The 47887-nt window shown below is 67.1% G+C and carries 50 protein-coding genes, 1 tRNA gene and 1 pseudogene (1 of these 52 running past the window's edge); 32 read left to right on the plus strand and 20 right to left on the minus strand.

All coding sequences use genetic code 11. The features are described 5' to 3' along the window. A protein-coding gene (gene bhcD, locus GEU84_RS17920) for an iminosuccinate reductase BhcD (protein WP_152828440.1) crosses the window boundary here: on the plus strand, positions 1-469 show its end. Its footprint begins 494 nt before the window's first position; the window shows 469 of its 963 coding nt (coding positions 495-963); the start codon falls outside the window, past its left edge; it ends in the stop codon at positions 467-469. Positions 470-581: 112 nt separating this feature from the next. Here the strand turns inward: bhcD and GEU84_RS17925 are convergent, their stop codons facing one another. Genes GEU84_RS17925 through GEU84_RS17935 form a run of 3 tightly spaced genes read right to left on the minus strand, consistent with a single transcriptional unit; the run spans position 582 to position 2778 of the window. Beyond that, positions 582-1379 carry a 3-methyl-2-oxobutanoate hydroxymethyltransferase gene (locus GEU84_RS17925; protein ID WP_152828441.1) on the minus strand — a complete coding sequence of 266 codons (798 nt, stop codon included), beginning with the start codon at positions 1377-1379 and terminating at the stop codon, positions 582-584. Beyond that, positions 1376-1693 carry a MocE family 2Fe-2S type ferredoxin gene (locus GEU84_RS17930; protein ID WP_152828442.1) on the minus strand — a complete coding sequence of 106 codons (318 nt, stop codon included), beginning with the start codon at positions 1691-1693 and terminating at the stop codon, positions 1376-1378. Before GEU84_RS17930 ends, GEU84_RS17925 begins: the two co-directional genes overlap by 4 nt. Positions 1694-1701: 8 nt before the next feature. Then, positions 1702-2778 carry a fatty acid desaturase family protein gene (locus GEU84_RS17935; protein WP_152828443.1) on the minus strand — a complete coding sequence of 359 codons (1077 nt, stop codon included), beginning with the start codon at positions 2776-2778 and terminating at the stop codon, positions 1702-1704. A 129-nt stretch (positions 2779-2907) separates the two neighbouring features. On the opposite strand from GEU84_RS17935, the gene GEU84_RS17940 reads away from it, so the two are divergent. The 7 genes from GEU84_RS17940 (at position 2908) to iolG (ending at position 9678) form a co-directional block, all read left to right on the plus strand. Further along, positions 2908-3963 carry a LacI family DNA-binding transcriptional regulator gene (locus GEU84_RS17940; RefSeq protein WP_152828444.1) on the plus strand — a complete coding sequence of 352 codons (1056 nt, stop codon included), beginning with the start codon at positions 2908-2910 and terminating at the stop codon, positions 3961-3963. Between the two features lie 182 nt (positions 3964-4145). After that, positions 4146-4964, plus strand: a complete 819-nt coding sequence (locus GEU84_RS17945) for a TIM barrel protein (protein WP_152828445.1) — start codon at positions 4146-4148, stop codon at positions 4962-4964. Positions 4965-5041: 77 nt separating this feature from the next. Then, the gene (locus tag GEU84_RS17950) at positions 5042-5983 is read left to right on the plus strand and encodes a sugar ABC transporter substrate-binding protein (RefSeq protein ID WP_152828446.1); all 942 of its coding nucleotides are present in this window, start codon (positions 5042-5044) and stop codon (positions 5981-5983) included. 106 nt (positions 5984-6089) lie between these two features. After that, the gene (locus GEU84_RS17955) at positions 6090-7097 is read left to right on the plus strand and encodes an ABC transporter permease (protein ID WP_152828447.1); all 1008 of its coding nucleotides are present in this window, start codon (positions 6090-6092) and stop codon (positions 7095-7097) included. A gap of 2 nt (positions 7098-7099) precedes the next feature. Beyond that, positions 7100-7864 carry an ATP-binding cassette domain-containing protein gene (locus GEU84_RS17960; protein ID WP_152828448.1) on the plus strand — a complete coding sequence of 255 codons (765 nt, stop codon included), beginning with the start codon at positions 7100-7102 and terminating at the stop codon, positions 7862-7864. Then, positions 7851-8633, plus strand: coding sequence for an oxidoreductase (locus tag GEU84_RS17965; protein WP_174539974.1), 783 nt, complete (start codon positions 7851-7853; stop codon positions 8631-8633). The genes GEU84_RS17960 and GEU84_RS17965 overlap by 14 nt, the downstream gene beginning before the upstream one ends. Positions 8634-8673: 40 nt before the next feature. After that, entirely contained in the window at positions 8674-9678 is a 1005-nt protein-coding gene (gene iolG, locus GEU84_RS17970) for an inositol 2-dehydrogenase (RefSeq protein ID WP_152828449.1), read from the plus strand. A 167-nt stretch (positions 9679-9845) separates the two neighbouring features. Here iolG and GEU84_RS17975 read toward each other — a convergent pair whose 3' ends face one another. After that, the gene (locus GEU84_RS17975; RefSeq protein ID WP_152828450.1) at positions 9846-11954 is read right to left on the minus strand and encodes a caspase family protein; all 2109 of its coding nucleotides are present in this window, start codon (positions 11952-11954) and stop codon (positions 9846-9848) included. Positions 11955-11965: 11 nt separating this feature from the next. Further along, entirely contained in the window at positions 11966-12598 is a 633-nt protein-coding gene (locus GEU84_RS17980) for a hypothetical protein (protein ID WP_152828451.1), read from the minus strand. 150 nt (positions 12599-12748) lie between these two features. On the opposite strand from GEU84_RS17980, the gene GEU84_RS17985 reads away from it, so the two are divergent. The 7 genes from GEU84_RS17985 (at position 12749) to GEU84_RS18015 (ending at position 22009) form a co-directional block, all read left to right on the plus strand. Further along, entirely contained in the window at positions 12749-14086 is a 1338-nt protein-coding gene (locus tag GEU84_RS17985) for a S1C family serine protease (RefSeq protein WP_152828452.1), read from the plus strand. A 19-nt stretch (positions 14087-14105) separates the two neighbouring features. Further along, positions 14106-14810: a response regulator transcription factor gene (locus tag GEU84_RS17990; protein WP_152828453.1), complete on the plus strand. Its 705-nt coding sequence runs from the start codon at positions 14106-14108 to the stop codon at positions 14808-14810. After that, complete coding sequence (locus tag GEU84_RS21495) at positions 14807-16177, plus strand: ATP-binding protein (protein ID WP_152828454.1); 1371 nt, start codon at positions 14807-14809, stop codon at positions 16175-16177. The genes GEU84_RS17990 and GEU84_RS21495 overlap by 4 nt, the downstream gene beginning before the upstream one ends. 22 nt (positions 16178-16199) lie before the next feature. Further along, positions 16200-17651, plus strand: coding sequence for a patatin-like phospholipase family protein (locus GEU84_RS18000; RefSeq protein WP_174539975.1), 1452 nt, complete (start codon positions 16200-16202; stop codon positions 17649-17651). Positions 17652-17808: 157 nt separating this feature from the next. Continuing rightward, a complete protein-coding gene (locus tag GEU84_RS18005; RefSeq protein WP_174539976.1) occupies positions 17809-19785 on the plus strand; it encodes a caspase family protein in 1977 nt (658 codons plus the stop codon). A gap of 30 nt (positions 19786-19815) precedes the next feature. Continuing rightward, positions 19816-20850: a serine protease gene (locus GEU84_RS18010; protein WP_174539977.1), complete on the plus strand. Its 1035-nt coding sequence runs from the start codon at positions 19816-19818 to the stop codon at positions 20848-20850. A 145-nt stretch (positions 20851-20995) separates the two neighbouring features. After that, positions 20996-22009: a type I glyceraldehyde-3-phosphate dehydrogenase gene (locus tag GEU84_RS18015; protein ID WP_152828458.1), complete on the plus strand. Its 1014-nt coding sequence runs from the start codon at positions 20996-20998 to the stop codon at positions 22007-22009. Positions 22010-22013: 4 nt separating this feature from the next. On the opposite strand, the gene GEU84_RS18020 is transcribed toward GEU84_RS18015, so the two are convergent. The 3 genes from GEU84_RS18020 to GEU84_RS18030 form a co-directional block, all read right to left on the minus strand. After that, complete coding sequence (locus GEU84_RS18020) at positions 22014-22361, minus strand: hypothetical protein (protein WP_152828459.1); 348 nt, start codon at positions 22359-22361, stop codon at positions 22014-22016. Between the two features lie 156 nt (positions 22362-22517). Beyond that, positions 22518-22724 carry a cold-shock protein gene (locus tag GEU84_RS18025; protein WP_152828487.1) on the minus strand — a complete coding sequence of 69 codons (207 nt, stop codon included), beginning with the start codon at positions 22722-22724 and terminating at the stop codon, positions 22518-22520. 217 nt (positions 22725-22941) lie between these two features. Further along, a complete protein-coding gene (locus GEU84_RS18030; RefSeq protein WP_152828460.1) occupies positions 22942-24162 on the minus strand; it encodes an MFS transporter in 1221 nt (406 codons plus the stop codon). 251 nt (positions 24163-24413) lie between these two features. Between GEU84_RS18030 and GEU84_RS18035 the strand changes: the two genes are divergently transcribed. The 3 genes from GEU84_RS18035 to GEU84_RS18045 all read left to right on the plus strand — a co-directional run bounded on the left by GEU84_RS18035 (position 24414) and on the right by GEU84_RS18045 (position 26656). Next, complete coding sequence (locus tag GEU84_RS18035) at positions 24414-25457, plus strand: aldo/keto reductase (protein ID WP_152828461.1); 1044 nt, start codon at positions 24414-24416, stop codon at positions 25455-25457. A gap of 78 nt (positions 25458-25535) precedes the next feature. Continuing rightward, entirely contained in the window at positions 25536-26144 is a 609-nt protein-coding gene (locus GEU84_RS18040) for a hypothetical protein (protein WP_152828462.1), read from the plus strand. After that, complete coding sequence (locus GEU84_RS18045) at positions 26132-26656, plus strand: lipocalin family protein (RefSeq protein ID WP_174539978.1); 525 nt, start codon at positions 26132-26134, stop codon at positions 26654-26656. The genes GEU84_RS18040 and GEU84_RS18045 overlap by 13 nt, the downstream gene beginning before the upstream one ends. 16 nt (positions 26657-26672) lie before the next feature. Here the strand turns inward: GEU84_RS18045 and GEU84_RS18050 are convergent, their stop codons facing one another. Beyond that, positions 26673-27533, minus strand: coding sequence for a helix-turn-helix transcriptional regulator (locus GEU84_RS18050; protein WP_152828463.1), 861 nt, complete (start codon positions 27531-27533; stop codon positions 26673-26675). A 159-nt stretch (positions 27534-27692) separates the two neighbouring features. Here GEU84_RS18050 and GEU84_RS18055 point away from each other — a divergent pair, with 159 nt between their 5' ends. Further along, a complete protein-coding gene (locus GEU84_RS18055; protein WP_152828489.1) occupies positions 27693-28616 on the plus strand; it encodes a fatty acid desaturase in 924 nt (307 codons plus the stop codon). Positions 28617-28656: 40 nt separating this feature from the next. After that, entirely contained in the window at positions 28657-29550 is an 894-nt protein-coding gene (locus GEU84_RS18060; protein ID WP_152828464.1) for a DMT family transporter, read from the plus strand. 19 nt (positions 29551-29569) lie between these two features. On the opposite strand, the gene GEU84_RS18065 is transcribed toward GEU84_RS18060, so the two are convergent. Continuing rightward, complete coding sequence (locus tag GEU84_RS18065) at positions 29570-30271, minus strand: NUDIX hydrolase (RefSeq protein WP_338144831.1); 702 nt, start codon at positions 30269-30271, stop codon at positions 29570-29572. Beyond that, a complete protein-coding gene (locus GEU84_RS18070; RefSeq protein WP_174539979.1) occupies positions 30258-30653 on the minus strand; it encodes a DUF983 domain-containing protein in 396 nt (131 codons plus the stop codon). The genes GEU84_RS18065 and GEU84_RS18070 overlap by 14 nt, the downstream gene beginning before the upstream one ends. A 188-nt stretch (positions 30654-30841) precedes the next feature. Here GEU84_RS18070 and GEU84_RS18075 point away from each other — a divergent pair, with 188 nt between their 5' ends. The 4 genes from GEU84_RS18075 to GEU84_RS18090 all read left to right on the plus strand — a co-directional run bounded on the left by GEU84_RS18075 (position 30842) and on the right by GEU84_RS18090 (position 32973). Continuing rightward, positions 30842-31366 (plus strand): EF-hand domain-containing protein, encoded by a 525-nt coding sequence (locus GEU84_RS18075; RefSeq protein WP_241427754.1) that lies wholly within the window; start codon positions 30842-30844, stop codon positions 31364-31366. 124 nt (positions 31367-31490) lie between these two features. Beyond that, positions 31491-32102, plus strand: a complete 612-nt coding sequence (locus GEU84_RS18080) for an RNA polymerase sigma factor (RefSeq protein WP_174539980.1) — start codon at positions 31491-31493, stop codon at positions 32100-32102. Further along, positions 32086-32457: a dihydroorotate dehydrogenase gene (locus GEU84_RS18085; protein ID WP_152828467.1), complete on the plus strand. Its 372-nt coding sequence runs from the start codon at positions 32086-32088 to the stop codon at positions 32455-32457. Before GEU84_RS18080 ends, GEU84_RS18085 begins: the two co-directional genes overlap by 17 nt. A gap of 3 nt (positions 32458-32460) precedes the next feature. Continuing rightward, on the plus strand, positions 32461-32973 hold the full coding sequence (locus GEU84_RS18090) for a periplasmic heavy metal sensor (protein ID WP_152828468.1): 513 nt from the start codon (positions 32461-32463) through the stop codon (positions 32971-32973). 57 nt (positions 32974-33030) lie between these two features. Here GEU84_RS18090 and GEU84_RS18095 read toward each other — a convergent pair whose 3' ends face one another. Continuing rightward, positions 33031-34410 carry a diguanylate cyclase gene (locus GEU84_RS18095; protein WP_152828469.1) on the minus strand — a complete coding sequence of 460 codons (1380 nt, stop codon included), beginning with the start codon at positions 34408-34410 and terminating at the stop codon, positions 33031-33033. A 133-nt stretch (positions 34411-34543) separates the two neighbouring features. Here GEU84_RS18095 and GEU84_RS18100 point away from each other — a divergent pair, with 133 nt between their 5' ends. The 3 genes from GEU84_RS18100 to GEU84_RS18110 all read left to right on the plus strand — a co-directional run bounded on the left by GEU84_RS18100 (position 34544) and on the right by GEU84_RS18110 (position 37258). Then, a complete protein-coding gene (locus tag GEU84_RS18100; RefSeq protein ID WP_152828470.1) occupies positions 34544-34825 on the plus strand; it encodes a DUF3572 domain-containing protein in 282 nt (93 codons plus the stop codon). Between the two features lie 58 nt (positions 34826-34883). Next, the gene (locus tag GEU84_RS18105) at positions 34884-35579 is read left to right on the plus strand and encodes an HAD family hydrolase (protein WP_152828471.1); all 696 of its coding nucleotides are present in this window, start codon (positions 34884-34886) and stop codon (positions 35577-35579) included. A gap of 122 nt (positions 35580-35701) precedes the next feature. Then, positions 35702-37258, plus strand: coding sequence for a trimethylamine methyltransferase family protein (locus GEU84_RS18110; RefSeq protein ID WP_152828472.1), 1557 nt, complete (start codon positions 35702-35704; stop codon positions 37256-37258). Positions 37259-37328: 70 nt separating this feature from the next. Here the strand turns inward: GEU84_RS18110 and GEU84_RS18115 are convergent, their stop codons facing one another. Then, complete coding sequence (locus tag GEU84_RS18115) at positions 37329-37733, minus strand: hypothetical protein (RefSeq protein WP_152828473.1); 405 nt, start codon at positions 37731-37733, stop codon at positions 37329-37331. Between the two features lie 173 nt (positions 37734-37906). On the opposite strand from GEU84_RS18115, the gene GEU84_RS18120 reads away from it, so the two are divergent. The 4 genes from GEU84_RS18120 to GEU84_RS18135 all read left to right on the plus strand — a co-directional run bounded on the left by GEU84_RS18120 (position 37907) and on the right by GEU84_RS18135 (position 41655). Further along, positions 37907-38083, plus strand: a complete 177-nt coding sequence (locus tag GEU84_RS18120) for a hypothetical protein (RefSeq protein ID WP_174539981.1) — start codon at positions 37907-37909, stop codon at positions 38081-38083. 115 nt (positions 38084-38198) lie between these two features. After that, the gene (locus tag GEU84_RS18125; protein ID WP_152828474.1) at positions 38199-39929 is read left to right on the plus strand and encodes a DUF4153 domain-containing protein; all 1731 of its coding nucleotides are present in this window, start codon (positions 38199-38201) and stop codon (positions 39927-39929) included. A gap of 126 nt (positions 39930-40055) precedes the next feature. Beyond that, positions 40056-40643, plus strand: coding sequence for a heme NO-binding domain-containing protein (locus tag GEU84_RS18130; RefSeq protein WP_152828475.1), 588 nt, complete (start codon positions 40056-40058; stop codon positions 40641-40643). Between the two features lie 4 nt (positions 40644-40647). Continuing rightward, a complete protein-coding gene (locus GEU84_RS18135; protein WP_241427755.1) occupies positions 40648-41655 on the plus strand; it encodes a GGDEF domain-containing protein in 1008 nt (335 codons plus the stop codon). 114 nt (positions 41656-41769) lie between these two features. Here the strand turns inward: GEU84_RS18135 and GEU84_RS18140 are convergent. The 5 genes from GEU84_RS18140 to GEU84_RS18160 all read right to left on the minus strand — a co-directional run bounded on the left by GEU84_RS18140 (position 41770) and on the right by GEU84_RS18160 (position 46577). Beyond that, positions 41770-41844, minus strand: a tRNA-Glu gene (locus tag GEU84_RS18140). 148 nt (positions 41845-41992) lie between these two features. Then, positions 41993-43738 carry a single-stranded-DNA-specific exonuclease RecJ gene (gene recJ, locus GEU84_RS18145; protein WP_174539982.1) on the minus strand — a complete coding sequence of 582 codons (1746 nt, stop codon included), beginning with the start codon at positions 43736-43738 and terminating at the stop codon, positions 41993-41995. A gap of 88 nt (positions 43739-43826) precedes the next feature. Beyond that, positions 43827-44792 (minus strand): class II fructose-bisphosphatase, encoded by a 966-nt coding sequence (gene glpX / locus GEU84_RS18150; protein ID WP_152828477.1) that lies wholly within the window; start codon positions 44790-44792, stop codon positions 43827-43829. Positions 44793-44885: 93 nt separating this feature from the next. Further along, positions 44886-46172, minus strand: coding sequence for a homoserine dehydrogenase (locus tag GEU84_RS18155; RefSeq protein ID WP_152828478.1), 1287 nt, complete (start codon positions 46170-46172; stop codon positions 44886-44888). A 102-nt stretch (positions 46173-46274) separates the two neighbouring features. Then, positions 46275-46577, minus strand: coding sequence for a hypothetical protein (locus GEU84_RS18160; RefSeq protein ID WP_152828479.1), 303 nt, complete (start codon positions 46575-46577; stop codon positions 46275-46277). A gap of 121 nt (positions 46578-46698) precedes the next feature. Between GEU84_RS18160 and GEU84_RS18165 the strand changes: the two genes are divergently transcribed. Further along, the gene (locus GEU84_RS18165) at positions 46699-47295 is read left to right on the plus strand and encodes a TetR/AcrR family transcriptional regulator (protein ID WP_152828480.1); all 597 of its coding nucleotides are present in this window, start codon (positions 46699-46701) and stop codon (positions 47293-47295) included. 35 nt (positions 47296-47330) lie between these two features. On the opposite strand, the gene GEU84_RS18170 is transcribed toward GEU84_RS18165, so the two are convergent. Beyond that, positions 47331-47636 carry a GNAT family N-acetyltransferase gene (locus tag GEU84_RS18170; RefSeq protein WP_152828481.1) on the minus strand — a complete coding sequence of 102 codons (306 nt, stop codon included), beginning with the start codon at positions 47634-47636 and terminating at the stop codon, positions 47331-47333. A gap of 124 nt (positions 47637-47760) precedes the next feature. Continuing rightward, positions 47761-47887 (minus strand): annotated as a pseudogene (locus GEU84_RS18175) (succinyl-CoA--3-ketoacid-CoA transferase); the annotation flags it as partial.

Raw genomic sequence — 47887 nt, forward strand, 5'->3', positions numbered from 1 at the left:
GCGCCTGGGGGCGGTGGCCGCAGAGCTGGGCCTGCCGTTTCAGGCGGTTTCGCTGGAGGAACTGGGGTCCGAGGCCGATGTGATCATCACCATCACCTCCAGCTTTGCCGCCATTCTGGAGGATGGCCATATCCGGCGCGGCACGCATCTGGCCTGCATGGGCACCGACACGGCGGGCAAGCAAGAGGTGGCGGCGGCGATACTGGGCCGGGCGCGGGTGTTCACCGACGAGGTGGCGCAATCGGTCAGCATCGGCGAGGCGCAACATGCTGTGGCCGCCGGGCTGCTGGCCGCCGCAGACATCACGCCCCTGGGCGCCGTGATCACGGGCGCGCAACCGGGGCGGCATGTGCCGGACGAGATCACGATCTTCGACGGCACCGGCGTGGCCCTGCAGGATCTGGCAGTGGCAGCGGTGGCCCTTTCGCGGGCCGAAGAACGCGGCATCGCGGTCGAAGTTGCAGTCTGACATGCACGACAGCTTTCCGCTGTATCCCGACGCGTCTCCTTGCATTTTCTGTCTCTAAATATCCCACGGGGGGTCCGGGGGGGTGAAACCCCCCGGCGTCTGCCCAGGGCCGCTACGCCTGCCGGTCCAGCCAGTCCTGAAACGCCGCCACTGTGTCCGGCGGGCAATCCACCACATGCTGCGCCGCCGGGTAGCTGCCATCGCCCACATCGCTTGCGTATTCCCGAAAGGCAGCCACCCGTTCGGCCTGCAACCGCGCATGTTCGGCGGCGAAGTTGCGGTAGACTTTTGCATGGCGCGGCACATGGCCACTGGTCTGGCCCAGCACATCATCGGCAAACAGATACTGCGCGTCGCAGCCCGCCCCCGCGCCCATGCCGATCAGGAACAGCGAGCTGCGCGCCGCGATCAGATCCGCAACCTTCTGCGGCACCACTTCGATCTCTGCCGCAAAGGCCCCTGCATCCTCCAGCGCCACGATCTGCTGCCAGACCCGTTGCGCGCTTTCCAGTGTCTTGCCCACGGCGCGAAAACCGCCGGTCCATGTCGCCTTTGACGGGATCAGCCCGACATGGCCGCAAACCGGAATGCCGTGATCGGCCAAGAGCCGCGTCGTGGCAAGGCTAGAGGCGGAATAGACCGCATCCGCCCCGGCCTTCATCATGCGGAACGCCCAGCGGAGCACGTCGTCAGCGGTGCCGATTTCATAGTAATTCACCCCTGGAATGGCAAAGACCCTCGGTGCCACCTGCCGGAAGCGGGGGTTTTCGATCATGTCGGGCGGCACCGACAGCATGTCGATGCCCGCTGCATCCGCCGCCGCCGCCTCGTCCAGCGTTTCCACCCGCAGCATGGCCAGGGGCCGGGAGCCGCGCCGGGCGCGCAGGTCGGCCACGGTCAGCCGGGTCATGCGCCAAGGCCGATCAGCACGCGGTCGCCCTCGACCTTGACCGGGTAGGTTTTCAGCGCGATGCAAACCGGGGTGCGTTTCGCCTCGCCGGTGCGGTAGTCGAACTGGCCGTTGTGCTTCGGGCACTCAATCAGATGGCCCATCACCAGCCCGTCGGCCAGATGCACCTGTTCATGGGTGCAATGGCCTGCGGTGGCATAGAACTGCCCGTCGGGGGAATGATAGATGGCATAGCTGGCCCCGCCATGGTCGAAACGGATCAGGTCTTCTTCGTCGATGTCATCGGTGGCGCAGGCGTCAATCCAGTGGGTCATGGCAATCCTCATTCAGCAGCGGCGCCAAGGGCGGCAGAGTGGAAATCATCGCGGTAGGGGCGGGCGGTCGCGGGCAGGGCGCGCTTGAGGTAATAATCCTCGTTCGCAAGTTGGCGGCGCAGGGCGGGCCACATCTCGCGGAACGCTGCCGGGATCGACGGTGACGGCGCGGGCAGGTCGTGCCTGATCAGCGCATGCAGGCGCGGCAGCGCGTGATAGGGCACCATCGGGAACATGTGGTGTTCGACATGGTAGTTCATGTTCCAGTAGATGAACCGGCTGACCGGGTTAATATAAACGGTGCGCGAGTTCAGCCGGTGGTCGTTCACATTGTCAGCCAGCCCGCCGTGCTGCAACAGGCCCGTCATCACATGGTGCCATGCGCCATAAAGGCGGGGCAGCCCGATCACCATCAAGGGCAGGATCGACCCCATGGCAAGGGCCAGGGCGATGGTCGCGGCATAGATCGCCGTCCAGATCCGGGCGATGCGGATGACCTTTGGCTGTTCGGATGCGGGAACATAATCGGCCTCTTCCGGGTGGATGCGGCCCGTGGCGTTCAGCAGCATGCGTGACCAGCCGTTCCAGGCATCGAAAATGCCAAGGAAATTGCCGATCACCTTGAGAAACGCAGGCGGGCGCATGATGGCAATCTCGGGGTCGCGGCCCACGATATAGGTGTCGGTGTGGTGGCGCGTATGGCTCCACCGCCATGTGACCGGGTTGCGCACGATCATGAAGCAGGCCACGCCATAAAGGGCGTTGTTCATCCAGGGTGTCTTGAACGCGGTGCCATGGCCGCATTCGTGCCAGCGTGAGTCCATCGCCGAGCCGTAAAGCACACCATACGCCAGCCAGAACGGCGCCGACCACGGCGAGGGCCAAAGCCATATGCCAAGCCCCGCGAACCCCACCATCGCCGCGAACAGGATCACGGTATCGCGGATCGCGGGGCCGTCGCTGCGCTGCATCAGCGCCTTCATCTCCTTGCGGGGCACGTCGGTGTGATACCACGCAGCGGCGGCTAGGCCGGACTCAATGGCGCGGCGGGCATCGGGGCCCAGCAGGCTGTAATCTCGGGTCATGGGGATCCTCCGTCCTGGGGGCAGGATAGGGGCTGTGCAGGCATCGGCCAATCGGGGGCTGGTGGAATGCGGCAAAAACCATCATCATGCGGCAGAAGTTCTGACGAAAAAGCATCAGAAAGGACCGCCATGAAACGCCCGCGCATCGCCGATCTGGCACGGGAGGCCGGGGTGTCGGTCGCCACGGTGGACCGCCTGTTGAACGGGCGCGAAGGGGTACGCGGTGAAACGGCTCTGCGCGTTCAGGCGGCGGCGGAACGGCTAGGCTTTCACGCCAGCCGCCTGATCGCGCAAAGGATGGGGCCCGATCTGCCCGAACTGCGTTTTGGCGTGGTGCTGCACAAACAGGGGCAGGATTTCTACCGCGCCTTTGCCGAGGAACTGGCGCGTGCCGTGGCGGCGGCGCAGGGGGTGCGCGGGCGGCTGGTGCTGGAGTTTTCGGCCAGCCAGTCACCCGCAGACATGGCCGGTTTGTTGCGCGCGATGGCCGGGCGCTGCGATGTGCTGGCGGCGACGGCGGTGAACCACCCCGAGGTGACAGCGGCGGTCGAGGCGGTGACAGCGCAGGGGCTGGCGGTGTTTTCGCTGCTGTCGGATTTCGCTCAAGGGGTGCGGACAGGCTATCTGGGGCTGAACAACCTGAAGGTCGGGCGCACGGCGGGCTGGATGATGGGTCTTGCGGCGCGTGAGCCGGGCAAGATGGCGGTGTTCGTGGGTGGCCACCGCTGGCACGGGCATGAGCTGCGCGAAACCGGCTTTCGCAGCCATTTGCGCGAATGCGCGCCGCATCTGGCGGTGCTGGATACGGTGGTGAACCTTGAAACCCGGCAACTGACCTATGAGGCGGTGCTGGCCCTGCTGGCGCGGCACCCAGATCTGCGCGGCATCTATGTGGCCGGTGGCGGGATGGAGGGGGCCATTGCCGCGCTGCGTGAGGTTGGGGCGGGCGAGGTCGGGGCAGGCGGGGCCGGGGCGGGCGGGGTGGCGCTGGTCGTGTCGGCCCTGACCCCCGATTCGCGGGCCGGGCTGGCCGAGGGCGTGGTCACGCTGGTGATTGACACGCCGCTGGAAAAGCTGTGCCGCGATCTGGTGGCGCTGATGGCCTCGGCCGTGCGCGACGGTGCGTGGCCGGGCGGGGTGCAGCACTTTCTGGCCCCCGACCTGCATGTGGCGGAATCGCTGTAGCCGCGCCGGATCCGCGCCGCTGGTCAAGCCTTTGCGGCATGCATCGCCGGGCCGCGCGATGATGCCCGGCAGGGCGAAGAGCGTGTCGGTGCATGAATTGGAATTTTTCAGTTGAAATGATGCAAAAATAGAATATCAATTCCATAACGCGGCGAGCGATGCCGCAGGGGGGATTCTGTTTCATGCCGCCTTTCGCCTTGAACCACATGGCCGCGCCGCGTTTGGGGTGGGAGGCGTTTCTTGACCTCTCCGCCCGCCTTGGCTGCATGGGGGTGGAGTTTCGCAACGACCTGCCCGGCGCGCTGTTTCAGGGCGCTGATCCGTCGGTGGTCGGGGTGGCCTGCCGGGCGCGCGGCCTGCGGTTTCTGGCCTTGGCCGAAGTGAAGATGTTCAACGACTGGTCCGACGCCAAACGGGCCGAGGCCGCCGCGCTGATGCAGATTGCCGTTACGGCAGGGGCCGAGGCGGTCAGCCTGATCCCGCGCAATGACGGGGTGGATACGGGTGAGGTGGCGCGCAAGGCCGCGATGACCACGGCGCTGCGCGAACTGCTGCCGATGCTGCGCGGCCATGGCCTGCGCGGGATGGTGGAACCGCTGGGGTTTGAGGTGTGCAGCCTGCGCTACAAGTCCGAACTGGTGGATGTGATCGAAAGCCTTGGCGCGGCAGATACTTATGCGATGGTGCATGACACGTTCCACCATCATCTTGCGGGCGGCGGGCCAGTATTCCCCGCGCATACCGGCATTGTGCATGTGTCGGGCGTCACCGACCCCGGCATTTCGGTGGCTGACATGCGTGACGGCCACCGGGTTCTGGTCGATCGCCACGACCGGCTGGGCAATGTGGCGCAGATCGCGGCGCTGCGGGATGCGGGCTACGCCGGCCCCATCAGCTTTGAGCCATTCGCGGCTGCGGTGCATGCGCTGGACGACGCCGGGCCTGCGCTGCGCGAATCCATGGAATTCATCACCGACGGGCTGGCCGCCAAGGGCGCCTGACGGTGCGGATACCCGCCCGCAAGGGCGGTCCGGCGGGGAGAGCAAGGTGAGCCGGGCACCACAGTGGAGGAGAGATCATGAAAAAGACCCTTATCGCCGCAGGCTTTGCGTCGCTGCTTTCGACGACTGCCATGGCGGAAAACATCGGCGTGTCTATGGCGCTGTTTGACGACAACTTTCTGACCGTGCTGCGCAACGGCATGACCGACTATGCAGGCACGCTTGAGGGCGTGGATGTGCAGGTCGAGGATGCGGGCAATGACGTGGGCAAGCAACTGGACCAGGTGAAGAACTTCATCGCGTCGGGCGTCGATGCGATTGTGGTGAACCCGGTCGATACCTCGGCCACGCAGGCGATTTCGGATGCGGCGGCGGCGGCGGGCGTGCCGCTGGTCTATGTGAACCGCGAGCCGGTGAACGTGGACAGCCTGCCCGACAACCAGGCATTCGTTGCGTCGAACGAAAAGGACAGCGGCACTCTGGAAACGCTGGAGGTCTGCCGCCTGCTGAAAGAGGCGGGCAAGACCGAGGCCAACATTCTGGTGATCATGGGCGAATTGTCGAACCAGGCCGCCGTGGTGCGCACGCAGGACATCCATGATGTCATCGCAACGCCGGATTGCGCCTTCATGAAGATCGTGGACCAGCAGACCTCGAACTGGAACCGCGACCAGGCGGCCAACCTGATGACCAACTGGCTGTCCTCGGGCGTGGCCTTTGATGCGGTCATCGCCAACAACGACGAAAGCGCCATCGGCGCCATCCAGTCGATGAAGGCGGCGGGCATCGACATGGCCTCGGTCGTTGTGGGCGGCGTGGATGCGACGCAGGATGCGCTGGCGGCGATGGCGGCGGGCGATCTGGACGTGACCGTGTTCCAGGATGCCGCAGGGCAGGGGCAGGGCGCGCTGGATGCCGCGCTGAAACTGGCCCGGGGCGAGGCGGTGGAACAGAAGGTCTATATCCCGTTCCAGCTGGTGACACCGGCCAACATGGCCGATTTCATGGCCAAGAACTGATCCACCCCCACGGGTGAATGCGACAGCAAGGGGCGGCGCCTGCCGCTGCCCCTTTTTCGTCCTGCCATGTGGCAGGGCAGATGATCCGCGAAAAGGGGCACCACGCATGACGGCCACCGTCACCGCCACAGCCGGCCGGCCCGCACGGCCACCTGAAATGAACGTCTTCCTTGGCCTTCTGGGCATCGCACTGGTGTTCGAGGTTCTGGGCTGGATCTTCATCGGGCAGAGTTTCGTCTTCAACCTGCAACGGTTGCAGATCATCATCCTTCAGGTGTCCATCGTGGGCATCATCGCCGTGGGGGTCACGCAGGTGATCATCACCGGCGGCATCGACCTGTCATCCGGGTCGGTGGTGGGGGCCACGGCCATGATCGCCATGAGTTTCGCCCAAGTGTCGGACAATGCCCGCGCTGTCTATCCGGCGCTGACCGACCTGCCGGTGATCGTGCCCATTGCGGTGGCCTTGCTGTGCGGGCTGCTGGCGGGGGCGGCGAATGGCGCGCTGATCGCCTATACCAAGATCCCGCCCTTTATCGCCACTTTGGGGATGATGGTGGCCGCGCGCGGCATCTCGAAATGGTATACCAAGGGGCAGCCGGTATCCTTCCCCACCGACAGCTATGCCGCCATCGGCGCGGGGCTTAACCCGGTGCTGCTGTTCATCGTGATCGCCGTGCTGTTCCATCTGGCGCTGAACTACACGCTTTACGGCAAGCACACCTATGCCATCGGCTCAAACGCCGAGGCGGCGCGGATTTCGGGCATCAAGGTCGAACGGCATCTGGTGATGGTCTATGCCATCGCGGGCATGCTGGCGGGAACGGCAGCGCTGATCCTGTCATCCAAGAACCTGACGGCGCAGGCGGGCATGGGTGTGATGTACGAGCTTGACGCCATCGCCATGGCGGTGATCGGCGGGGTGTCTCTGGCGGGCGGGCGCGGCTCGATCCTGGGCACGGCGCTGGGCATGCTGATCTTCGGCGTGATCATATCGGGTTTCACCTTTCTCAGGATCGACGCCTATTATCAGGAGATGATCAAGGGCGTGATCATCGTGGTGGCCGTGGTGGCCGATGTGGCGCGGCAGAAGCGCCGGGCGCGGATGGTGTGACAATGAGCGATATCATTCTTGAAACCCGTGGTCTGACAAAGCGTTACGGCGGCGTGCATGCGCTGGAGGATGCCAATTTCACCCTGCGGCGGGGCGAGCATATCGCCGTGGTGGGCGACAACGGGGCGGGCAAATCCACCTTCGTGCGCCAGATCACGGCGGTGGAGCAGCGCACGGCGGGCGAGGTGTTTTTCGACGGGCAGGCGGTGAATTTCGCAGGCCCGCTGGAGGCGCGCGAAAGCGGGATCGAGACGGTGTTCCAGAACCTGGCGCTGGCCGATGATCTTGACGTGCCGTCGAACCTGTATCTGGGCCGCGAGATCATAAAGTTCAATCTGGGGCCGTTTTCCATCCTCGACCGCAAGGCGATGCGGGTGGCCACGCAAAAGGCGCTGGATACCACGGCGGTGCGCATCCCCAACCTGTCGAACCCGATCCGCAACATGTCGGGCGGGCAGCGGCAATGCGTGGCCATTGCGCGGGCGGCGGCCTTTGCGTCAAAGCTGATCATCATGGATGAACCCACGGCGGCTTTGGGGGTGCAAGAGACGGGCCAGGTGGAAAACATCATCCGGGGGCTGAAGGCGCGCGGCGTGCCGCTGATCCTGATCAGCCACAACCTGCGGCAAGTATTCGATCTGGTGGACCGGATCGTGGTTTTCCGCCGGGGCCGCATCGTGGCCTCGCTGCGGCGCGAGGAGACGGATGGCAATGATATTGTCAGCTATATCACAGGGGTAAAGGGGGGCGAGGGTGCCCGTGCATGACAAAACGGTGGCCGTGATCACCGGCGGCACGCAGGGGCTGGGTTATGCCATCGCCGAACGGCTGATCGCCGAGGGCTGCGGCCAGATCATCATCGCGGGGCGCGCCGTGTCAAAGGGCGAGGCGGCGGCGGAAACCTTGCGCGCCACCGGGGCGGATGTGCGCTTTCTGCCCGCCGACATGGGCCAGCCCGCCGATGCCATCGCGCTGATTGACCGCACGGCGGCGCGCTTTGGCCGGGTGACGGCGCTGGTGAATGCGGCGGCGGGCACCGACCGGGGCTCGATCCTGACGGCCACGCCGGACGAATGGGACCGGCTGATGAATGTGAACGCCCGGGGGCCGTTCTTTGCGCTGCAACGTTTCGCGCAACTGGCCATTGCAGGCGGGCATCCGGCCGCGGCGGTGAACATATTGTCGATGGTCGTGCATTGCGGGCAGAGTTTTCTGGCCCCCTATTCGGCCAGCAAGGCGGCGCTGGCCAATGTGACCAAGAATGCGGCGCAGGCGTTGCGGGGGCACAAGATCCGCGTCAATGCCATCAACTGCGGCTGGATGGACACGCCCGGCGAGGATGAGGTGCAGCGCAGGTATCATGGTGCCGCAGATGGCTGGCTGGCGGCGGCAGAGGACAGGGCCCCGATGGGCATGCTGGTGAAGCCGGTTCATGTGGCGGGGCTGGCCAGCTATATGCTGGGGGCCGGATCGGGCGTGATGACCGGCGCGGTGGTGGATTTCGATCAGAACGTGGCCGGGGCCTACCCGGAATAGACGCAACCAAGGCCTTTGGCCGATGACTTTCGAGGGAATGATGACAACAAGGTTCGGGCTTCTGGGCGCGGGGCGCATCGGCAAGGTGCATGCCAGGGCGATCACCAGCGACGCCAATGCGCAGCTTGTGGCGGTGGCCGATGCCTTTCCCGCCGCGGCGCTGGCGGTGGCGGCGCAATACGGCTGCGCGGTGCGCAGTGTCGACGATATTCTGGCGGCGTCCGACATTGACGCCGTGGTGATCTGCACCCCCACAGATACGCATGCCGACCTGATCGAGGCCTTTGCCAGGGCCGGCAAGGCGATTTTCTGCGAAAAGCCCATCGACCTGAGCCTTGAGCGGGTGAAATCCTGCCTTGCCGTGGTGCGCGACACCGGGGCCACGCTGATGGTCGGCTTCAACCGCCGGTTCGACCCGCATTTCGCCGCAGTGCGCGCCGAGATCGACGCGGGCACCATCGGTGCTGTGGAAATGGTCACGATCATCAGCCGCGACCCCGGCGCACCGCCGGTCGAGTATATCGCGCGGTCGGGCGGCATCTTCCGCGACATGACGATCCATGATTTCGACATGGCGCGTTTCATGCTGGGCGAAGAGGTGGCGACGGTTTCTGCGGTGGCCTCGGTGCTGACCGATCCGGCGATTGGTGTGGCAGGGGATTATGACAGCGTGTCGGTGATGCTGACCACGGCCACCGGCAAGCATTGCACCATCTCCAACTCGCGCCGTGCCACCTATGGCTATGACCAGCGGGTCGAGGTGCATGGCGCGCTGGGGTCGGTGGCCGCCGAAAACCAGCGCCCGGTATCGGTCGAGGTCGCGACGGCCAAGGGCTATACCCGTCCGCCGCTGCATGACTTCTTCATGACCCGCTATACCGAGGCCTATGCCGCAGAAATCGCCGCCTTCATCGCGGCGGTGCGGGGCAAAGCTGCTGCGGCACCCTCGGGCGAGGACGGGCTTCTGGCACTGGCACTGGCCGAGGCGGCGCTGAAATCGGTGGATGAGCGGCGCGCGGTTGCGGTGGCGGAGGTGCTGGGCTGACAGGGTGAACCGGCCCGCAGGATGATCGCCAAGAATTTTTTGAAAAATTCTTGAAAAATCTTGGAAGATTTTTGCGCGTCATTCTGCGGGCCGGGATGCGCGGGTTCAGCGTTGCCGCGCTCCGCGGGGGATATTTGGGCCAGCAAGAAGCCGGGGCGTGGCGGGCTTCAGTCAGCGGGCACGGTATCGAGATCGAATTGCAGGATCGCCGGGCCGGGGCCGGTGGCAACGTCCTCGCTCAGGCTGACGGCGGCGCGGGTGGTTTCGCCAAAGCCCGCCTCGAACAGGGCGGCGTTCAGGCCGGTGCGCGGTGGTGCAATGCCGGCGCTGACATCGCGCAACAGACTGACGGCATCCTGTTCCAGAAAGGCCAGATCCTCGACCGCCGATTGCGGCTGGGCCGGGGTCATCACCAGCACCACGCGGTCGCGGCCATAGGCGGCATCGGTGATGCGCAAGAGGCCCTGTTTCAACGTGTCGCCCGCCTGCAGGCGGCCCGCGAACATATGGGTGATCGAATAATCCGACCCGACATAGAGCACGTTCACATCGACCGGGCCGGTGGTGTTGTTCGTGGCCTCCACATGCACCTCGTCATCGGGGATCAGCCGGGGCACACGGGCCGTGGGCAGGCCGCGCAGGGTCTTGTCTTCGGGGTTTCGCGTCAGCAGATCGACCGACACGTCCAGCGCATCGCCGCCCACATTCGCGCCCAGTTTCAGCACGTTCAGCGCGCGCGCCATTTGTGCCAGCGTGTCGGTGACGGTGAGGGCCAGCGTTTCGGGATCCTTGTCGGCGGTGGAGATCGAGGGAGTGCGTTCAAGGTTTTCGGCCAGCCCGGTGGCGGGCAGGACATAGACCGCATCAGGGCGCGGCGCGCCGGGGATCACGGCAAGGCGCAGGTCAGCCTCGGCGCCTGCGGGAACAAGGCGCAGGCGTTGGCCGCTGTCGGCGGGGGCGGATTTCAGCGCCGCCAGCAGGGCATCGGCGGCCGGTGTGCCGGGTTCGGGCAGGGCAACCGTCAGGGTGAAATCCAGATCATTGCCGATCTTGCGCAGGGTCAGGCCGCGCGGCAGATCGCCTGCAAGATCGGGGGGCAGGGTTTTGCCTGCATGGTCGGTTGGCGTGGCCGTGGCGGTGAACGTATCGGCGCGGGCGACGGTGACATAGCCAAGCGCCGCTTCGGTCGCATCCGCCGCCGAGGCCATGACGGCCAGCAGGCTGCCCTCGGCCAGCCCGTGCAAGGTGCCTGCGTTCAGCGTCAGGCCATCGGGACCGGCCACGGCGGGCCATTGCGCCACACGGGGGGCGGCGGTGCCGGCAAAGGCCACGCCGTCCAGATCGCCCTCGAACAGCGGGGTCGCGGTGGCAAGGTTGCGCACGGCGTAGTTGCGCAGCACCTCTTGCCCGATCTGGCGGTAGGTCGCGCCTGGGTGGGCGGCCAGCGTTTCGAACAGCGCATAGGTGAACACGCCCTGCGGCTTGCGCCCCGCCTTGCCCTTGGGCAGGTTCTTTTCCGGTGTCACCTCGTTGGTCTGGGCGGCGAAAAAGGCCACCAGGCTGCCCTCGCCTTCCCCCGCATCGAAAGGGGCCTCGGCCTGTGCCCGCGGGTCGGGCAGGGCGCGGGTGGTCACATTCATCGCCTCTTCGGTCAGGCCCAGCGCCTCGGGGGGCAGTTGCCGCGTGCGCACCTCGTCATCGCCCGAGGGGGCGGCGCGGGTGACGGTGCCGGAATGGCAGCTGTCAAACACCGCCCAGACATCGGCCCCTTTGGCGCGCAAAGCGTCGATCATCTGGCCGATCTCGTCATCGACCAGCGCATTTTCCACCGCGCCGATCTCGTCGGACCATGGCCCGACATCCACCGGCAGGAACAGTTCGTCCAGGCCGTCAAGCTCGCTGTCGGGGTCGGCGGCGGGGGCCTGGCTGCCATGGCCGGAAAAATGCAGGTAGACGAAATCGCCGGGTTGCACGCGGACGGTCAGATCGGCAAAGGCGGCGCGGATCGCGGCCAGCGTGGGGGCCTGTTTGCCCGGCACGCCATCGGCCAGCACGGTGACATTGCCGATGTCAAACGGCACCGGGGCGGAAGTGGTCAGATAGCTTTCCACCAGCGCCACATCATTGGCCGGGCCTTTCAGCCAGAAGCGTTCCTCAAGGTTTTCATAGGTGCTGGCCCCGATCAGCAGCGCATGGTTTTCGCGCGCGAGTGCCGTTAGGGAAAGGGCGGGCAGGGCCAGAAGGGCAAGGGCGGAGGAGAGCAGCAGGCGGCGCATGGTGATCCCTTTCAGTTTGTCATCAGGGCATAGCTGGCATCGGTTGGCCCCTTGTTTTCCACCTTGAAGGTGAAGGCGCCGGCGTCGGCGGGCCGCCAGCCGCAATAGGCGATATGCGAGCGGTCGGTGTCAGAGCAGACAAGGCGGCCCTGCGCATCCAGCACCAACAGGTTCAGGTCGGTGGCGGCCTTGGCCTCGACATACACTTCGGCATATTCGCCGCCCTTGAAGTCGATGGGCGGGTAGGTGTCGGTGCCGCCATTGCCAAGGGCCGCGATATTGTAGACCGGGCCCGCCACCACGCCCTTGGTGGTTTCCACCCGCAGATCGGCGATCAGGCCCAGCAGGGTGTCATCATCGGCGGCAAGGGTTTCGGCGCTGGCCAGCATGTCTTCCCACCCCAGCGGGGTATCTTCGGCCACTGTCCCGCCATCGGGTGCGCGGTCGGTCGTCGTGGGGGCGATCTGTTTGCGCAGCTTTGCAGCAGCCAGGATCAGCAGGGGGTCTTTGGCCGCGACGCCCGCGTCATAGACCCGCGCCGAAAGGGCAGCGGTCTGCACCGGCGTGAGGTTTTCGGCGCGCAGCGGCGTGGCGGCAAGCAGGGCCGCCCCCGATGTGGCAAGCAGCAGCGTGGCAATGCGCATGGCAATGGTCCTTTGCGGAATATCATTGCAGCAAGGATAGAAAGCGGCCGGGCATTCTGTAAATGCAAGATTTTCCGATGACGGTCTTTGTCATGTGAACCTTTCGGGGTCGGCTGCTAACATCTGGTCAGGCAATGGAAAAGGAATGTCATGCGCCCCGCCCCTCGAATTCACCTACCGCTGCTGCGCCCGATTGCCGAACTGCTGCTGGCATTGTGCCTGCTGGCCTGTCTTGCGGTGGCCAGCGTGGCCCAGGCTGCGGAGATGGGCAGCGATGCGCTGGAAAGGGCCATGGCCAGCGTGTTCACGGTGCACAGCGCGGGGAATGACGACCGGTTTCTGGGCTCGGCCTTTCTGTGGGGCGACGGGCAGGTGGCCGTGACCAATGCGCATGTGGTGGGGGCCGCCGACGCGGTGCGCTTGCGCGACACGACAGGCGCCGAGCAGGTGGCCCTTGTCATCGCGCGTGATCCGGTGCGCGATGTGGCGGTGCTGGCGGTCGCACCGGGGGGGGCGGGGTTGCAGCCCGGCCCCGCCCCGGCGCTGGGGGCGGATGTCTGGGCGCTGGGTGCGCCGCTGGAACTGGGGTTTTCGGTGACGCGTGGCGTCGTGTCGGCCGTGGCGCGGCAGGTGGAGCCGCAGGTGCCGCTGCGCCTGATCCAGCACGATGCGGCGGTGAACCCCGGGTCATCCGGCGGGCCGCTGCTGGACGGCGCGGGGCGGTTGGTGGGCATGAACAGCCGCATCGCCGACGGGTCGCGCCATTACATCGGCATCAGCTTTGGCATAACCGGCGCTGACCTTTCGCGGATCGTGCCGGGGTTGGTGGATGAAAGCCTGTTGCCGGTGCCGCAGCTTGGCCTGCGCCTGCGCCCGGTAACGCGGCAGATTGCGGCGGCGCTGGGTGTGACGGGGGGCCTGTTGGTGGATGAGGTGCTGGCGCAGGGTTTGGCCGATCAGGCGGGGCTGCTGGCGGGCGATGTGATGCTGGCGGCGGATGGTGCGGGGCTGGCGGGGGCGGGCGATCTGGCCTTTGCCATCGAGGCTGCGATGGCACGGGGCGCGGTGGCCCTGACACTCTGGCGGGCGGGCGCGGAAATGTCGCTGTCGCTGGGGCTGGAAGACCCCGCCACCCCTGTGACGCTGCTGCGCGATCTGTCGGGGGCGGTGGCCCAGCGTGTGACCAGCTACCGGCTGGAAAGCCTGGGCCTGCGCCTGTCCGAAGGGGGGGTGGTGGCGGATGTGACCGACAATAGCCCCGCGTTATGGGCCGGCCTGGCGATGGGCGACCGCATTCTGGCGCTGAACGGGCAGGTGCTGGATCTGGCAGGGTTGCGGGCCTTTGACATTACCGCCCCGGTGTTGCTGCTGGTGCAGCGCGAAAGTGGGGCCACGGTGCATCTGCTGGTTGATCCCTGGGCCAAGACCGGCCCTTTGCGGCCGCTGGGCAATGCGAATGTGCTTGACCCCGCGGTCGTGGTTTTCTGACACTGGCGCGGGGGAAATCATGACAGAACAAAAACGTATCCTGATCGTCGAGGACGATTCCGAAACCGCCGCGGCTGTGGCCGCGATGGCCGAAGGGCTGGGCTGCACCGCCACATTGGCCACCACCTATGCCGAGGGTGTGGCCGCGGCCACCAGCGGCGACTTTGCGGTGATCGTGTTTGACCGCATGCTGCCGGGGGGCGACGGGGTGCAGGCCATCGCCAGCATCCGCGCGGCGGGGTCCACCGCGCTGATCCTTGTGCTGTCGGCACTGGGCCGCGCCGCGAACCGGGTGGAGGGTCTGGAAAAGGGGGCCGATGATTATCTTGCAAAGCCTTTCGAGCCGGACGAGTTGCGCGCCCGCCTGCGTGCCCTGCTGCGCCGCGACAGCATGCAGGTGCTGGACAATGACCTGATGGCCTTCGGCGATCTGGAAATCCGGCTGAAGGCGCGCACGGTGCATGTGCAGCGCCGCCATGTGGCCCTGTCGCCCAAGGAGTTTGACCTGATCACCTTTTTTGCCCGCAATGCCGGGCAGGTGGTGACGCGCATGCAACTGCTGGAAAAGGTCTGGAACCTGCATTTCGACCCTCAGACCAATGTGGTCGATGTGCATGTGGGCCGCTTGCGCCGCAAGCTGGAAGGGGCGGCGGGCCGCCCGGTGATCCAGACCGCGCGGGGCGAGGGCTACGTCTTTGCGCCGCTGACCGGAACCGGGATGTGACGGGCAGGCCCGCCCGCCGTGCCCCCTTGCAGGCGCGGGCCACGCTGCGGCTGGCCGCGTTCATCGCGCTGGCGATCACGGCGCTGTCGGTTCTGGGGATGGGGCTGCAATACCGGCTGGTGGCCGCGCGCCTTGCCACGGCACAGCAGGCCCTGCTGGCCGCCGATCTTGACGGGCTGGCGGCACTGTATGAACAGCGCCGCATCATCGCGCTGCGGCAGGCCATCGACTATCGCGCCGCCGCGCGCACCGGGGATGAGATGCTGCTGCTGATGGACCGGCAGGGCGGGGTGCTGGCGGGCACGCGCGCCGACTGGCCCGCAGGTCTGCCGCCACTGGGCGAGGGCTTTGCCGCCACCGAAACGCAGGAATTCACCGATGGCGGGCGACGCTGGACCGGCGTGGCGCGCGTGCTGCCCGGGGGCTTTCCGCTGCTGGTGGCGCGGTCACTTGACCCGGTGGAACAGACGCTGGCCGCGCTGCGCCGGGGCATCGCGGGGCTGACGCTGGCAATGCTGGCGGCGGGGGCGGGGGTGGGCTGGCTGGCGGCCCGGTCGGTGATGGGGCGCATCGGGCGCATCAACGCGCTGGCCGACCGGGTGGCGGGGGGCGCGCTGGAGGCGCGACTGCCCGGCCCACGCGCACCCGATGAATTCGGCCTGCTGGAAACCCATGTGCATGGCATGCTGGACCGTATCCAGAACCTGAACCGCGCCACGCACCGCCTGTCGGACACGATTGCGCATGAATTGCGCACCCCCCTGAACCGCATGATGCAGAAACTTGACCGGATCGAGGGGCAGGCCGTGGCCGACGAGCTGCGCACCGAGATGCGCGGCACGATCCGCATTTTCGACAGCCTGCTGGATATCAGCCGGGCCGAGGCCGATCAGGGCACCGGCGGCGGGCTGGTGCCGGTGGATCTGTCGGCGGTGGCTGCCGAGATGTGGGAGCTTTATGAACCGCTGGCCGAGGACAAGGGGCTGACCACCGCCGCCACCCTGACCCCCGGCCTGATGGTGCTGGGCGACCGCAACCTGATCGCGCAACTGCTGGCCAATTTGCTGGACAACGCCATCAAGTTTACCCCTCCCGGCGAAAGCATCAGCCTGACGCTGGCCCCCGGTGCTGACCGCCACCAGATGCGGCTGGCCGATACCGGGCCGGGCCTGCCCGATGCCATCCGCGACGCCGCGTTCGAGCGTTTCGTGCGGGCGGAACGCGACAGGGGGGTGCGCGGCCACGGCCTTGGGCTGGCGCTGGTCAGGGCCATCGCCGCGCGGCATGGTGCGCGCATCGCCACGCCGCAGACGGAAAAGGGTTTTGTGCTGGAAATCGGCTGGCCTAAGCTGCCCGCCAGCGAATGACCGCCGGAGCCTGCCGATTCCCATGAAACGCCTGCTATTTTGCTTTGCGCTGCTGGCCGGTTGCGCCGCGCTGAACCCGCCGATCAACCCGCCGCTGACCCGCGCCGAAAACCTGCCGCTGGTTGAAGCGGGCATACCCGCCATCGGGGACGGCGAATTGTATGTGGGGCTGGCGTTTTCCGGCGGCGGCATGCGCGCCTCGGCCTTTGCCTATGGCATGCTGGAGGAATTGCGCGCGGCGGGCGTCACGCCCGCTGCACCCAATGGCCTGCTGGATCATGTGCGGCTGGTGTCGGGCGTGTCGGGCGGGTCTGTCACGGCGGCGCAGTTCGGGCTGTGGGGGCCAAAGGGGCTGGACGGCTACCGCGAACGCTATCTGATCACCGATGCCGAAAAATACATGGCCAATTCTGCCCTGAACCCGCTGACCATCGTGCGGGGCCTGTCGGGCGGGGCCAACGGGCGCAAGACCTTTGCCCGCTATCTGGACGAGGTGCTGTATCGCGGTGCCACCTTCGGCGATCTGCGGGCGCGGTCGCAGATCAAGACCTGGATCAACGCCACCGATGTGGCCAACAACACGCCCTTCCTGTTCGCGCCGGAAACCTTCGATGCTTTGTGTTCCGACCTGTCGGGCATGCCCTTGTCCGAGGCGGTGGCAGCCTCGGCGGCCTTTCCCTTGGTGTTCAGCCCCGTTGTGCTGGAGGCGCATCAGGGCAGGTGTGATTACGTTGAGCCCGACTGGCTGACCGCCGCGCGCTATAACCCCGAGGCGACAGCGGCCATGCGCGCCCATGCCCGCGCGCTGGAAAGCTATGCCGACCCGGAAAAAGTGAAATTCGTCAAGCTGCTGGATGGCGGCATCACCGACAATTTCGGCACGACCGGGTTGGCGGTGGAACGGGCACGCGCGCAGGCCGCCTATGCGCCCATGACCCCGGCCGAGGCGGTGCGCATGAAACGCATGCTGTTTCTGGTGGCCAATGCCGGGGTGGAGGCTGACTATGGCTGGACGCAAAAGCTGCCCGGGCCGGGCGGGGTGGGGCTGGCCATGTCGATTGCCACCAGCTCGATGAGCGCCGCCACGCGGTCGGGCTATGACGCGATGCGTGGCGAGGTCAGCCGCTGGCAAGAGGAACTGGTGGAATGGCGCTGTGCCCTGCCCATGGCCGAGGTGCGGCGGCTGCGCGGCAGCACGGCGGGATGGGACTGCACCGACATCAAGCTGTTCGTGGGGCAGGCGAGTTTCGAGGGTGTGGACGAGGCGATGCGCGCGCAATTGAACACCGTGCCCACCCGGCTGCGGCTGAAGACCGATCAGGTCGATCTGGTGATCGAGGCGGGTCGCATCGCCACCCGCGCCACGCCTGAATTCAACGGTTTCCTGCAATCACTGGATGGCAACGCGGTCGAGGCCCGAATCGCCGCCGGGATCAAGGCAGGGGGGCGGCGCATCGCGCCAGTGGGGCCATAGGGCAGGCGGGGTGGATCTGGCAGGCGGTGCAGTTGGATATTTGTGCCAGCAAGAAAGCCGGAGGCGGCGGCGGGGCCGGGCATGTGGCGCGATGACAAATGTCGTCACGCCCCTGCCTGCGCTTGCGGTGCGGCGGCGGTCTTGCCATCCTTGCGGCATGCGTGCCCTGATATTGCCCCTGCTGTGCCTTTGCCTGTGCGGCCCCGCCGTCGCGGAAACCCGCGCGCTGCTGGTGGGGGTGGGCGATTATACCTATCTGGATGCCGACCTGCGCGGCCCGGCCAATGATGTGGCGCTGATGGCAGAGGTGCTGATTGCGCGGGGCGTGGCGGCGCAGGGGATTACCGTGCTGGCGTCCGGCGAGGTGCCTGATCTGCCGGCGGGTGTGACATATGGCCTGCCGCATGGCACAGCCATCCGCGAGGCGATGCTGGCGTTGCTGTTCGCCTCTGGCCCCGGGGATACGGTGGTGTTTCATTTCTCGGGCCATGGCAGCCAGACACCGGACATCAGCGGGGATGAACCGGGCGGGTTTGACGAGATCCTGTTGCCAATGGATGCGCGGGGCTGGAACGGCGGCACGGGCATGGTCGAGGGCGCGCTGCTGGATGATGACTTGCAGGTCTGGGCGCAGGCGGTGCTGGACCGGGGTGCGCGGCTGGTGGGGGTGATCGACGCCTGCCATTCCGCGACCGGTTTTCGTGCTGCGGGTGGGGCAGGCGTGGCGCGGGTGCTGGAACCGGGGGCTTTGGGCATTCCTGATGATGTGCCGGTGGTGGTGGGTGCAGATACCCCGCCGCTGCGGGGGGATTTCGTGTTCCTCTATTCCTCGCAATCCGACCAGCGGTCGTTTGAATACCCGGTCGGCGGGGATGACGGGCCGTGGTATGGCGCGTTTTCGCTGGCATTGGCGCAGGTGTTGCGCGACGCGCCAGAGGCAAGCTGGGCGCAGGTGCTGGCGGCCACATCGGCGGGCATGACACGCGGCGCGGTGCGGCAAGACCCCGATGGCGAAGGGCCGCTGCTGGATAGTGTGGTGTTTGGCAGCGGCACGGCGGATCGGCGCTATCCGCTGTTGCAGGGGCGGCTGAAGGCCGGGCTGTTGCAGGGGCTGACGGCGGGGTCGATGGTGGCGGTCTATCCTTTGGCGGCGGGAGGCGAGCCTGTGGCGCATGCGCGGCTGGCCGCGCTGACCGCCGATGGCGCGCGGCTGGAAGGGGCGAACCTGCCGCCGCAGGGCTGGGCCGAGGTGGTGGAACCCGCACCGCCCCCGCCGCTGCGGCTGGCGGTTGGGCAGGGCCTTGCACCAGAATGGCAGGCTGCGCTGGCAGATGCACGGGCGGCGGAGCTGTTTGAACCGGCGGCGGGCGGGGCCGATCTGCGGCTGATGCCCACCCCCGCTGGCCCGGCACTGGTGGGGGCGGATGGGGTGCTTGACCCGGCGGGGCCGGGATCGTCGCCCCGCATCTTCCCCCGTGAGGGTGAGAGTGTCTCCGATGCGCTGGCGCGGGTGCTGGAACAGGCGGGGCACGGGTTGCGGTTGCGTGGCCTGATTGCCGGGATGGCGGGGCGCGGGCTGGCCGTGGGTGGCCCACCGCTGGCCATGGAGGTGCAGGGTCGGCGCGGCAAGGCCATGGACGGCGGTTGCGCCGCATCCGGCCCGCTGGCCCCGCTGGACCCCGCCGCAGGCGTGGCACCCTGCGACGAGATCTGGCTGACGCTGACCAACCGCGCGGGCAAGCCGCAGGATGTGACGGTGTTGTATCAGGCCCGCGACTTTGCCCTGACGCCGCTGTGGCCGGTATCCGCCCTGTCGAACCGGCTGGCCCCGGGCGAATCCGCCCGCATTGGCCTGCGCATCGAGGCCCCGCCGGATGGCGGCGGCGGGTTCGAGGATATTCTGGTGCTGGCCGTGCCCGCCACGCCCGGCGCTGCACGCAGCGACCTGACCGGCCTTGCCAGCCCCCAGCGGATGCGGGCCAGCGCCGATCCGCTGCTGGCCCGTTTTGCGGCGCTGCTGGAGCCCGACGGCACCACGCGCGATTTTACCCCCCGCCGCCCCGCACTGGCCTTTCTGCGCCAGCCGGTGCGGCTGAACCCGTCCGTCACAGCCCCGCCCCCGGCAAACAACTGACCACGCCCGACGAAAGGTGATGCAATGCGAATGACACTGACCGCCACGGCCCTTGTGCTGGCGCTGCCCCTTGGCCCCGCACTCGCGCAGGAGGCCCCCGATTTCGGCACTGATGCCGCGCCGCAATCGCCCTATGCCTTTGCCAAGAGCGGTGAAAAGGCCCGGCGCGGCCCGGCCCCTGCGGGTGGCAAGGTGATCGGCGGGCAATTGGCCGATGCGGGCGAATGGCCCTGGCAGGTGGCCCTTTTGGTCAGCGGCATGCCGGTGGGCCCCGAGGCGCAGTTCTGCGGCGGCACGATGCTGCTGGACGATTGGGTGCTGACCGCCGCGCATTGCGTGCATATGGAGGATGAGCTGGGCGATTATGCCGATCTGCCACCCGGGGCGATTTCGGTTCTGGTCGGCACCAATGATCTGGTGCCGGGGCAGGGCGATCTGGTGCCGGTGGCGGCCATCCACCGCTTTCCGGATTATGTCGGCACGGCGTTTGACCATGACATCGCGTTGATCCGCCTTGCCCGCGCGCCGCAGGTGCCCTTTGCCACCATCACCGTGCCGGATGCGGAATTCGGCGATCAGCTGGACCAGCCGGGCGTGGCGACCATCGTGACCGGCTGGGGGCTGATCGAGGGGGGGCAACATCCGACCTCGCTCTATGAGACCGAGATTCAGATGCTGGACCGCGCCCAGTGCAATGCCGCAATGCTGGAGGTGCGGGCGGATGAGGCGGTAAAAGGCTTTGGCTATGCCATCGGGGCCTTTGGCATCGCCGAGGATGACGCCTATACCCTGTGGGATCAGCTTGTGGCCCGCGCGCCCGAGGCGATGTCTGAAAACATGCTGTGTTCGGGCACCTATGAGGGGGGCAAGCTAGCCTGTTCCGGTGACAGCGGCGGCCCGCTTGTGGTGCCGCTGAGCGACGGCAGCTATGTGCAGGCCGGGGTTGTCAGCTGGGGCCTTTCTGGCAAGGCGGGTGCAGGCTGCAAGGAAACCGCGCTGTTTTCGGCCTATACCCGGGTGTCGAACTATCTGCCCTGGCTGGAGGCGACGATCAGCCAGAACTGACGGCCATCAGCGCTGCGCCGACCCGCCCCTGCAAGACCGGCCCCGCAGGCTTGCAGCCATTGTATCGCATCTGCCCGCAGATTGTGCGCATTGAAGCCCGCCCCGCTTTCTGATTTGCCTGTGCGGCGCAAGTGGGGAGGGCGGGATGCGGGTGTTCATCAACGGTTTTGGCCGGATCGGGCGGTCGGTGCTGCGGGCCTGGGCGTTGGGGCGACAGGCGGGTGCGCGCGGGGGCACCGCCGGATGGCCGCAGATCAAGATTGCCGGGATCAACGACATCGCCACGCCCGACATGTGCGCCTATCTGTTCGAGTATGACAGCGTGTTTGGCGTGTGGCCCGGCTCGGTCGCGCTGGAGGGCGGGGCGCTGCTGGTCGATGGCCGGGCCATTCCGCTGCACCGCACGGCCGACATAGCGACGCTGGATCTGGCGGGCGTGGATGTGGTGCTGGAATGCACCGGGCGGGCCGATACGGCGGATGTGGCCGGGCGCGGGCTGCTGGCGGGGGCGGGGCGGGTGCTGATCTCGGGGCCTTCGGCTGCGGCGGAATTCACGGTGGTTCTTGGGGCGAATGATGCGGGGCTGGCGGGGCAGCGCATAGTCTCCAACGCATCCTGCACCACCAATGCGCTGGCCCCCTTGGTGCGGCTGCTGGACGGGGCTTATGGCGTGGTCACGGGGTCGATGACCACGATCCATTGCTATACCGGGTCGCAGCCAACGGTCGATGCGCCCGCCGCCGATTTTGCCCGCAGCCGGGGTGCGGCGCTGTCGATGGTGCCCACCACGACCAGCGCCCAGCGGCTGCTGGATCTGGTGCTGCCCGATCTGGCGGGGCGGATCGAGGGATCTGCCGTGCGGGTGCCGGTCGCATCGGTTTCGGCGGTCGATCTGGCGGTGATGGTTGCGCGTGTTCCCGACCGCGCAGCCGTGAACGCGCTGTTCCGCGCGGCAGGCGGGGTGACAGGCGGGGTGATTGGGGCCACCGATCGCGCGCTGGTGTCATCCGACCTGCGGGCGCGGGGCGAAAGCATCGTCATGGCCTGCCCCGAAACCCGGGTTACACGCGGTGGGATGCTGCGGGTGTTCGGCTGGTATGACAACGAATGGGGCTTTTCCAACCGCATGCTGGATGTCGCAGCGCGGATGGGGGCCTGACCTGTCAGGCGAACGGGCCGGGGATCAGGGGGTGGAAACAATCCTCCACCACGAAACCCGGCCCAAGCTCTGCTGCCATCCGGTCGCGCAGCACGGCCACGCGGGCGTTGAAATCATTGCAGAAATCTGGCGACAGCGGCAGGGGGTGCGCCGGGTCATCCATGTTCAGGGTGGAATGGTTGAGCCCCGACAGCGCATCAGCCTCGGCCAGCGTTTCGGGCGAAAGGCGTCCCGTGGCGGCATGGATCACCAGATCGAGCGGGCCGTAGCCGAAGGTGTTCAGCGTGGCGTGATCGCCACCCCATAGCCAGCCGCAGCCGTAGTCGTCGAAAAAGCGCAGGTGGTGGGGCATGGTGGCGTCTGACCGTGGCGATGGCTGTGCGATGAAGTGTCCCGAATGCCGGCGCCGGGCAACACAGCCTAAACGCAGGAAGGGGCCACCACAAAACAAAAAAGCCCCCGTCGCCGGGGGCCTTTTCATCTGGCAGCGCCCGCAGGCGCCGTCAGCTTATGCCAGTGCGAGGTTCATCGCCGACTCGCGGCCGTCACGGCCGGATTCGATGTCGAAGGTCACAGCCTGACCGTCTTGCAGCTCACGGATGCCAGCGCGTTCCAGCGCCGAGATGTGCAGGAACACATCCTTGTTGCCGTTTGCCGGTGCGATGAAGCCGAAGCCTTTGGTGGCGTTGAACCATTTCACGGTGCCGTTGGCCATCGTGATGTCTCCCATACTAATCCCGCCCGCAGGATGCGGCGGCGTGGCTCAGTCACGTCAAGATCGAGAACTGAAGCCGTAAGGAAACAGAAAGCGAATATCAGCGTTTGCCCCTGACACATGCGCCCTTTGTGCCCCCGGCACAACCCCCCGGGCAAAAGAAAAACGCGCGGGGCTTGGCGGTTGCACGACGGCGCACGTGCAGGGCCGTGCCGCCCTACCGGTCGCGTCCGCGCCGCAACAGCCGCCCGATCAGGAAAGACGTGCGCGGCTCGTATGTATAGGCGGTGCGGTCGGCGGGTGCGGGTCGGGCCCGCATGCGGGTGATGCCGAACAGGATCAACAGCAGGCAGGCCAGCGCGATCATCAGGAACATGGCGGCGGGGCCGAACCCCCAGATCAGCAGCGAGGTGACGATGGGGCTGGCAATCGCCCCCACCGCATAAAGAAACATCAGCGCGGCGGACAGTTCCACCCGTTCGGTGGTGGTGGCGAAATCATGGGCATGCGCGGTGGATACGGAATAAAGCGGCATGGTCATGACGCCAAACAGCCCCGCCGCCAGAAACACCGCCACCGTGCCGGATCCGGCCAGCAGGATGGTGGTGGCGCAGGCAATGATGCCACCCGCCGACAGCCCGATAATCACCATGCGGCGGTCGTATTTGTCGGCCACCCAGCCCGCCGGAAACTGCGCCAGCGCGCCGCCCAGAACATAAGCCGCCAGAAACAGCGCGATCTGGTCGGGGCGCAGACCCACCTCCAGCCCGTAAACCGGCCCCACCATGCGGAATGCGGCCCCGGTGATGCCCGAAACCACCACACCGGCGGCGGCAAGGGGCGAGCGTTCCCAGGCCAGCCGGGGCCGCAGGCGCGGCGCATCGGGCGTTTCGGGCGCCTCGACCCGGCTTAGCGTCAGCGGGAAGATCGCGGCGCAGCAGCACAGCGCCAACAGGTTGTAAGAGACATAGGCCGCAGGCTCCAGCACGCCGATCAGCAGTTGCGCCGCCAGATTGCCGCCGATGTCGACGATGCGGTAGATGCCCATGGCGCGGCCCCGTGTGGCATTCGTCACCTTGGCCTGCAACCAGGCCTCGATGATCGTGTAGCAGCCCGCGATGCAGACGCCTGACGCCACGCGCATCAACCCCCAGGCCCAGGGGTCGACCACCATCATATGCGCCAGAATGCCGATGGTGCCTGCGGCGGTGAAGGCGGCAAAGGCGCGCGAATGGCCCACGGTGCCCATCAGGCGCGGGGCCCACCAGCAGCCGATGAAGAACCCCACGAAATGCGCCGAGCCCAGCATGCCGATCTCGGCCGTTGTGAACCCCAGCGCGGCGCCGGAAATCGCATCCAGCGGGGCCACCCCGCCCGAGCCAAGCTGCAACAGCACGACCGACAGGAACAGGGCGGCGAAAGAGATCAGCAGGCGCATGGGCTTCGCTTCGTTCGGGCTGGGGCAGAGTGTGCCCGCCGCCGGGAAACGTCCAGAGCGAAAGCGCCGGAATGTCTGCGGGGAACGACGTGCCGCTGCAATGGGCAAGGCTTCGCCGGAATGGCGCGGCCAGCGGTGCCAAAGGCTGCCCGTGCCGCCGGTCGGGCCGCTGGCCCTTGCCATTCCCGCCTCCGCCGCTAGGGTCTGCCACCAAACAAGATCCCCCGCCGTTCTGCCCGCAGGAGCCCGCGATGAAACAGCTTTCCCTTGGCCACAGCGGCCTTACCGTCTCGGAACTGTGCCTTGGCACGATGACCTGGGGCACCCAGAACACCCAAGATCAGGCGCATGAGCAGATTGCGCTGGCGCTGGATCACGGGGTGAATTTCTGGGACACGGCGGAAATGTATCCGACCAACCCGGTGTCAGCCGAAACGGTGGGCGATACCGAGGCGATCATCGGCGCGTGGTTTGCCAAGGGCGGCGCGCGTGACCGGGTGGTGCTGGCCACCAAGATCACCGGATCGGGGCAAAAGGCCGTGCGCGACGGTGCGCCCATCACCGGGGCCAGCCTGCGCGCGGCGGTCGAGGCGTCGCTGGTGCGGCTGAACACCGATTACATCGACCTATACCAGCTTCACTGGCCGAACCGGGGCAGCTACCACTTTCGCCAATCCTGGCGGTTTGCGCCGCAGGTGCGCGACCGGGCCGAGGTGGATGCACATATGCTGGATGTGCTGACCACGGCGCAGGCGCTGATCGCCGAGGGCAAGCTGCGCGCCATCGGCCTGTCGAATGAAAGCGTCTGGGGGGCCGCGCGCTGGCTGCATCTGGCCGAGGTGCATGGCCTGCCGCGCATGGTGTCGGTGCAGAACGAATATTCGCTGCTCTGCCGCCAGTTCGACACCGACTGGTGCGAGTTTTCCATGGTCGAGGACATGCCGCTGCTGGCGTTCTCGCCTTTGGCGGCGGGCCTGTTGTCGGGCAAATACGCGGGCGATGTGGTGCCCGAGGGCACGCGCCGCCAGTTCACCCCCGATCTGGGCGGGCGGATCACGGCGCAGGTGTTTCCCGCCGTGGCGGCCTATCTTGGCATCGCCGCGCGGCACGGGCTGGACCCTTGCCAGATGGCGCTGGCGTTCCTGCGCAGCCGGCCCTTCCCGAATGTGCCGATCATCGGGGCCACCACGATGGACCAGCTGCGCACCAATCTGGGCGCGGTCGATGTGGTTCTGTCGCCCGAGGTGCTGGCCGAGATCGGCACCGCGCACCGCGCCTTTCCGCAGCCCTATTGAGTGCCAAGCGATGGGGGTTGCGCCGCGCGTGCGGTTGCGGTCCTGTGGTGCCATGCCCAGGCAGATGAGTTGACCCCGATGCGCCGCGCCCTGTTGATTGCCCTTCTGACAGTGCAGGTGCTGGCAGGCTGTCTGCCCGGCCATCGCGATGGCGGGCCGGGTGTGGCGGCTTCGGGCGCACCCGCCGCGATCGAGGTGACAGCGCTGGATGCGCCGGGGCAGGGGGCCCCCATGGCGGTTCCCGACGGGACGGCGGATGCCGACCTGCCGCAGAATACAGCCGGACAGTCAGGCGCAGGCGCAGCGCAGGTGGGCCCGGAGGGTGCGCAAGCCGCGCCTGCGGTGGCGGGTGATCCGTCTGCCGGAGGAAACTCTGCCGAGGGAAACACGGCTGCCACGGGCGAAACCTCGGCACAAGACGCGGCCTTGGCTGAACCACCCCCGCCGAAATCGGCCAGCGAACTGGCCTGCGAACGGCGCGGCGGGCAGTTTGCCGCCGCGGGCACATCCGGCGCGCGGGCCTGTGTGCTGCGCACCCGCGACGGCGGGCAGCAATGCCGCCGTCAGGGCGACTGCCAGGGCCAGTGCCTTGCGCGGTCAAACACCTGCGCACCCGTGACGCCGCTGTTCGGCTGCCATGAGATTTTGCAAGCCGACGGACGAAGGGTAACATTGTGCATCGACTGATCCTGCTGCTGCCGATCCTGCTGGCCGCCTGTGGCGCACGCGGGCCCGATGTGCCGCCCGCGTTTCGCGATACTGACCGCCAGATCTACTCCAACGCCGTGGTGCAACCCGCGCAGATCCTTGGCGAGTGGGATCAGGTGGCAGGCTTTGCCACGCCGGATGCAGGGGGCTGCGGGCCGGGGCGCGCCAGCTTTGCCCCCGCGCCCGATGGTCTGGCCCTGACCGCGCGGCTGTGCCTGAACGGTGTGACCGAAACCTTTGACGGCACGCTGGCCAGCCTTGGCCCGGGCCGCTTTGCGCCGCGCGGGGCTGATCCGGCGGGCATCGGCCAGCCGTGGTGGGTGGTCTGGCTGGATACCAACGACCGCACGCTGGTGATCGGCACGCCCTCGGGCGCGTTCGGCTTCATCCTGAACCGGGGCGGGCCGCTGCCACCCGACCGGCTGGCGGCGGCGCGCGAGATACTGGACTGGAACGGCTATGATCTGGCGCAGCTTCGGCTGTTGCGCTGACCGTCACCCCCCATTTTTACCCAACCGTCGCCCGCAAGCCCCGCAGATGGTCGCCCAAGCCCCGTGGCGTCACCGCCGCCTCGCGCACCAGCCAGTCGAAATGCTGGATGATGCTGGCCACCCGCGCGGAATCGCGGAAGGCAAGGTAGTGGCGGCCCAGATAGACTACCGCGATCAGCGGGCCAAACACCGTGACAGGCGCAGAAAACACCCGGCGCGCGTCAAACAGGTAAATCCGCAGCGAGGGGTAATGCTGTTCGGTCAGCGCCAGCAGCCGGTCAATCTGTTCCAGCCGCAGGGCGGCGGGCAGGCCCGCGTAATAGCCTGTGGCCCCGGCAAAGGCCGCCATCTCGTGCAGCGGCATCGCCATTTCATAATCTGAACGCGCGCCCCGCATCCATTCCAGCCGGTCTTCGGATGCGCCGATCACCTGTTCGGTGCTGCGGCCCAGTTGCGGGCGGTATTCCCATTCCAGCATCGCGCGGGTTTTCAGCATGTCGGGCAGGGTCGCGGGCACATGGCGGATCTTGTAGCCCGCGGCCTCGCGGTGCCAGCCGAAAATCGTCTCGTCGATCAGGGCGCGGGGCGCTTCGGAAATGGTCAGCGATGTGGCCAGAATATCGGCCAAGGGTTCTGGCCGCCCCGACAGACCCAAGAGCCAGTCGGCGCTGATGCCCAGCGCCTGCGCGCAATCGGCGGCCAGTTGCGCATTGGGCAGGCGGGTGCTGGCGACGGCCAAAAGCTGCGACAGGGTGGACCGGTCCACCCCCACCGCCCGGGCCAGCGCGCTTTGTGTCATGCCGCGTTCGGCCATCGCCTCGGCCAGCCGGTTGCGGAACAATATGGCGCGGTCGCGCTTGTCGATCATTTCCGGCATGATGTGATTATTGTCACCAAAGTTGACTTTATGTTTCGCATCTTCCGAATTTCAGTGCAAGTGGCGCGGTGCTACGCAAGCAGATGTGAACAGCCTGACGTAACGGAGATTATTTTGCGCCACCCCACGCCTGCCGTCGAATGGCCTACGCTGCTGCTGATGCTGGCAACCTATGCGGTCTGGGGACTGGGGACGACATGGCTGGCCGGGCTGTGGTTGCCGCTGGGCATCGTGGCCACCGGCATCGCCATCGCGCAATATTCGTCGTTGCAGCACGAGGTGCTGCATGGCCATCCGTTCCGCAATGCGCGGGTCAACGAGGCGCTGGTGTTTGCCGCGCTGAACCTGACCGTGCCCTATCGCCGTTTCCGCGACACGCATCTGGCGCATCACCATGACCCTATCCTGACCGACCCCTACGACGACCCCGAGTCGAACTATTGCGATCCGGCGGTCTGGGCGCGGCTGCCCCGCATGGCGCAGGCGGTGCTGCGGGTGAACAACACGTTGTTGGGGCGGATTGTCATGGGGCCGCTGGTGGGCAATGCGCTGTGGCTTCTGCAAGAGGCGCGTCTGCTGCGGGCGGATGCGCCGGGTGTGCGGCTGGCCTGGATGCTGCATATGGCGGGGCTGGCGCTGGTGGGCCTGTGGCTGGCTCAGGCCTCGATGCCGGTCTGGGCCTATCTGCTGGCGGCATGGGTCGGGCATGGGCTGCTGAAGATCCGCACCTTTCTGGAGCACCGCGCCCATGCCTCGCACCGCGCCCGCACCGTGATCATCGAGGACCGCGGGCCGCTGGCGCTGCTGTTTCTGAACAACAATTTCCATGCCGTGCATCACATGCACCCATCCGTGCCGTGGTATCGGCTGCCCGCACTTTATGCGGCCCGGCGCGAGCATTACCAGCGGCGCAACGAGGGCTATGTCTATCGGTCCTACGCGCAGATTTTCGCGGCGTATCTGTGGCGGGCGAAAGACCCGGTGCCGCATCCGCTGATGCCGGGCGGGGCGGTGGCCGCGCCGATGACCGAGGGGGCAAGCCCGCCCCCGCTGCTTGCCGCGCTGCCGGGGGTCGGGGCCTGACAGGCTCGACCTTGGGCGCGGGGCGTGTCACTGACTTGGCATGACCCTGTGGATCGCCATCACCTTTGCCGCCGCCGCTGTGCAAACCCTGCGTTTCGTGCTGCAAAAGCGGCTGAAGGGGCTGGGGCTTTCCACTGGCGGGGCCACATTCGCGCGTTTCCTGTTCGCCGCACCGCTGGCTGTGGCGGGGATGGCTGCGCTGTTGCTGGCGGGGCATGCGCTGCCCGCGCCGCCGCCGCTGTTCTGGGCCTATGTGGTGGCCGGTGGCGTGGGGCAGATCGTGGCCACATTCTGCACAGTGGCGCTGTTTTCGGAACGCAGCTTTGCCGTGGGCATCGCCTTCACAAAATCCGAGGTCGTGCTGGTGGCGGTGTTTTCGGCACTGGTGCTGGGCGAGCCTGTGCCACCGGCGGGCTGGGCGGCAATATTGCTGGGCACAGCGGGCGTGCTGGTGCTGTCGCAGCCGCCGGGGGGCTGGCACTGGGCGGCGGTGGGCAGCCGCGCGGTGGGGCTGGGTCTGCTCGCAGGGGCGTTCTTTGGCGCCTCGGCCATCGGATACCGGGGGGCGACGCTGCTGGTGGACAGCCCTTCGGCCCTGTTCCGCGCCGTAGTGGCGCTGGCGGCTGTGACCACGTTTCAGACGCTTTTGATGGGCCTGTGGCTGATCTGGCGCGAACCGGGCGAATTGGGCCGGGTTGCCGCGAAATGGCGTGATACCGCACCCGTGGGTGTGACCGGCGTTCTGGGTTCACTGTGCTGGTTCGTGGCCTTTGCGCTGATGAATGCGGCCTATGTGCGGTCGGTCGGGCAGGTGGAGCTGCTGTTCTCGCTGCTGGCCTCGGTGCTGTTCTTCCGCGAAAAGGTGCGGCTGCCCGAGGTCTTTGGCATGGCGTTGCTGGTGGCGGGGATTGTCGGCATCGTGCTGGTGGCCTGAGCCAGTCTGGTCGGGTCAGTCAGGCGAGGCGGCGAAACTGCGGAGTGGTGCCGGAATTGTCAAAGAACGGCACCCCGGCGGCAGATGGCCCGTCGCGCAGCAGGGCGGTGATTTCCGACAGCACGACCTCGGTGATGAAGGGCAGATCCAACGCGCGCGCGGCGGCCAGCCCGATCCAGTGCAGATGCGACAGCTCATCTGACGCGGCCGAGAAATCATTGGTGTCGCCTGCCACCGCCGCCGCATCGGCCAGAAAGAACCGCGCATCAAAGCGGCGGGTGCGGCCCGGCGGGGTGATGGCGCGGAACACGAAACGCAGGGCAGCGGCATCGGGCTGCAAGCCCCGCGCGGCAAAGTCCTGCCAGCCTTCGGGCGCGTGCCAATGCCCGGGCCGGCCAAGCGCCAGACCGGTTTCCTCCCACAACTCGCGGATCGCGGCGGCGGCCAAAGCGGCGGGTGCGGGGTCTTCGCCCAGACGTGCGGCGCAGGGTGCGGACAGGGGGCGGGCCAGCGGCACAGCCGCATCGCCTGCATCAACCGCCCCGCCCGGAAACACGAACTTCGACGGCATGAAGGCCGCCGCCGCCCCGCGCTGGCCCATCAGAACCTCGGGTTCGGCACGGCCCTGCCGCAGCAGGATCACGGTGGCGGCTGGACGGATTGGCAGCCCGGCGCTGCCCTGCGGCTGATCGGTGTTCTGCCCGGTTTCAGGCAGCGGCACGGCCGAACCCATGCATCCGTTTGGCCCATTGCAGCCCCACCATCGCGCCCTTCAGCCGTGGCAGCAGAAACAGCGACAGCGCCACCGTGCCCACGGTGAAGATGCTTGCCAGAACCCAGGGGTCGGGCCGGTATTCGACAAAGGCCCACAGAATCGCCGGGGCCATCAGATGCCCCACGATCAGGATGGTCAGATAGGCCGGGCCATCATCGGCGCGCTGGTGGTGCAGCGCCTCACCGCAGACCGGGCAGCTTTCGCGCACTGTCAGATAACCGCGCAGCAGCGGCCCCGACCCGCAGTTCGGGCAACGCCGCCGCCAGCCGCGCAGCAGGGCGGGGGTCAGCGGGCGGTCTTCCTGCGGCAAGGCGGGGCGCTGGGTCATCATGGGCCTGTGGCTGAGGGTGCTGCACCAACATAGGCCCTTGCGGGCGGGAAGTAGAGGGGCTGCCCACCCCCCGCGTCCCGATGTCGCAAAATTCCGCTGTGACCCGCGACGGAAGCGCAGGCCTCCTGCGTTTTATCACCATGACGGCGGGCAAACAGGCCCCCGCCGCAGAACCAGGAGATACCATGAAAAAGACATCCCTCATCGCCGCCGTGACGCTGGCCGCCATCGCCTCCACCGCGCTGTCCACCTCGGCCTTTGCGGAACGCGGCCCGGGCCGCCATGGCGACGGCCCGCGCGGCGGCCCCGCGCACATGATGCCGGTGCTGAACTTTGAAGAGCTGGATGCCGACAAGGATGGCAAGATCACCAGGGCCGAAATCGACGCACAGCGTCAGGCCCGCGTGACCGCCGCCGATGCCAATGGCGACGGGCTGCTGAACGCCGAGGAACTCGCGGCGATGGAACTGGCCAGGCTGACCGAACGCGCGGCGGAACATGCGGCGCGGATGATCGAACGGTTCGATGCCGATGGTGATGGCCAGATCTCGGCCGCCGAAATGGCCGCAGGCCCGCAGCCGGTGGCCATGTTCGACCGGATCGACACCGACGGCGACGGCGCGATCACCCAGGCCGAGGCTGACGCCGCCCGCGAAAAGATGGCCGAACGCATGAAGCACCGCCGCGGCGGCTGGGGCGACAACAACTGAGGGGTCTTTCCCCTGACGGCAAAGCCCCTGCAGCGGGGCCTGGCCGCGCCCGGCGTTCTCATCCCCATCTGGCGCCGGGCGCGGCATTTGTAAACCGAACGGTTCCGGTCTAGACCAAGGCGCGATGGACATGCCGCTTGATGCCCTTTCGGATGTCTCGGACGAGGCGCTTCTCGTGCTCTATGCCAATGGAGACCGCGCTGCGGCGCGTGCGCTGACCATCCGTCTGACGCCGCGCATGCTGGCCTTTGCGGGCCGCATTCTGGGCGACCGGGCCGAGGCCGAGGATGTGGCGCAAGAGGCGATGCTGCGGCTGTGGCGCGTGGCGCCCGACTGGCGGCAGGGCGAGGCGCAGGTGGCGACCTGGCTTTACCGGGTGGCGTCGAACCTGTGCACTGACCGGCTGAGGCGGCGCAAGCGGCAGGCGGCCACCACGCTGGAGGATGCGCCCGACCTGCCCGATGGCGCACCGGGTGTGGTGGCGGCCCTGATCGCGGGCGACCGGATACGCGCCCTGGAGGCGGCCCTTGCCGCCCTGCCGGAACGCCAGCGGCAGGCGGTGGTGCTGCGCCATATCGAGGGTCTGGGCAACCCCGAGATTGCCGCCGTGATGGACATCGGCGTCGAGGCGGTGGAAAGTCTGACGGCCCGGGGCAAACGGGCCCTGACGGCGCTGCTGGCGGGGCAGCGCGCGGAACTGGGATATGAGGATGACGGCCATGATGCGCGACAGTGATCTGGACGATCTGTTTGCCGATCTGCGGGTGGTGCGGGCCGAGGCGCCGGCCAGCCTGCTGATGCGGGTGCTGGAGGATGCCGAACTGCATCAGCCGCAACCGGTGGCCCTGCGCGCCGCACCCGCCCCGCGCCGCCTGTGGTCGCTTTTGGCCGGGGGGGGGCTGGGCGGCGGCGGCGTGCTGGCCGGGTTGGCCACCGCCACGCTCGCCGGGTTCTGGATCGGCTTTGCGCAGCCGCTGCCGGTGACGACGCTGACCGCCGCGCTGTGGCAACAAGAGACGCTGGCCGATGACGAAGGCCTTGATCTGGTGGAACTTATCCCCACGCTTGATACCTACCTGCCCGAAGGCTGAATGATGACCGAACCGCACACCCCCGCAGCCCGCCCCGCCGCCCCGCGCTGGATGCGGCTGGCCCTTGCGCTGTCAGTGGCGTTGAACCTGGGGGTCGCCGGGGTGGTGGGCGGCAGCCTGCTGCACGACGCGCGCAAGGAACCGCGCCCGGTGCCGGTGCGCGATCTGGGCTTTGGCCCGTTTTCCGAGGCGCTGAGCCCCGAAGACCGCGCCGCCCTGCGCCGCGCCTTCATGGCCGAGGCCCCCGACTTCCGCGATGCCTGGCGGCAGATGCGCGGCGAGTTCGGCGCGGTGCTGGATGCGCTGCGGGCCGAGCCCTTTGAACCGGCGGCGCTGGCCGTGGTGCTGGACCGGCAGAGCGTCAGGACGGGCGAAATGCTGTCGCTGGGCCAGAGGCTGCTGTTTGACCGCGTGGCCGAAATGACGCCCGAGGCACGGCTGGCCTTTGCCGACCGGCTGGAGCAAAGCCTTTCACGCAGGCCGACCCGGCGCGGGGGTGAAGACCGCAAGCCGTGACGCGCGGGGCTGCACCCTTTCGCGCCGGCTTCAGGCCGCCGAGCTTTCGCGCCGGCTTCAGGCCGCCGAGCGGCTGATCGTCACCTGATTGCGCCCTTCGGCCTTGGCCACCAGCAGGGCGCGGTCGGCCCGGTCCACCAGCGCGGCCACAGGTTCCTGCAGCAGCGAACGGGCCGGATCGCGCACCGCAAGGCCGATAGAGACTGTCACTGGCACGCTGCTGCCGCCCGCCACGGCGACCGCGCGTTCCTGCACCGCATGGCACAGCCGTTCGGCGCAAATGCAGGCCTCGGCCAACCCGGTGTCGGCCAGCCCCACCAGAAACTCTTCGCCACCGATTCGCGCCAGCAGGTCGTGCGGGCGCAGGTTGGCTGCCAGACGCCGGGCCACCTCGACCAGCACAGCATCGCCAGTCGCATGGCCCCAGCGGTCGTTCACCGCCTTGAAACGGTCGATGTCCACGACCATCACAGCAAAATCCTTTGCCGCGACCTGCGCCTGTTCCGCCATCGCGGCGAGGTGAGGCAGGGCGTAGCGGCGGTTGTAAAGCCCGGTCAGCGGGTCGATCACCGACAGACGCAGCCCGTTGGTGACGGAATTGCGCAGCCGGTCGACCCTGCGTTTGCGCCGCAGCAGCGTTGCAAGCCGCAGCGCCAGTTCGGCAGGCGCCACGCCGCTTGGCACCACGTCATCGGCCCCCAGATCAAAGGCCATGGCTGCCCCCTCGCCACAGGCATCAGGCCGCAGCATGCAGATCGCGGCATGGCGCGTGGCCATGCGGCTGCGCAGTTCCGACAGCAGGCGCAGCCCTGTGCCTTGCCCGCTCAGATTGGCGTCAATCACAAAGACATCCGGCGCGAAGGAACCTTCGGCCAGCGCATCTTCGCGCGTCATCAGGGCCAGCCGGCTGCCTGTCAGCGGTGCCATGTCCCGGCGCCAGCGCAGGGCGGCATCGACCTGCCCGCTGATAAAGGCGATCAGCCCAGGCGGATCGAACGCGGCCGCAGGTTCGGCCAGCCCCAAGGCCAGTGCCGCCGTTGCAGGTGTTCCCAGTTCGGCTGGGTTTTCACGCGCGCGCAGCAGGCTGCGCAGCCGGGCCAGCAGGGTCTGGTCGTCGATCGGCTTGCCCAGAAAATCATCGGCCCCGGCGCGAAAGGCGGCCAGCCGCGCGGCAGGCTCCGGCGTGGCGGAAAAGATCACCACCGGGATGTCGCGTGTCACCGGATCGGCGCGCAGTCGCGTCAGCACGTCGATCCCCGACATGTCGGGCAGCATCAGGTCAAGCAGGATCAGGTCTGGCTGCGCCTCGCGCGCCAGCGCAAGGCCGCCCGCGCCGTCGGCGGCCAGCAGCGGCTGGTAAAACGCGGCCCCCAGCTTTACCTTGAAGACGATGCGGTTGGTCGCAACGTCATCGACGATGAGTATTTTGCCGACCATGCGCCTTTGCCTGCTTTACCTCGCTGCGGATGACCGTCACTCTGCGCCGCATTTGGTTAAGAATTCCTTTCCAAAATTCGGGGAAAACCGGCGAAAACCGGGATAGACCTGCTGCACAAAGGAGACTGCGGCCATGCAACGGCAAGACTTCGCCGAAACCGTCGCCCTGCAGGCCCTGGCCTGGCTGGCGTCCAATGATGATCTGCTGCCGGTGTTTCTGGGGGCCAGCGGGGCCACCGCCGCGGATGTCGCAGCACAGGCGGGCCAGCCCGAGTTTCTGGCCTCGGTGCTGGATTTCCTGCTGATGGAGGATGCCTGGGTCATCGGGTTCTGCGATGCGGCGGGGCTGGCCTATACCGTGCCGATGCAGGCGCGCGCAGGCCTGCCCGGTGGCGAGGCACCGCACTGGACCTGAGGTTGCAATCTGGCACGGGCGCGGTCACTGTGCCGCCGGCGCACAACGGGGGCGGATCATGATCGCAGGCGTGATTTTCGACAAGGATGGCACATTGTTCGACTTCCGGTCCAGCTGGGGTGGCTGGGCCCGGCGGCTGTTGCAGGATCTGGCGGGTGACACGCCGCAGGCCAGAGCCTTGGGCGCGCAGATCGGCTATGATCTTGACCGGGCGCAATTTGCCCCTGACAGCCCGGTGATCGCGGGCACTCCGGATGAAATCGCCGCCTGCCTTCTGCCGCATCTGCCGGGCATGCCCAATACGGCGCTGGTGCAGCGGATGAACCGGCTGGCGGCCACGGCCGTGATGGCCGAGGCCGTGCCGCTGGTGCCCTTGATGCAGGATTTGCGACGACGCGGGCTGAAGATCGGGCTGGCCACCAATGATGGCGAGGCCCCGGCCCGCGCACATCTGGCGGCGCATGGGCTGACCGATCTGTTCGACTTCATCGCGGGTTGCGATTCCGGGCATGGCGGCAAGCCCGCACCGGGGCAGTTGCTGGCGTTTCTGCGCCAGACCGGGCTGGAGCCCGCCCGCGTCGCCATGGTGGGTGACAGCCGACACGACCTGCAGGCGGGTCGCGCGGCGGGCATGCAGACCGTCGCTGTGCTGACCGGCATCGCCGTGGCGGCTGATCTGGCCCCGCTGGCCGATGTGGTTCTGCCCGACATCGGCGCGCTGCCGGGCTGGATTGATGCCCGGGTTCCCGCCTGAAACCACGCCCTGCCTGAAAAACGACGCTTCAAGGTCGGAAACCTTGTGTCCAACCTGCGCATGCATCGGCCATGCTGGCGGTTGCAGGGCCCATGCCCGCCACGATTACGGGAGAGCCTCAGATGACCGATGAACCGAACCGCAAGCGCCGTGCCGGGGGCCGTGCCGGCAACAAGCTGCGCGCGGGCACATCGGCCATTGACCAGATGCCATGGCGCATCCCGGTCAACCCCGACCGGCCCACCGAACCCCTGGACATGGACGGCGTGATGAAGGTGCATCGCGGCGCGATGCGCATCCTCAGGGAAATCGGCATCGAATTCCTGAACCCCGAGGCGGTGGCCATCCTGAAACAGGCGGGCTGCAAGGTCGACGGCACCAATGTGCGGATGGACGAGGATTTCGTGATGGAGATGCTGGGCCACGCGCCCGAAACCTTCACCATCACCCCGCGCAACCCGGAACGCGAGATCATCATGGGCGGCAAGCACATGGTGTTCGTCAACGTATCCTCGCCGCCGAATGCGTGGGATCTGGAGCGTGGCAAGCGGTCGGGCGATTTCACCAGCTTCAAGGAATTCATGAAGCTGACGCAGTATTTCAACTGCATCCATGTGGCGGGCGGCTATCCGGTGGAACCGATCGACATCCACCCCGCCGTGCGGCATCTGGACTGCCTTTATGAAAAGCTGACGCTGACCGACAAGGTGGTGCATGCCTATTCGCTGGGGGCCGAACGGGTGGAGGATGTGATGGAGATGACGCGCCTTGCCGGCGGTCTGACCCATGACGAATTCGACGCACGGCCCCGGATGTATACCAACATCAACTCGGTCAGCCCGCTGAAGCATGACTACCCGATGCTGGACGGCGCGATGCGGCTGGCCCGACGCGGGCAGCCGGTGATCGTGACACCGTTCACGCTGGCAGGGGCCATGGCACCTGTGACAATGGCGGGCGCGGTGGCCCTGTCACTGGCCGAGGGGCTGGCCGCAATTGCGCTGTTGCAATACATCAATCCGGGGTGCCCGGTGGCCATCGGCACCTTCACCTCGAACGTGGACATGAAATCGGGCGCGCCCGCATTCGGCACGCCGGAATACATGCGCGCCACGCAGATGACCGGGCAGTTGGCGCGGTTCTACAAGCTGCCGATGCGGTCGTCGGGCGTCTGTGCCGCCAACGTGCCGGACGGGCAGGCGATGTGGGAAACCTCGAACAGCCTGTGGGCCGCCGTGCAGTCGGGCACCAACATGGTCTATCACGCGGCGGGCTGGCTGGAGGGCGGGCTGATCGCCAGCCCCGAAAAGTTCATCATGGATTGCGAAGTGCTGCAAATGATCCAGCGGTATTTCGAGGAGGCGACCTTTGCCACCACCGATGACGACATCGCGTTCGATGCGATCAAAGAGGTCGGCCCGGGCGGCCATTACTTTGGCTGCCAGCACACGCAGGACCGCTACACCACCGCCTTCTACGCGCCTTTCGTGTCGGACTGGCGGAATTACGAGGCCTGGAACCTGGACGGTGCCGTCTGGACCCCGGAACGCGCGCACCGGCTGTTCAAGCAGATCATGGACGAATTCGAAGCCCCGCCAATGAACGGCGACCACCAGCAGGCGCTGACGGAGTTTGTGGCGAAGCGGAAGCAGGAGGGCGGGGCGCCGACGGATTTCTGAGGGGGTGTGGGGTCGGTGGTGCGGACCATTCGCGTCACAAAGGCATCCAATTGAGCAGAAAATGAACGTGCTAAGCCGGAAGATCTCGCCAACCGCCCTCTGACGGACGGCTTGTTTCGAGGAACTGTATGCCCTTTAGTTGGTGCTTCTCGAAAACAGATACGAGTGAACCAGAGAAGAACGTCCATCCTCCCCTTGCAACGCAGAACGCCTGCATCCCCTCAATGCTGCCGCTCAAAAACTCAAACCAGCGAAGAAAGGCCACTTTTGGCCCCAATTCATAGGGTTCAACCAATGTGCAGGGGCTCACTTCTTCAACCTCCCTACGATCACGAATGACCACACCACTTGCGAGCAGGCAATTGCAGACCTGCGGCAAAAACATTGCCAGGTCCTCTTTCGAAGGGCCTTCAATTGGCAGAAACTCGCCGACAGTATCTCCTACCTCGCCCAATAGGATATCTTTAGCGCGCACTGAAAAGATCCACCCGTATGGCGACCAGTAAACGTCTGACTGCGAGAGGTGCTTTCCGGTTTCTTGCCTGTGAAAAATCGGCCTGCAGTCAGGTCTTGATTCGAGCGTTATAGAACCGCTTCTCAGGGCCTCAATAAAGCTGTCGGGGCCAGATCGGGTATCAAAAAAATTGATTGTCTTTGATCTTCTGGCGCAAGGCGATGAAATTTTCTATTTTTCATCGCCTGCAATCCTTGATTAGCTCTTCTTTTCAATCAATTCCTGTAAGCCTACAGATATTTGCGCAGCATTTTCATGCCACAGCAAGGCGTATCGGCGCTATCACGCCGCATCTTCCTGATGATAGCTGAAATGGTGCCGAATTCGAGGGCAGTTCGTCCCTCGGCTGCCCAAGGTAAGCCCCACCCCACTGGCGCCGCCCCGCGCCGCGCGTTAGCCTGCCGCGAAACGAAAAGGGAGCCGACGATGGACCAGATCATGCGGCAGCGCGGGGCGATGGCGCTTCTGGGGGCGCTGGCGGGCGGCAGCCTTTATCTGCTGGGCGAAGTGCTGGAGCAGGGGGTCTTGCCCGACCGCGCGGCACTTGGGCTGACGGCCTTTGCCGCCGTGTTCTTTGGCGCGGTGCTGGCGATGGCCGGGCCGCTCAACATCCCGCGTGCGGCCCTGGGCGCGGCCAGCGTGGCGCTGGTGGCGGCGGGGCTGCTGGTGCTGGCCAGCCTGCGCTTCGATGATGTGGACGGGCTGTTCGGCCATCCCGCCCCGGCCTTTGCCTTTACCCTCTTGGCCAGCATACCGCTGCCGTTTTTGATCGCCGCCGCAGGCCCGGGCTGGCGCGATTATCCCACATTGTTCAGCGAAAGCTGGGGTATCGTGGTGCGCAGCGCCGCCGCCTGGGTGTTTGTGGCCGTGGTCTGGGCGCTGATCTTTCTGTCGGATGCGTTGCTTGCCCTGGTGGGCATCACGCTGATCGACCGGCTGATTGACATCGACATCGTGCCATTCCTTATCACCGGGATCACGCTGGGCCTTGCGCTGGCCGTGGTGGTGGAACTGGGTGATGTGGTGTCGCCCTATCTGATCCTGCGCCTGCTGCGGCTGCTGTTGCCGGTGGTGCTGGCGGTGATGGCGCTGTTCATTCTGGCGCTGCCGGTGCAGGGACTGTCGCGGTTTCTGGGTGGGCTGTCGGTGGCGGCGACGCTTCTGGCCATGGCGGTGGCGGCGGCCACGCTTGTCACATCCGCCATAGACCGCACCGCGGCCGAGGCTGTGGCAGGCCCGCTGATGCTGCGCGCCACGCAGGGGCTGGCGCTGATGCTGCCGGTGCCTGCGGCGCTGGCCGCCTATGCGATCTGGCTGAGGGTGGACCAGCACGGCTGGACGCCCGACCGGCTGTTTGCCGCCAAGGCGGCGGTGCTGGCGCTGGGCTACGGCGTCATCTATGCGCTGGCCGTGTTGCGTGGTGCCGGCTGGATGGACCGCATCCGGCAGGGCAATGTGACCATGGCACTGGCGCTGCTGGTGGTGTCGGCCCTGTGGTTGACGCCTTTGCTGAACGCCGAGGCGATTTCCGCGCGCGATCAGTTGGCGCGTTTTGAGGATGGCCGCGTGGCGGTGGCCGATCTTGACGTGACCGCGCTGGAAAACTGGGGCCGTCCGGGGGCTGCGGCACTGGATGCCTTGCGCGCCACCGCCGCCGAACCGGGGCAGGGGGCGCTGGCGGCGCGGCTGGAAAACCGGGGATTCGCCGCGGTCGCCCTGCCCGAAACCGCCGCGGGGGTGCTGACCAAGCTGCGCGCCACCCTGCCGCTGCAACCGCCCACGGCCACCCCCACCCGCGACCGCCTGCTGGACGGGTTCAGCGAAAGCGAGCACCGCTACTGGCTGGGCAATTGCCTGAACCGCCTGCCCGATGGCCGCCCCGGCTGCGCAATGCTGGTTGGTGATTTCTGGCCGGGGCTGGAGGGCGAAGAGGCGGTGCTGATCTCGTCCGACCCCAGCGGCTATCTGGTGTTCGACGGGCTGGTGACGGCGGATGGCCGCGTGCAGCGGCGCGGCGTGGCCCCGCTGTCGGGGAACATGCCGCTGGACGCAGCCGGTGCCATCGGCGCGGTGCAAAGCGGTGCCGTTGCCCTGACCCCGGCCCCCTTGAACCAGATCACGCTGGACGGCCAGCCGCTGATCATCGCACCCTACTGAGGCTGTGCAGCCCGGATTGCACAATTGACGGCCAGGCGCCGGCGGCTGGCCCGCATTCTCCCCGGAGTAAGGTAGTTGTTAACCCTTTCCGCCTAGGCTGGTCGGCGAATCGGAAAGGCGGCGGCGATGCATGGGCTCATCAACAGGTCGATCCAGTGTTTCCTGCGCGATACCTACGGGCCCGCGCTCTGGGCCGATGTGGCGCGTGAGGCGCGGCTGGGGTTCGACAGTTTCGAGGCGATGCTGACCTATGACCCGCGGCTGACAGATGCGGTGATCGCCGCCGCCGCCCGCTGCCTTGACCGGCCGCGCGACACGGTGCTGGAGGATCTGGGCACCTATCTGGTGTCCCATCCGAACCTAGAGGCGCTGCGGCGGCTGCTGCGTTTCGGCGGTGTCACGTTTGTGGATTTCCTGCATTCGCTGGAGGATTTGCCGGGCCGCGGGCGGCTGGCCCTGCCCGATCTGGATCTGCCACATCTGCGCCTGGCTGATCTGGGGCCGGGGGAATTTGCGTTGTATTGTCAGGCGACCTTGCCTGGTGTCGGGCATGTCATGATGGGCCTGCTGCGTGCAATGGCCGATGACTACGGGGCGCTGGCGCTGCTGGACCACCAAGGCACCGGGCCTGAGGGTGAGGTGATCTCGATCGCGCTCCTGGAACAAAGGTTTGCCGAAGGCCGCCGATTCGATCTTGCCGTGCGGCTGGGCTAGGGCAATGGACGGCGGTGCTGCGGACAACGGCGTGCGGATGGACAGGGCGGTGCTGAACCGGCTGATGCCCATGCATCTGTGCCTGTCCCATGCGGGCCTTGTGCTGAACTGTGGCCCCACCCTGCGCAAGATTTTTCCGGTGACACGGCTGAGTGGACGCGGCTTCTTTACCCTGTTCGACATCCGCCGCCCTGGTGGCATCACGGACATGGCAGCGTTGCAGGACCGCGCGGGCGAGCGGTTGTACCTGTCGCTGCGCGACCAGCCGCAGGCCGGGTTTCGCGGCATCGCAGCCCCGCTGGCCGACGATGCGGGACTGTTGCTGAACCTGTCGTTCGGCATCGGCGTGCTGGATGCGGTGCGCAACTACGGCCTGACCGATGCCGATTTTGCCGCCACCGACCTGGCGGTGGAACTTCTGTATCTGGTCGAGGCGAAATCGGCGGTGATGGAGGAGCTGCGCCAGCTGAATCTGCGGCTGCAAGGCGCAAAAACCGCCGCCGAACAGCAGGCGTTGACTGACACGCTGACCGGCCTTGGCAACCGCCGCGCGCTGGACCGGGTGCTGGAACGTGCCATCGCCGGGGCGGTGCCCTTCGGGCTGATGCATGTCGACCTCGACTTCTTCAAGGCGGTGAATGACAGCCTGGGCCATGCCGCAGGCGACCATGTGCTGCGCGAGGTGGCACGGATCCTGTCCGAGGAAACCCGGTCAGGCGACACGGTGGCGCGGGTTGGGGGTGACGAATTTGTCGTGGTTTTTCCAGGGCTTGCCGACGCGTCGCGGCTGGGCGCGATTGCGCGGCGCATGATCACCCGCCTGAACCTGCCAATGGTGTTTGAGGGCAAACCCTGCCGCGTCTCGGCCAGCATCGGCATGACGCTGTCCACCCATCACGACCCGGCGCTGCCCGACCGAATGCTCGCGGCCGCAGATCACGCCCTTTATGCCGCCAAACACGCAGGGCGAAGTTGCGCAGTTCTGGCACCGCAACCTGGTGTGCAGCCCTAGTGCGAAGAAAAAACCCCCGCTGGCCACCAGAAGCAAGCAATCTGCCAACCCTATCTGCAATAGGTGCGGGCACGAGGAAAAACCTCATGCCTTCTGGCAGCGTGATGGAGGAAGTGGCAGCCCGTAGGGGAGTCGAACCCCTCTTACCAGGTTGAAAACCTGGTGTCCTAACCGATAGACGAACGGGCCACAGCGAATATCGGGCTGTTTAGTGCGGCGCGCGGGGCTGTGCAAGGGGAAAAGGGCGACGCCGGGGAAGGGCAGGGGTGCTGGCCTGGGCTGTCAGGTGGCGATGTGTTGCCTCGGCGCGACTGGCCGATGCGGCGCCGGTCCAGCCTCAGACCCTTGCGGCATCCTCCAGCCGCAGTTGAACCTTGCTGCGGCCGCCCCAGGTGTTGATCTCCAGCCGACCGGCCAGGTGGAAGCGCGCGATGCCGCCCGCCTCCAGCGCAGGCCCCAGCGGGCTGTCGAAGGCACCGAAGGCCACCGCCTCCAGCTTGGCGCCCATGCCGTCGCCAAAGCTGATCCGCAGGTGGTTTTCGCCCATGCGGCGGGCCTGCACCGCCTGATCTGCAAAGGCAAAGCGCGGCGCGGGGGCCGATGCGCCAAAGGGCCCGGCAGCCTCGATCTGTTCGATCAGTGCGGGCGTGGCGGCCGAGGGCATCAACAGCCCGTCCAGCCGCAGGTCGGCGGGACCGCCCGCGCCCGCCCCTTGCCGGGCCAGGAGTTCGGCCAGCCGGGCCATGGCGGCGGGAATCTGGTCCTCGGCCACGGTCAGACCGGCGGCCATGCGGTGCCCGCCGCCACGGATCAGCAGCCCCTCATCCGCCAGGCGGTGAATCGCCGCGCCCAGATCGACACCCGACACCGACCGGGCCGACCCCTTGCCGATGCCATTCTCCAGCCCGATGACCACGGCAGGGCGGCCCGTCGCCTCTTTCAGCCGGGCGGCGACAATGCCCACCACGCCGGGGTGCCAGCCTTGCCCAGCCGCCCAGACCAGCGGGCCGTCCACTCCGCGCGCCTCGGCCTGGGCCAGCGCCTCTTCGCGCACCCGGCCCTCGATCTCGCGGCGTTCGGTGTTCAGCTGATCCAGCCGCGTGGCCAGTGCCACCGCCTCGCGCCCGTCATCTGTGGCCAGCAGCCGCGCGCCCAGATCGGCCTGGCCAATGCGCCCGCCCGCGTTGACCCGCGGACCCAGCAGGAACCCCAGCGCATAGACTGAGGGGGCAGTATCCATCCGCGCCACATCGGCCAGCGCCACCAGCCCGGGCCGTTCGCGCCGTGCCATCACCTTCAGCCCCTGCCTGACCAGCGCGCGGTTCACCCCCAGCAGCGGGGCCACATCGGCCACGGTGGCCAGCGCCACCAGATCAAGCAGCGCCATCAGGTCGGGGCCGGTTGCGCCTGCGGTCCGCATCTGGCGGTTGGCCTCGACCAGCAGCAGAAACACCACCGATGCGGCGCAGAGGTGGCCCAGGGCGCCATCCTCGTCCTGCCGGTTGGGGTTCACCACGGCCAGCGCGGGGGGCAAGGTTTCGGCGCCAAGGTGGTGGTCCAGCACCACCACATCGGTGCCCTTGGCGGCGGCAATGGGCTCGTGCGACAGCGTGCCGCAATCGACGCACAGGATCAGGTCATGCGCGCGGGCCAGTTCGGCCATGGCGGGCACGTTGGGGCCATAGCCTTCGTCAATCCGGTCGGGGATATACAGGGTGGCGGGCCGCCCCAGGGCGCGCAGCCAGATGATCAGCAGCGCGGCAGAGGCCCCGCCATCCACATCGTAATCGGCAAAGATGGCAATGCGCTGCCGCGCCTTGACCGCATGCAGCAGACGGGTTGCGGCGCGGCCCATGTCTTTCAGGGTCAGCGGGTCGGGCAGCAGGTCACGCAGCGCGGGGGCAAGGTAGGTCTGGGCATCGCCCGCCGCCACACCCCGGCGCACCAGAGTGCGGCACAGGGGCAGGGGCAGGCGGGTGGTCTGGGCCATGCCCTCGGCCAGCCGCTCCTCGTCATCCGAAGGCCCCACCCAGCGGCGACCGGTGGCCGAGCATTCGACATTCAGAAAGGCGCGTGCGGTCATCATCTGTCCTGTGGTCGCGGGCGGCGGGTCGCCGCCTGCGACAGTGGCCGTCAGGCAAGGCAAGTGGCCCGGATCACGTGATCCGGTATCACTTCACCGGTGTGCGGTATTCGATGCGGCGCACCGAGCCGGTTTTCGACCGCATCAATATGGTTTCCATCGTGACAAACCCCGGCTCGCGGTTGATGCCTTTCAGCAGCGAGCCGCTGGTCACGCCGGTGGCGGCAAAGATCACGTCGCCGCGCACCAGATCGTCGCGGGTATAGACCCGGTCAAGGTTCTGGATGCCGGCCTTCTTGGCCCGGGCGCGTTCATCGTCGTTGCGAAACAACAGCTTGCCAAAGAACTGCCCGCCCATGCATTTCAGCGCAGCCGCCGCCAGCACGCCTTCGGGTGCGCCGCCCGAACCCATATACATGTCGATACCGGTCTTTTCCGGTTCGGCGCAATGCATGACGCCCGCCACATCGCCATCGGTGATCAGCCGGATCGCAGCCCCGGTGGAGCGGACCTCGGCAATCAGCTCCTCATGCCGGGGGCGTTCAAGGATGCAGACGGTGATGTCTTCGGTAGAGCAACCCTTGGCCGCAGCCAGCGCCGACACCCGTTCCGACGGGCTCATCAGCATGGTGACGGTGCCGATCTTGAAGCCCGGGCCGATGGCCAGCTTTTCCATATACACATCCGGCGCATGCAGCAGCGTGCCGCGCGGGGCCATCGCGATGACGGTCAGGGCGTTGGGCATATCCTTGGCGGTCAGCGTGGTGCCTTCCAGCGGGTCAAGGGCAATGTCCACCGCGGGGCCCTTGCCGGTGCCAACCTCTTCGCCGATGAACAGCATCGGGGCCTCGTCCCGCTCGCCCTCGCCGATCACCACCACACCGGCGATGTCCAGCAGGTTCAGCTGATCGCGCATCGCGTTCACCGCCGCCTGATCGGCCGCCTTTTCGTCACCGCGCCCGATCAGCCCGGCCGAGGCCAGCGCCGCCGCTTCGGATACCCGGGCAAGGCCCAGTGACAAGAGGCGGTCCTGAAATTCCTTGGCATCGGCCATGATCATATCCTTTGGTGCTGAACGCGGGGTCGGTTTTCGTCTAGCCTGTGCAGGGGCAGGGCGACAAGGCTGGTCGCGCTAACGCAAGCCTTGTCACACCTCTTCGATGCGGATCGCCACCGGATCGCCCACCAGAACGCCGGTTGAGGCAAAGCGGGCAATGGCATCGTCCACATCGGCCCCGGTGGCCTTGTGCGTCACGATCAGCACCGGGGCATGCGCGCCCTCATGGCCGTATTGCCGCATCCGGTCGATGGAAATGCCGGCGTCGCCCAAAGCCGTGGCAATCTTGGCCAGCGCGCCGGGCTTGTCCAGCAGCGTCATGCGCAGATACCAGGGTGCCGCCGTGGCCACCCGCGCGGCCACCGGGCTGGCAAGAGTAGTGGCAGGCTGGCCGAAGGTGGGCAGGCGGATGCCGCGCGCCAGGTCGATCACATCGCCCATCACCGCGCTGGCGGTGGGGCCCATTCCGGCGCCCGCGCCGCGCAGCACGATCTGGCCCACCGAATCGCCCTCCAGCACCACCATGTTGGTGCCGCCCTGCAACTGGCCCAAGGGGCTGTCGGCGGGCACCAGGCAGGGTGTCATCCGCTGTTCCAGCCCCCGGCCCGTCATCTGCGCCACACCCAACAGCTTGATGCGGAACCCCATGTCGGCGGCATGGCGGATGTCGTCGATGGAGATTGCACCGATGCCTTCCAGCTCCACCGCGTCAAAGCTGACGCGCGTGCCAAAGGCGATGGCTGCCAGCAGGCTCAGCTTGTGGCCCGCGTCGATGCCGCCCACGTCAAGATTGGGGTCGGCCTCCAGATAGCCCAGTTGCCGGGCCTCTTCGAACACCTCGGCATAGGGCAGGCCCGCCGATTGCATGCGGGTGAGGATATAGTTGCAGGTGCCGTTCATCACGCCCATGACACGGCGCATCCCGTTGCCTGCCAAGCCTTCGGTCAGCGCCTTGATCACCGGGATGCCGCCCGCCACCGCCGCCTCGAACCGGATCACGCGGCCCGCGGCCTCTGCCGCCTCGGCCAAAGCCTGCCCGTGATGCGCCAGAAGCGCCTTGTTGGCCGTCACCACATCCTTGCCCGCCGCAATCGCCGCCTCGGTCGCGGCCTTGGCAGGGCCGTCATGGCCACCCATCACCTCAATGAACACATCCACATCGGCGCGTTGCGCAAGGGCCACGGGGTCGGCTTCCCAGCCGTAGGCGGACAGATCGGCATCACGGGCCTTGGACTTGTCACGCGCGGATACCGCGGTGATCACCACCGGTCGGCCCGCCCGCGCCGCGATCAGACCGGCATGGTTCTGCACGATCTTCACCACACCGATGCCAACAGTGCCAAGACCGGCCAGACCAAGACGCAGGGGGGCAGCCATGAGACCTCCGAAAAACTGGGCCCGGCGCGGGGGCCGAAGCATGTGCAGGTCTGTTAGCGGTTTCGCCACGGCCATGCAACGCACCGCCGTTGCCCGGCGCGGTCAGTTGTCAGATATGGCTGCCGCCAACCGGGCGCGCGTTGCGGCATCCTGCACCGGGCCCTGCATCGCCGCCGCCCGCGCCCGCAGCCGCGCGGCCCGCCCTGCCACCCCGGCAGTGGTCGCGGGCGTGATGGCAACCCCCGAGGCCTGCGCAATCACCTGATCCAGCGGCAGGATCACCGGGGCAGGCGCCGCCGGATCAACCTCGGCCCGCAGCACCGGACCCAGACCGGGCGGCGCTGCGCAGCCCATGCACAAGGCAAGGCTGGACAGCAAGGCAAAGGGGCGCGGGGCAGGCAGCATGATTGGCATCCTTCGGGTCGTGCGCAGCCTAGTCGCCGGGCGGGCAGGGGGCAAGGTGCCACTGGTCGTGGGCCGCGCCGAACCCGCTTGAACTGAACACACGTTCAGATACCATCCGGCCATGGCACGCAAGACCGGATCACATTCCGACATCACCGGCCCCCGGGTCCGCGCCGCCGCGCTGCGGCTGTTCGCGCGCCACGGCTATGCCGCCGTATCGATGCGCCAGATCGCCGCCGAGGTGGGGGTGCAGGCCGGGGCGTTGTATCTTTACACCCCTGACAAGCAAACCCTGCTGTTCGATCTGATGCAGGGCCACATGCAGGAACTGTTGGCGGCATTGGCACATCTGCCACCCGCCCCGCCAGTGGCCGCGCTGAATCAATTCGCCCGCTTCCATATCCGCTTTCATCTGGACAGGCCCGAGTCGGTGTTCATCGCCTATATGGAATTACGCAATCTGGAACCCGCCAATTTTACTGCCATCGAGGCACTGCGGCGGCGCTACGAAGCGGCGCTGGAAGCGATTCTGCACGCCGGTGTGGCAGAGGGGGTCTTCACCCTGCCCGATACCAAACTCGCCACTCTGGCCCTGATCGCCATGCTGACCGGGGTGACGAACTGGTATCGCGAGGGCGGTCGGCTGGGCCGGGACGAGGTCGAGGCGATCTATGCCGCGATGGCGCTGCGGGCCGCAGGGGTCATTCCGCCCGCCTGATCCGGCCCGGGTCGCAGCCCGGTGTTGTGCCGGGCTTACACCGAAAATGCATCCGCCCATTCGGGATGCCGCTTGCGCTGCGCATTCACGAAGGGGCAAAGCGGCATGATCTTGAAGCCTTCCGCGCGCGCATCGGCCACCAGCCGCGTCACCAGCGCCAGCCCCGCCCCGGTGCCGCGAAACGCATCGGGCACCGCCGTGTGATCGGCAATGACCAGCGTGGGCGAGGTGATGGAATAGGTCAACTCGGCGTCGGCCCCGTCCTGCCGGATGACATAGCGCCCCTTGGGGCCGTGAATGTCGCGGTGGATCGTGTGCTGGGGTATGGGCTGATCGGACATTGTGCTTCCATGGCGCTGCGCCGCTTGTATTTGTCGGAGCCGGGGGGCTGTCTGCCCCCCGGACCCCCCGAGGATATTTTCAGGCAGAAAATGGGGGGAGTGTGGAGTGGGTTGCGGCGGGTTTTCAGTTGACGATGGTGGCCTCGGTGGCTGCGCGCAGGTCGGCTTCGGTGACGCCGGTGGCGCATTCGACGATGGCAAGGCCGCCGGGCACCACGTCGAGCACGCCCAGATTGGTGATGATGCGGTTG

Source organism: Fertoeibacter niger (assembly GCF_009380135.2).
In the GTDB taxonomy this organism is placed as follows: Bacteria; Pseudomonadota; Alphaproteobacteria; order Rhodobacterales; family Rhodobacteraceae; genus Fertoeibacter; species Fertoeibacter niger.

Bases quoted from the DNA above. Each gene is read 5' to 3' on its own strand.
- GEU84_RS18030 (WP_152828460.1), bottom strand. From the start codon at position 24,162: ATGCGCCTGCTGATCTCTTTCGCCGCCCTGTTCCTGTCGGTCGTGCTG.
- iolG (WP_152828449.1), top strand. From the start codon at position 8,674: ATGACAACAAGGTTCGGGCTTCTGGGCGCGGGGCGCATCGGCAAGGTG.
- GEU84_RS18025 (WP_152828487.1), bottom strand. From the start codon at position 22,724: ATGGCCAACGGCACCGTGAAATGGTTCAACGCCACCAAAGGCTTCGGC.
- GEU84_RS17975 (WP_152828450.1), bottom strand. From the start codon at position 11,954: ATGCGCCGCCTGCTGCTCTCCTCCGCCCTTGCCCTTCTGGCCCTGCCC.
- GEU84_RS18080 (WP_174539980.1), top strand. From the start codon at position 31,491: ATGGACATGCCGCTTGATGCCCTTTCGGATGTCTCGGACGAGGCGCTT.
- GEU84_RS18160 (WP_152828479.1), bottom strand. From the start codon at position 46,577: ATGCTGCCTGCCCCGCGCCCCTTTGCCTTGCTGTCCAGCCTTGCCTTG.
- GEU84_RS18050 (WP_152828463.1), bottom strand. From the start codon at position 27,533: ATGCCGGAAATGATCGACAAGCGCGACCGCGCCATATTGTTCCGCAAC.
- GEU84_RS18155 (WP_152828478.1), bottom strand. From the start codon at position 46,172: ATGGCTGCCCCCCTGCGTCTTGGTCTGGCCGGTCTTGGCACTGTTGGC.
- recJ (WP_174539982.1), bottom strand. From the start codon at position 43,738: ATGACCGCACGCGCCTTTCTGAATGTCGAATGCTCGGCCACCGGTCGC.
- GEU84_RS17935 (WP_152828443.1), bottom strand. From the start codon at position 2,778: ATGACCCGAGATTACAGCCTGCTGGGCCCCGATGCCCGCCGCGCCATT.
- GEU84_RS18060 (WP_152828464.1), top strand. From the start codon at position 28,657: ATGACCCTGTGGATCGCCATCACCTTTGCCGCCGCCGCTGTGCAAACC.
- GEU84_RS18070 (WP_174539979.1), bottom strand. From the start codon at position 30,653: ATGACCCAGCGCCCCGCCTTGCCGCAGGAAGACCGCCCGCTGACCCCC.
- GEU84_RS18125 (WP_152828474.1), top strand. From the start codon at position 38,199: ATGGACCAGATCATGCGGCAGCGCGGGGCGATGGCGCTTCTGGGGGCG.
- GEU84_RS18170 (WP_152828481.1), bottom strand. From the start codon at position 47,636: ATGTCCGATCAGCCCATACCCCAGCACACGATCCACCGCGACATTCAC.
- GEU84_RS18110 (WP_152828472.1), top strand. From the start codon at position 35,702: ATGACCGATGAACCGAACCGCAAGCGCCGTGCCGGGGGCCGTGCCGGC.
- GEU84_RS18005 (WP_174539976.1), top strand. From the start codon at position 17,809: ATGCGTGCCCTGATATTGCCCCTGCTGTGCCTTTGCCTGTGCGGCCCC.
- GEU84_RS17990 (WP_152828453.1), top strand. From the start codon at position 14,106: ATGACAGAACAAAAACGTATCCTGATCGTCGAGGACGATTCCGAAACC.
- GEU84_RS18010 (WP_174539977.1), top strand. From the start codon at position 19,816: ATGACACTGACCGCCACGGCCCTTGTGCTGGCGCTGCCCCTTGGCCCC.
- GEU84_RS18035 (WP_152828461.1), top strand. From the start codon at position 24,414: ATGAAACAGCTTTCCCTTGGCCACAGCGGCCTTACCGTCTCGGAACTG.
- GEU84_RS17980 (WP_152828451.1), bottom strand. From the start codon at position 12,598: ATGCGCATTGCCACGCTGCTGCTTGCCACATCGGGGGCGGCCCTGCTT.
- glpX (WP_152828477.1), bottom strand. From the start codon at position 44,792: ATGGCCGATGCCAAGGAATTTCAGGACCGCCTCTTGTCACTGGGCCTT.
- GEU84_RS17960 (WP_152828448.1), top strand. From the start codon at position 7,100: ATGAGCGATATCATTCTTGAAACCCGTGGTCTGACAAAGCGTTACGGC.
- GEU84_RS18055 (WP_152828489.1), top strand. From the start codon at position 27,693: ATGCTGGCAACCTATGCGGTCTGGGGACTGGGGACGACATGGCTGGCC.
- GEU84_RS17940 (WP_152828444.1), top strand. From the start codon at position 2,908: ATGAAACGCCCGCGCATCGCCGATCTGGCACGGGAGGCCGGGGTGTCG.
- GEU84_RS18090 (WP_152828468.1), top strand. From the start codon at position 32,461: ATGACCGAACCGCACACCCCCGCAGCCCGCCCCGCCGCCCCGCGCTGG.
- GEU84_RS18135 (WP_241427755.1), top strand. From the start codon at position 40,648: ATGGACGGCGGTGCTGCGGACAACGGCGTGCGGATGGACAGGGCGGTG.
- GEU84_RS18100 (WP_152828470.1), top strand. From the start codon at position 34,544: ATGCAACGGCAAGACTTCGCCGAAACCGTCGCCCTGCAGGCCCTGGCC.
- GEU84_RS18075 (WP_241427754.1), top strand. From the start codon at position 30,842: ATGAAAAAGACATCCCTCATCGCCGCCGTGACGCTGGCCGCCATCGCC.
- GEU84_RS18000 (WP_174539975.1), top strand. From the start codon at position 16,200: ATGAAACGCCTGCTATTTTGCTTTGCGCTGCTGGCCGGTTGCGCCGCG.
- GEU84_RS17925 (WP_152828441.1), bottom strand. From the start codon at position 1,379: ATGACCCGGCTGACCGTGGCCGACCTGCGCGCCCGGCGCGGCTCCCGG.
- GEU84_RS18105 (WP_152828471.1), top strand. From the start codon at position 34,884: ATGATCGCAGGCGTGATTTTCGACAAGGATGGCACATTGTTCGACTTC.
- GEU84_RS18015 (WP_152828458.1), top strand. From the start codon at position 20,996: ATGCGGGTGTTCATCAACGGTTTTGGCCGGATCGGGCGGTCGGTGCTG.
- GEU84_RS18095 (WP_152828469.1), bottom strand. From the start codon at position 34,410: ATGGTCGGCAAAATACTCATCGTCGATGACGTTGCGACCAACCGCATC.
- GEU84_RS18085 (WP_152828467.1), top strand. From the start codon at position 32,086: ATGATGCGCGACAGTGATCTGGACGATCTGTTTGCCGATCTGCGGGTG.
- GEU84_RS18040 (WP_152828462.1), top strand. From the start codon at position 25,536: ATGCGCCGCGCCCTGTTGATTGCCCTTCTGACAGTGCAGGTGCTGGCA.
- GEU84_RS18020 (WP_152828459.1), bottom strand. From the start codon at position 22,361: ATGCCCCACCACCTGCGCTTTTTCGACGACTACGGCTGCGGCTGGCTA.
- GEU84_RS17950 (WP_152828446.1), top strand. From the start codon at position 5,042: ATGAAAAAGACCCTTATCGCCGCAGGCTTTGCGTCGCTGCTTTCGACG.
- GEU84_RS18130 (WP_152828475.1), top strand. From the start codon at position 40,056: ATGCATGGGCTCATCAACAGGTCGATCCAGTGTTTCCTGCGCGATACC.
- GEU84_RS17945 (WP_152828445.1), top strand. From the start codon at position 4,146: ATGCCGCCTTTCGCCTTGAACCACATGGCCGCGCCGCGTTTGGGGTGG.
- GEU84_RS17930 (WP_152828442.1), bottom strand. From the start codon at position 1,693: ATGACCCACTGGATTGACGCCTGCGCCACCGATGACATCGACGAAGAA.
- GEU84_RS18165 (WP_152828480.1), top strand. From the start codon at position 46,699: ATGGCACGCAAGACCGGATCACATTCCGACATCACCGGCCCCCGGGTC.
- GEU84_RS17985 (WP_152828452.1), top strand. From the start codon at position 12,749: ATGCGCCCCGCCCCTCGAATTCACCTACCGCTGCTGCGCCCGATTGCC.
- GEU84_RS17955 (WP_152828447.1), top strand. From the start codon at position 6,090: ATGACGGCCACCGTCACCGCCACAGCCGGCCGGCCCGCACGGCCACCT.